The sequence below is a fragment of the Cryobacterium sp. TMT1-62 genome, assembly GCF_004403145.1.
GTDB lineage: Bacteria > Actinomycetota > Actinomycetes > Actinomycetales > Microbacteriaceae > Cryobacterium > Cryobacterium sandaracinum.
Map to the genome: position 1 here is coordinate 57334 of NZ_SOGZ01000026.1, position 55048 is coordinate 112381.

57 protein-coding genes and 3 tRNA genes (2 of these 60 running past the window's edge) are annotated in these 55048 nt (G+C 67.4%); 29 read left to right on the top strand and 31 right to left on the bottom strand.

Going from position 1 to position 55048, the window contains the following annotated elements; genetic code table 11:
• On the top strand, positions 1-116 hold the final stretch of the coding sequence (locus E3T34_RS06780; protein ID WP_104170055.1) for a biotin/lipoate A/B protein ligase family protein. It extends 934 nt beyond the left edge of the window; only the last 116 of its 1050 coding nucleotides appear in the window; its start codon lies beyond the left edge, outside the window; its stop codon occupies positions 114-116.
• Positions 117-140: 24 nt separating this feature from the next.
• On the opposite strand, the gene E3T34_RS06785 is transcribed toward E3T34_RS06780, so the two are convergent.
• Entirely contained in the window at positions 141-473 is a 333-nt protein-coding gene (locus tag E3T34_RS06785; protein ID WP_104099909.1) for a GNAT family N-acetyltransferase, read from the bottom strand.
• Positions 474-507: 34 nt separating this feature from the next.
• On the opposite strand from E3T34_RS06785, the gene E3T34_RS06790 reads away from it, so the two are divergent.
• A complete protein-coding gene (locus E3T34_RS06790; protein ID WP_104099908.1) occupies positions 508-1518 on the top strand; it encodes a site-specific DNA-methyltransferase in 1011 nt (336 codons plus the stop codon).
• A complete protein-coding gene (locus E3T34_RS06795; RefSeq protein WP_134342540.1) occupies positions 1515-2441 on the top strand; it encodes an LLM class F420-dependent oxidoreductase in 927 nt (308 codons plus the stop codon). The genes E3T34_RS06790 and E3T34_RS06795 overlap by 4 nt, the downstream gene beginning before the upstream one ends.
• A gap of 119 nt (positions 2442-2560) precedes the next feature.
• Here the strand turns inward: E3T34_RS06795 and E3T34_RS06800 are convergent, their stop codons facing one another.
• The 8 genes from E3T34_RS06800 to E3T34_RS06835 all read right to left on the bottom strand — a co-directional run bounded on the left by E3T34_RS06800 (position 2561) and on the right by E3T34_RS06835 (position 14786).
• On the bottom strand, positions 2561-3589 hold the full coding sequence (locus E3T34_RS06800) for a LacI family DNA-binding transcriptional regulator (protein WP_104099906.1): 1029 nt from the start codon (positions 3587-3589) through the stop codon (positions 2561-2563).
• A gap of 40 nt (positions 3590-3629) precedes the next feature.
• Positions 3630-5042 (bottom strand): GH1 family beta-glucosidase, encoded by a 1413-nt coding sequence (locus E3T34_RS06805; RefSeq protein ID WP_134342541.1) that lies wholly within the window; start codon positions 5040-5042, stop codon positions 3630-3632.
• 41 nt (positions 5043-5083) lie between these two features.
• Positions 5084-5926, bottom strand: coding sequence for a carbohydrate ABC transporter permease (locus E3T34_RS06810; protein ID WP_104099905.1), 843 nt, complete (start codon positions 5924-5926; stop codon positions 5084-5086).
• On the bottom strand, positions 5923-6909 hold the full coding sequence (locus E3T34_RS06815; RefSeq protein WP_104099904.1) for a carbohydrate ABC transporter permease: 987 nt from the start codon (positions 6907-6909) through the stop codon (positions 5923-5925). Before E3T34_RS06815 ends, E3T34_RS06810 begins: the two co-directional genes overlap by 4 nt.
• A gap of 113 nt (positions 6910-7022) precedes the next feature.
• Entirely contained in the window at positions 7023-8300 is a 1278-nt protein-coding gene (locus E3T34_RS06820) for an ABC transporter substrate-binding protein (RefSeq protein WP_104099954.1), read from the bottom strand.
• 140 nt (positions 8301-8440) lie between these two features.
• Positions 8441-11956, bottom strand: coding sequence for a hypothetical protein (locus tag E3T34_RS06825; protein WP_134342542.1), 3516 nt, complete (start codon positions 11954-11956; stop codon positions 8441-8443).
• Between the two features lie 205 nt (positions 11957-12161).
• Positions 12162-12842: an NAD(P)H-binding protein gene (locus tag E3T34_RS06830; RefSeq protein ID WP_134342543.1), complete on the bottom strand. Its 681-nt coding sequence runs from the start codon at positions 12840-12842 to the stop codon at positions 12162-12164.
• 165 nt (positions 12843-13007) lie between these two features.
• Positions 13008-14786: an MDR family MFS transporter gene (locus E3T34_RS06835; protein WP_233191231.1), complete on the bottom strand. Its 1779-nt coding sequence runs from the start codon at positions 14784-14786 to the stop codon at positions 13008-13010.
• A gap of 149 nt (positions 14787-14935) precedes the next feature.
• On the opposite strand from E3T34_RS06835, the gene E3T34_RS06840 reads away from it, so the two are divergent.
• Positions 14936-15736 carry a M15 family metallopeptidase gene (locus E3T34_RS06840; protein ID WP_233191229.1) on the top strand — a complete coding sequence of 267 codons (801 nt, stop codon included), beginning with the start codon at positions 14936-14938 and terminating at the stop codon, positions 15734-15736.
• A gap of 157 nt (positions 15737-15893) precedes the next feature.
• Positions 15894-16604, top strand: coding sequence for an amidase domain-containing protein (locus tag E3T34_RS06845; RefSeq protein WP_134342544.1), 711 nt, complete (start codon positions 15894-15896; stop codon positions 16602-16604).
• An 83-nt stretch (positions 16605-16687) separates the two neighbouring features.
• Here E3T34_RS06845 and pgm read toward each other — a convergent pair whose 3' ends face one another.
• Positions 16688-18304: a phosphoglucomutase (alpha-D-glucose-1,6-bisphosphate-dependent) gene (gene pgm / locus E3T34_RS06850; protein WP_104099899.1), complete on the bottom strand. Its 1617-nt coding sequence runs from the start codon at positions 18302-18304 to the stop codon at positions 16688-16690.
• Between the two features lie 36 nt (positions 18305-18340).
• Here pgm and pheA point away from each other — a divergent pair, with 36 nt between their 5' ends.
• On the top strand, positions 18341-19282 hold the full coding sequence (pheA, locus tag E3T34_RS06855; RefSeq protein ID WP_104099898.1) for a prephenate dehydratase: 942 nt from the start codon (positions 18341-18343) through the stop codon (positions 19280-19282).
• Positions 19283-19322: 40 nt separating this feature from the next.
• Here the strand turns inward: pheA and E3T34_RS06860 are convergent, their stop codons facing one another.
• Entirely contained in the window at positions 19323-20318 is a 996-nt protein-coding gene (locus E3T34_RS06860; protein WP_134342545.1) for a diacylglycerol kinase family protein, read from the bottom strand.
• A gap of 48 nt (positions 20319-20366) precedes the next feature.
• On the opposite strand from E3T34_RS06860, the gene serS reads away from it, so the two are divergent.
• The 5 genes from serS (at position 20367) to E3T34_RS06885 (ending at position 24116) form a co-directional block, all read left to right on the top strand.
• Entirely contained in the window at positions 20367-21635 is a 1269-nt protein-coding gene (gene serS, locus E3T34_RS06865) for a serine--tRNA ligase (RefSeq protein WP_104099896.1), read from the top strand.
• The gene (locus E3T34_RS06870) at positions 21632-22444 is read left to right on the top strand and encodes an HAD family hydrolase (RefSeq protein WP_134342546.1); all 813 of its coding nucleotides are present in this window, start codon (positions 21632-21634) and stop codon (positions 22442-22444) included. The genes serS and E3T34_RS06870 overlap by 4 nt, the downstream gene beginning before the upstream one ends.
• Before the next feature lie 121 nt (positions 22445-22565).
• A tRNA-Ser gene (locus tag E3T34_RS06875) sits at positions 22566-22650 on the top strand.
• 41 nt (positions 22651-22691) lie between these two features.
• Entirely contained in the window at positions 22692-23936 is a 1245-nt protein-coding gene (locus E3T34_RS06880) for an LCP family protein (RefSeq protein WP_104099894.1), read from the top strand.
• An 89-nt stretch (positions 23937-24025) separates the two neighbouring features.
• Positions 24026-24116 (top strand) — tRNA-Ser (locus E3T34_RS06885).
• 138 nt (positions 24117-24254) lie between these two features.
• On the opposite strand, the gene E3T34_RS06890 is transcribed toward E3T34_RS06885, so the two are convergent.
• From E3T34_RS06890 to E3T34_RS06910, 4 genes are all read right to left on the bottom strand, one after another.
• Positions 24255-25790 carry an HNH endonuclease signature motif containing protein gene (locus E3T34_RS06890; RefSeq protein ID WP_134342547.1) on the bottom strand — a complete coding sequence of 512 codons (1536 nt, stop codon included), beginning with the start codon at positions 25788-25790 and terminating at the stop codon, positions 24255-24257.
• Between the two features lie 295 nt (positions 25791-26085).
• Positions 26086-26805 carry a carboxylesterase family protein gene (locus E3T34_RS06895; protein ID WP_166785848.1) on the bottom strand — a complete coding sequence of 240 codons (720 nt, stop codon included), beginning with the start codon at positions 26803-26805 and terminating at the stop codon, positions 26086-26088.
• A 111-nt stretch (positions 26806-26916) separates the two neighbouring features.
• Positions 26917-27069: a carboxylesterase family protein gene (locus E3T34_RS16930; protein ID WP_134342576.1), complete on the bottom strand. Its 153-nt coding sequence runs from the start codon at positions 27067-27069 to the stop codon at positions 26917-26919.
• Positions 27070-27131: 62 nt separating this feature from the next.
• Positions 27132-27866: a flavodoxin family protein gene (locus tag E3T34_RS06910; protein WP_104099160.1), complete on the bottom strand. Its 735-nt coding sequence runs from the start codon at positions 27864-27866 to the stop codon at positions 27132-27134.
• Between the two features lie 105 nt (positions 27867-27971).
• Between E3T34_RS06910 and E3T34_RS06915 the strand changes: the two genes are divergently transcribed.
• The 4 genes from E3T34_RS06915 to E3T34_RS06930 all read left to right on the top strand — a co-directional run bounded on the left by E3T34_RS06915 (position 27972) and on the right by E3T34_RS06930 (position 31871).
• Positions 27972-29342: an MFS transporter gene (locus tag E3T34_RS06915; RefSeq protein ID WP_134342550.1), complete on the top strand. Its 1371-nt coding sequence runs from the start codon at positions 27972-27974 to the stop codon at positions 29340-29342.
• Between the two features lie 48 nt (positions 29343-29390).
• Positions 29391-29463, top strand: a tRNA-Arg gene (locus E3T34_RS06920).
• A gap of 108 nt (positions 29464-29571) precedes the next feature.
• Positions 29572-30414, top strand: coding sequence for a UbiA family prenyltransferase (locus E3T34_RS06925; RefSeq protein WP_134342551.1), 843 nt, complete (start codon positions 29572-29574; stop codon positions 30412-30414).
• The gene (locus tag E3T34_RS06930) at positions 30411-31871 is read left to right on the top strand and encodes an NAD(P)/FAD-dependent oxidoreductase (protein ID WP_134342552.1); all 1461 of its coding nucleotides are present in this window, start codon (positions 30411-30413) and stop codon (positions 31869-31871) included. The genes E3T34_RS06925 and E3T34_RS06930 overlap by 4 nt, the downstream gene beginning before the upstream one ends.
• A 321-nt stretch (positions 31872-32192) precedes the next feature.
• Here the strand turns inward: E3T34_RS06930 and E3T34_RS06935 are convergent, their stop codons facing one another.
• The 4 genes from E3T34_RS06935 to upp form a co-directional block, all read right to left on the bottom strand.
• Complete coding sequence (locus E3T34_RS06935) at positions 32193-32384, bottom strand: DUF1918 domain-containing protein (RefSeq protein WP_134342553.1); 192 nt, start codon at positions 32382-32384, stop codon at positions 32193-32195.
• 110 nt (positions 32385-32494) lie between these two features.
• Complete coding sequence (locus E3T34_RS06940) at positions 32495-32974, bottom strand: MarR family winged helix-turn-helix transcriptional regulator (protein WP_134342554.1); 480 nt, start codon at positions 32972-32974, stop codon at positions 32495-32497.
• A 467-nt stretch (positions 32975-33441) separates the two neighbouring features.
• Complete coding sequence (locus tag E3T34_RS06945) at positions 33442-34146, bottom strand: winged helix-turn-helix domain-containing protein (RefSeq protein WP_104100676.1); 705 nt, start codon at positions 34144-34146, stop codon at positions 33442-33444.
• A gap of 518 nt (positions 34147-34664) precedes the next feature.
• The gene (gene upp, locus E3T34_RS06950) at positions 34665-35297 is read right to left on the bottom strand and encodes a uracil phosphoribosyltransferase (protein WP_104100677.1); all 633 of its coding nucleotides are present in this window, start codon (positions 35295-35297) and stop codon (positions 34665-34667) included.
• Between the two features lie 34 nt (positions 35298-35331).
• On the opposite strand from upp, the gene tadA reads away from it, so the two are divergent.
• Complete coding sequence (tadA, locus tag E3T34_RS06955; RefSeq protein ID WP_104100678.1) at positions 35332-35811, top strand: tRNA adenosine(34) deaminase TadA; 480 nt, start codon at positions 35332-35334, stop codon at positions 35809-35811.
• Here tadA and E3T34_RS06960 read toward each other — a convergent pair.
• Positions 35768-36481 (bottom strand): glutamine amidotransferase, encoded by a 714-nt coding sequence (locus E3T34_RS06960; protein WP_104100679.1) that lies wholly within the window; start codon positions 36479-36481, stop codon positions 35768-35770. The two genes, tadA and E3T34_RS06960, sit on opposite strands and share 44 nt — an antisense overlap.
• A complete protein-coding gene (locus tag E3T34_RS06965) occupies positions 36478-37440 on the bottom strand; it encodes a cation diffusion facilitator family transporter (RefSeq protein WP_104100680.1) in 963 nt (320 codons plus the stop codon). Before E3T34_RS06965 ends, E3T34_RS06960 begins: the two co-directional genes overlap by 4 nt.
• A 62-nt stretch (positions 37441-37502) precedes the next feature.
• Between E3T34_RS06965 and proC the strand changes: the two genes are divergently transcribed.
• Positions 37503-38351 carry a pyrroline-5-carboxylate reductase gene (gene proC, locus E3T34_RS06970; protein ID WP_104100681.1) on the top strand — a complete coding sequence of 283 codons (849 nt, stop codon included), beginning with the start codon at positions 37503-37505 and terminating at the stop codon, positions 38349-38351.
• A gap of 28 nt (positions 38352-38379) precedes the next feature.
• Here the strand turns inward: proC and E3T34_RS06975 are convergent, their stop codons facing one another.
• Together E3T34_RS06975 and E3T34_RS06980 are read right to left on the bottom strand one after the other, a co-directional pair.
• Entirely contained in the window at positions 38380-39051 is a 672-nt protein-coding gene (locus tag E3T34_RS06975) for a TrkA family potassium uptake protein (protein ID WP_104100682.1), read from the bottom strand.
• Positions 39044-40474, bottom strand: coding sequence for a TrkH family potassium uptake protein (locus tag E3T34_RS06980; RefSeq protein ID WP_104100683.1), 1431 nt, complete (start codon positions 40472-40474; stop codon positions 39044-39046). The genes E3T34_RS06975 and E3T34_RS06980 overlap by 8 nt, the downstream gene beginning before the upstream one ends.
• Positions 40475-40560: 86 nt before the next feature.
• On the opposite strand from E3T34_RS06980, the gene E3T34_RS06985 reads away from it, so the two are divergent.
• Positions 40561-41007 (top strand): helix-turn-helix transcriptional regulator, encoded by a 447-nt coding sequence (locus E3T34_RS06985; RefSeq protein ID WP_104100684.1) that lies wholly within the window; start codon positions 40561-40563, stop codon positions 41005-41007.
• A 123-nt stretch (positions 41008-41130) separates the two neighbouring features.
• Entirely contained in the window at positions 41131-41229 is a 99-nt protein-coding gene (locus tag E3T34_RS06990; protein WP_003792170.1) for a 30S ribosomal protein bS22, read from the top strand.
• A gap of 54 nt (positions 41230-41283) precedes the next feature.
• On the opposite strand, the gene E3T34_RS06995 is transcribed toward E3T34_RS06990, so the two are convergent.
• Complete coding sequence (locus E3T34_RS06995; RefSeq protein ID WP_166784692.1) at positions 41284-42006, bottom strand: HAD family phosphatase; 723 nt, start codon at positions 42004-42006, stop codon at positions 41284-41286.
• A 56-nt stretch (positions 42007-42062) separates the two neighbouring features.
• Between E3T34_RS06995 and E3T34_RS07000 the strand changes: the two genes are divergently transcribed.
• Together E3T34_RS07000 and E3T34_RS07005 are read left to right on the top strand one after the other, a co-directional pair.
• Positions 42063-42332: a glutaredoxin family protein gene (locus E3T34_RS07000; protein ID WP_134342556.1), complete on the top strand. Its 270-nt coding sequence runs from the start codon at positions 42063-42065 to the stop codon at positions 42330-42332.
• Positions 42329-42625: a Dabb family protein gene (locus tag E3T34_RS07005; RefSeq protein WP_104100687.1), complete on the top strand. Its 297-nt coding sequence runs from the start codon at positions 42329-42331 to the stop codon at positions 42623-42625. The genes E3T34_RS07000 and E3T34_RS07005 overlap by 4 nt, the downstream gene beginning before the upstream one ends.
• 23 nt (positions 42626-42648) lie before the next feature.
• On the opposite strand, the gene aspS is transcribed toward E3T34_RS07005, so the two are convergent.
• Positions 42649-43962, bottom strand: a complete 1314-nt coding sequence (gene aspS / locus E3T34_RS07010) for an aspartate--tRNA(Asn) ligase (protein ID WP_134342577.1) — start codon at positions 43960-43962, stop codon at positions 42649-42651.
• 78 nt (positions 43963-44040) lie between these two features.
• On the opposite strand from aspS, the gene E3T34_RS07015 reads away from it, so the two are divergent.
• From E3T34_RS07015 to ccsB, 5 genes are read left to right on the top strand one after another with little or no spacing between them, the layout of a single operon-like run.
• Positions 44041-44685, top strand: coding sequence for a histidine phosphatase family protein (locus E3T34_RS07015; protein ID WP_134342557.1), 645 nt, complete (start codon positions 44041-44043; stop codon positions 44683-44685).
• Entirely contained in the window at positions 44682-45278 is a 597-nt protein-coding gene (locus E3T34_RS07020; protein ID WP_134342558.1) for a TlpA disulfide reductase family protein, read from the top strand. Before E3T34_RS07015 ends, E3T34_RS07020 begins: the two co-directional genes overlap by 4 nt.
• Before the next feature lie 2 nt (positions 45279-45280).
• The gene (locus E3T34_RS07025; protein ID WP_134342559.1) at positions 45281-46042 is read left to right on the top strand and encodes a cytochrome c biogenesis CcdA family protein; all 762 of its coding nucleotides are present in this window, start codon (positions 45281-45283) and stop codon (positions 46040-46042) included.
• Positions 46026-47690: a cytochrome c biogenesis protein ResB gene (locus E3T34_RS07030; protein ID WP_104170474.1), complete on the top strand. Its 1665-nt coding sequence runs from the start codon at positions 46026-46028 to the stop codon at positions 47688-47690. The genes E3T34_RS07025 and E3T34_RS07030 overlap by 17 nt, the downstream gene beginning before the upstream one ends.
• Before the next feature lie 51 nt (positions 47691-47741).
• Positions 47742-48704 carry a c-type cytochrome biogenesis protein CcsB gene (ccsB, locus tag E3T34_RS07035; RefSeq protein WP_104100780.1) on the top strand — a complete coding sequence of 321 codons (963 nt, stop codon included), beginning with the start codon at positions 47742-47744 and terminating at the stop codon, positions 48702-48704.
• A gap of 103 nt (positions 48705-48807) precedes the next feature.
• On the opposite strand, the gene E3T34_RS07040 is transcribed toward ccsB, so the two are convergent.
• From E3T34_RS07040 to E3T34_RS07060, 5 genes are all read right to left on the bottom strand, one after another.
• Complete coding sequence (locus E3T34_RS07040) at positions 48808-49788, bottom strand: o-succinylbenzoate synthase (RefSeq protein WP_134342560.1); 981 nt, start codon at positions 49786-49788, stop codon at positions 48808-48810.
• A 65-nt stretch (positions 49789-49853) separates the two neighbouring features.
• Positions 49854-50117 carry a hypothetical protein gene (locus E3T34_RS07045; RefSeq protein WP_104100694.1) on the bottom strand — a complete coding sequence of 88 codons (264 nt, stop codon included), beginning with the start codon at positions 50115-50117 and terminating at the stop codon, positions 49854-49856.
• A gap of 29 nt (positions 50118-50146) precedes the next feature.
• Positions 50147-50443 (bottom strand): ATP-dependent DNA ligase, encoded by a 297-nt coding sequence (locus E3T34_RS07050; RefSeq protein WP_104100695.1) that lies wholly within the window; start codon positions 50441-50443, stop codon positions 50147-50149.
• A gap of 85 nt (positions 50444-50528) precedes the next feature.
• A complete protein-coding gene (locus tag E3T34_RS07055; RefSeq protein WP_134342561.1) occupies positions 50529-51098 on the bottom strand; it encodes a sigma factor-like helix-turn-helix DNA-binding protein in 570 nt (189 codons plus the stop codon).
• A gap of 204 nt (positions 51099-51302) precedes the next feature.
• A complete protein-coding gene (locus E3T34_RS07060; RefSeq protein WP_104100697.1) occupies positions 51303-51575 on the bottom strand; it encodes a hypothetical protein in 273 nt (90 codons plus the stop codon).
• Between the two features lie 156 nt (positions 51576-51731).
• Between E3T34_RS07060 and E3T34_RS07065 the strand changes: the two genes are divergently transcribed.
• The 3 genes from E3T34_RS07065 (at position 51732) to E3T34_RS07075 (ending at position 54887) form a co-directional block, all read left to right on the top strand.
• Complete coding sequence (locus E3T34_RS07065; RefSeq protein ID WP_104100698.1) at positions 51732-52643, top strand: 1,4-dihydroxy-2-naphthoyl-CoA synthase; 912 nt, start codon at positions 51732-51734, stop codon at positions 52641-52643.
• Between the two features lie 6 nt (positions 52644-52649).
• Positions 52650-53816 carry an AMP-binding protein gene (locus E3T34_RS07070; RefSeq protein WP_134342562.1) on the top strand — a complete coding sequence of 389 codons (1167 nt, stop codon included), beginning with the start codon at positions 52650-52652 and terminating at the stop codon, positions 53814-53816.
• Between the two features lie 90 nt (positions 53817-53906).
• A complete protein-coding gene (locus E3T34_RS07075) occupies positions 53907-54887 on the top strand; it encodes a 1,4-dihydroxy-2-naphthoate polyprenyltransferase (protein ID WP_134342563.1) in 981 nt (326 codons plus the stop codon).
• On the opposite strand, the gene E3T34_RS07080 is transcribed toward E3T34_RS07075, so the two are convergent.
• On the bottom strand, positions 54861-55048 hold the 3' portion of the coding sequence (locus E3T34_RS07080) for a DUF4229 domain-containing protein (protein WP_104100699.1). The gene runs 124 nt beyond the window's last position; the window shows 188 of its 312 coding nt (coding positions 125-312); the start codon falls outside the window, past its right edge; the stop codon is at positions 54861-54863. The two genes, E3T34_RS07075 and E3T34_RS07080, sit on opposite strands and share 27 nt — an antisense overlap.

Here is a 55048-nt window from a genome sequence, read left to right on the forward strand (position 1 = left end):
TCACCGGGCTCTATGGCGCCGTCGCCGGTGAGATCACCGAAGCGGAATATGCCAGGGCGACCGAGCTGGTAGAGACCAAGTTCGGCACCGAGGAGTGGATCGGGCGGGTTCCCTAGGCCACGGGGCCGTCAATACGCGGGCTACCGTCCGCGCGTGAGCAGGTCCTGGTACTCGGCGTGCAGGTCGATCCAGCGCACAACGTAGGGGCACACCGGCACGACCGTGAGCGTGGTGCGGGTGCGAACATCGTCGAGCGCCTGCTCGACGAGGATGCCCGCCAGACCTTCGCCCCGGTGCGCCGGGTCCACCTCGACGTGGGTGAACAGCACATCCTGGCCGGCGACCTCGTAGTCGGCGAAGCCCACGGTGGTGCCGGCGAGCTCGAGCGTGTACCGGGCCAGGGCCGGTTCGTGACGGAATACGACCGAGTCGGATTCCCCGGTCGTTTCCGGGGATGCTGCATCTGGTGTCATCCCCTCAGCGTAGGCTGCCTGACACAATGAAGGAATGCCGATCGCGTGGTCTCCCTCCTCCCCCAGCCGTGTCGTCCACGCGAACAACCTCGAGGTTCTGCCGCAGCTGCCCGACGCGGCCTTCACGCTGATCTACCTGGACCCGCCGTTCAACACGGGGCGCAAGCAGAACCGGCAGACCACGACGTCGGTGCGCGCACCGGCGAGCCCGGTATCCGTCGCCCTGGGTGCGGACGCCGCGGGCATCATCACCGGCTTCAAGGGCCAGCGGTATGAGCGGATCAAGGGTGACCTGCTCGGCTACGACGACCAGTTCGAGGACTATTGGGCCTTCCTCGAGCCGCGCCTGATCGAGGCCTGGCGCCTCCTGTCCGATGACGGCACCCTCTACCTGCACCTCGACTACCGCGAGGCGCACTACGCCAAGGTGTTGCTCGACGCCCTCTTCGGCCGGGACTGCTTCCTGAACGAGCTGATCTGGGCCTACGATTACGGCGCGAAGTCGAAGAACCGCTGGCCGACCAAGCACGACACGATCCTGGTCTACGTGAAGAACCCGGCCCGGTACTACTTCGACTCGACCACGGTCGACCGCGAGCCCTATATGGCGCCCGGTCTGGTCACCCCCGAGAAGGTCGCGAAGGGCAAGCTGCCGACGGATGTCTGGTGGCACACGATCGTGTCGCCCACCGGCAAGGAAAAGACCGGTTATCCCACCCAGAAGCCCGTCGGCATCCTGCGCCGTATGATCCAGGCGTCCAGCCGCGAGGGGGACTGGGTGCTCGACTTCTTCGCCGGCAGCGGCACGACGGGTGCGGTTGCCGCGGCCCTCGGCCGCCGCTTCGTGCTGGTGGACCAGAATCCCGAGTCGATCCAGGTCATGCGCACGCGCTTCGCGCTGCTGCCCGCGGTGGAGTTCCTGCCCGGCGGATTCGAGCCGGCCGTGCCCGAGCCGGCCGTGCCCGAGCCGGCCGCGCCGGAGCCGGCCCAGCCGGCGCTGTTCGATTTCGGCGCCGACCGGCCCGGGGCGAGGCTGGGAGCATGAGACTTCGCATTTTCACCGAACCGCAGCAGGGTGCCTCCTACGACGACATCCTCGCCGTGGCCCAGGCCACGGAGACGCTCGGCTTCGACGCGTTCTTCCGCTCCGACCACTACCTCGCGATGGGAGACACGGCTCCCGTGCTGCCGGGGCCGACGGATGCGTGGACCACCCTGGCGGGCCTCGCCCGGGAGACCCGGCGCATCCGCCTCGGCACTTTGGTCTCGTCGGTGACCTACCGTCCGCCGGGGATCCTCGCGATCCAGGTGGCGCAGGTCGACCAGATGTCGGGCGGGCGGGTCGAGCTCGGCCTCGGCACCGGCTGGTTCGAGCAGGAACACCTGGCCTACGGCATCCCGTTCCCGGCCAGGCGGTTCGGCATGCTCGAGGAGCAGCTGGAGATCGTGACCGGGCTCTGGGAGACCCCGGTCGGCGACCGCTTCAGCTTCGCCGGCGAGCACTACACGCTCGTCGACTCGCCCGCCCTGCCCAAGCCCGTGCAGGCCCGCATCCCGGTGATCGTGGGCGGTGGCGGCGCCAGGCGTACCCCGGCCCTGGCTGCCCGCTTCGCCACCGAGTTCAACCTGCCGTTCCCGGATTTCGCGGATGTCCCGGCCAAGTTCGCCGGCGTGCGCGCTGCATGCGCGGCCATCGGTCGCGATCCCCGTGAGCTGGTGTACTCGGCGGCGCTGATCGCCGTCGCGGGCGCGAACGAGGCAGACTTCATTCGCCGGGCCGCGGCCGTGGGCCGGGAACCGGCCGAGCTGCGGGCGCACGGCGTGGCCGGCACGGCGTCCGAGGTCGTGGACCGCCTCGGCGCCCTCGCCCACGACGGGGTCGAGTGCGTCTACCTGCAGATCATGGACCTGTCCGACCTCGGCCACTTGGACTTCATCGCCCGCGAGGTCATGCCTCAGCTGGCCTGACCGCCCTGCCCGTCCTGCCCGTCCCGCCGGTATTGCCGGTGCGCGGGTGCTGCGCCGCTACGCTGCCGGCGCGCCACGCGCGCAACGGCGCAGCACCCGCACCGGGGAAGCCGCGCGTGTCACGCCGACTCGCGTAGCACCAAACGGGTCGGCATGAGGGTGCGGTGCGGCATGCTCTCGTCGGCGGCGAGCCGGCGCAGCAGAATGTCCGCCATCGCGTAGCCCATTTCCTCGGAGGGCTGGCTCACCGTGGTCAGCGGCACCGGGCCGCTCGTCGCGGCCGGGCTGTCGTCGAACCCGACGATGGCCACGTCGCCGGGCACAGAGCGGCCGAGCTCACGCAGCACATCCACCGCCCCGGTGGCCATCAGGTCGCTCGCCACGAAGAGGCCGTCGATGTCGGGGCACCGCTCCAGCAGCCGGCGGGTGGCTGCCGCGCCACCGGCGGCCGTGAAGTCGGCGAGTTCGACGGCATCCGCGGGCAGCCCGGCCCGCTCCAGCGTGCGCTCGAACCCGGTGAGGCGGTCGATGCCGGCCGGCATGTCCACCGCGCCGGCGATCGAGCCGATGCGGCGGCGCCCGATGTCGACGAGGTGCTGGGTGCCCGTCTCGGCACCCGCCGCGTTGTCGACGTCAACGAAGTAGGCGGCGAGGTTGTCCGCGTTCGACGGCCGGCCGCCGAAGACCACCGGCATGGTCTTGTCGAGTTCGGCCACGAAGTCGTCGCCGGTGTGGTGCGAGATGATGAGCGCTCCGTCGACGTTGCCCGAGCGCAGGTAGCGCAGAGTCTTGTGCCGTGGGTCGCTCGACGCAACGAGCAGGTTGAGCGTGTAATCACTTTGGTCGAGTCGGCGGGTGATGCCCTGCACGACCGCGGCGAAGTAGGGATCACCGAAGAACCGGGTCATATCCTCAGGCACGACCAGGGCCACGGCCTCGGTCTGCCGGCTCGCGAGCGAGCGGGCCGCCCGGTTCGGAACATAGTTGAGCTGGTTGATGGCGTCCGTCACCGAGGCGACGATCTCTGGGCTGACCCTGGTGGACCCGTTCACGACCCGGCTCACGGTGGCCCGGGAAACCCCGGCCACCTCGGCCACCATTTCCAGGGTGGGCTGCGAAGGACGGACCTGGCGCACACTCGTTATCATGACGCCATTATATTTTGCCCGCATCCCTCGCGGTTCCGGTTCAGGAGAGGGCGCGGTTGCGGATGATCTCGGCGTAAGAACGTCCGCTGTCCTTGACGGTGCGCTCCTGGGTCTCGTAATCGACCCGCACGATGCCGAAGCGCTTCTCGTAGCCCCAGGCCCACTCGTAGTTGTCCATCAGCGACCAGTAGAAGTAGCCCTTGACGTCGACTCCCTCATCGATCGCGTCAAGGATGGCGCCCAGGTGGTCGGTCAGGAATTCGGTGCGCCGGGCATCCGGAACAGTGCCGTCCGCGGCGACGACGTCGTCGAACGCCGCGCCGTTCTCGGTGACGTAGAGGCTCGTGCCGGTCGGGGCGGCGTAGTCGGTGTTCACGCGAACGAGCAGTTCGCGTAGCCCGTCGGGCTGCACCTCCCACTCCATGGCGGTCAGCGGCAGCCCCTGCGGGTGGTCGTAGACGCCGTCGGCCGCCGGGAACGGCGACCGGGTGGGGCGGTCGGTCGGGGCCTGGGCGAGCAACGGATGTTCGGCCGGGCGATCACTGACCAGGTCGCCGTGGTAATAGTTCACGCCGAGGGTGTCGATCGGCTGGTTGATCTGGGCCAGGTCTCCCTCGTGGATGAAATCGGTCAGCCCGTACTCGGCCACGTCCTGGAGCACATCCTCCGGGTAGAAGCCGCGGAAGACCGGGTCGAGGAAGATCCGGTTGAACTGCCCGTCGATGCGGCGCGCGGCATCCACGTCGCCCGCATGCGTCGGATCGACCGGCTTGGCGACGGTGAGGTTGAGCGTGATGCCGAGCTCGAGCTTCGAGTCGCGTTCGCGCAGCGCCTCGACGGCGAGGCCGTGCCCCAGGAGCAGGTGGTGTGCGGCGGCCAGGCCGTCCCGGGGGCTCTGCCGCCCGGGCGCGTGGGCGCCGGCGGTGTAGCTGAGGAAGGAGGAGCACCACGGCTCGTTGAGAGTGGTCCACACGCCCACGCGGTCGCCGAGGGTGTCGTGCACGGTGAGGGCGTAGTCCCGGAAGCGTGCGGCGGTGTCGCGGTTGGTCCAGCCACCCTTCTCCTCGAGGGCCTGCGGCAGGTCCCAGTGGTAGAGGGTCAGCCACGGCTTGATGCCGGCGCCGAGGAGCTCGTCGACCAGGCGGGAGTAGAAGTCCACGCCCTTCGGGTTGACCGGCCCGCCGTCGGGACGCACCCGGGCCCAGGAGGTGGAGAAGCGGTAGGTCTGCAGCCCCAGGTCCTTCATCAGGGCGACGTCGCCCTGATAGCGGTGGTAGTGGTCGCAGGCGACGTCGCCGTTGTCGGCCTTGAGGACAGCACCCGGCACGCGGCTGAACGTGTCCCAGATGGAATCCGTGCGGCCGTCCTCATGGGCGGCGCCCTCGATCTGGTAGGCGGCCGTCGCCGCCCCGAAGAGGAACTCGGGCGGGAAGGAACGAACGTGTGAGGTCATACCCATATTCTCGGTGATTGTTTCGAGTGTTCCGAACGAGGTCATCCCTTGACCGCGCCCTGCATGATTCCGGCCACGAGCTGCTTACCCAGGAAGATGAAGACCAGGATCAGCGGGATGATCGAGAGCACCACGCCGGCCAGCACGAGCGAGTAGTCGACGTAGAAGGCGGCCTGCAGCTGCTGCAGTGCAACCGGGAGGGTCGGGTTGCCGGGGCCGAGCACGATGAACGGCCAGAAGAAGTTGGTCCAGGTGCCGATGAACGTGAACAGGGCGAGCATCGCCGCGGCCGGGCGGGCGGCCGGGAGACCGATGTGCCAGAAGCTGCGGATCATCGACGCTCCGTCCATGCGCACCGCCTCGATCAGCTCGTCGGGCAGTGCGTCGCGCAGGTACTGGGTCATCCAGAACACGCCGAACGCGGTCACCATGGCGGGCGCGATGACGGCCCAGAGGCTGCCGGTCCAGCCGAGCCTTGACATGACGATGAACAGGGGCACGACGCCGAGCTGGGTCGGCACGGCCATGGTCGCGATCACGAAGATGAGCAGACCTTCCCGGCCGCGGAACTTCAGCTTGGCGAAGGCGTAGCCGGCGAGCGTCGAGAACATCACGACGCTGAGCGACACCACGGACGACACGATGATGCTGTTGCCGAGCGCCGTCCAGAACGGGATGCTGTCGATGACCGTGGCCGCGTTGGCGATGAAGTTACCGCCCGGGATCCACATCATCCCGTTCTGGTTCAGCGCGGAGGCATCCTGGCTGCCGATCAGGAACGACCACCAGATCGGGAAGGCCGAGCCGAGGATAACCGCGATCAGGATGCCGTAGACCCAGAGGGACGGCCGACGGTCGTGCCCGCCGATGATGGTCTTGCTCATGAGATGCCTTTCGCGCGGACGCGCAGCTTGCGGTCGCCGGTGCCCGCGATGCGACGGGTGATGAGGAAGTTGATGACAGCGATGAGGATGATGATCAGGAACAGGAGCCAGGCCACGGCGGACGCCCGGCCGAAGTTGCGCTGGTTCCAGCCGAGTTCGTAGATGTACAGGGTGAGCGTCTGCCACTGGCGACTGGCTCCGCCCTGGCCGACGTTGTCGAACATGCGTGCCTCGTCGAAGATCTGCAGCCCGCCGATCGTCGAGGTCAGGATGACGAAGATGATGATCGGTCGCAGCAGCGGCAGGGTGATCGACCCGAAGGTGCGCCAGCGGTTGGCGCCGTCGATGATGGCGGCCTCGTAGTAATCGCGCGGGACGGCCTGCATGGCGGCGAGGAAGATAAGGGCGTTGTAACCGGTCCAGCGGAAGTTCACCATTGTGGCGATGGCGAGGTGGCTGGGGATCACGTCGACGTGCCAGCGCACGGGCTCGAGGCCCAGGCTCATGATCGCGCTGTTGATCAAGCCGAACTTGTCGCCGAAGAGGTCGTTGAAGATGAGTGCGACGGCGACCGGGGCCACGACGTAGGGAAGGAGCACGCCCATGCGCCAGAAGGTCTTTCCGCGCAGGTTGAAGTCGAGCACGGCGGCGATGCCGAGCGCGACGATGATCTGGGGGATGCTCGAGAGCAGGAAGATGCTGAAGGTGTTGCGCAGGGAGTTCCAGAAGTATCCCTGGCTCAGCACCGTGACGAAGTTCTCCAGGCCGACGAAGTCGCCCTGGCCGCCGATGAGGTTCCAGTCGTGCACCGACACCCACGCCGTGTACAGCAGCGGGAAGAGGCCCATGACGGCGAAGACGAGGAAGAAGGGGGAGATGTAGAGGTAAGGCGAGAAGCGCACATCCCAGCGGCTCAGTGTGTGGCTGAGGGCGATGCGGCGGATGCTGCGGGCATTCACCTCGACAGCGGCAACGGTAGTCATGAAAGTCCTTCGGTGGTTGAGCTTGTCGAGGCCCGGGTGAGCCGGTCGAGACCGGGGTCGGGCCGGCCGGGACCAGGTGGTCTCGACAGGCCCGACCGGCGGGATGGTGCTGGTTAGCCGAGCGACTCGACGTCGGTGACCCACTGAGCCCACGACTCGTCAGCCGTCATGGTGCCGTCTTCGACGCGGGTGAGCGCCTGCTGCATGGCGTCGTTGATCGCGAAGTAGAACTCGCCCTTGTACGGGGTCACGTCGACAGCGGCGGCGCGGTTGGCAAGGATCTCACCGGTCGGCGCGTTGTTGAAGAACTCGTTCGTGGCGCCGAGGAGTTCGTCGCTCTCGAGGGCTTCGAGCTGGCTCGGAAACGTGCCCTTGGACGCGAACGCCTTGAGCTGCTGCTCCGGGGCGGTCAGCCAGGAAGCGAGCTTCTGGGCCTCGGCCTGGTTCTTGGATTGCTCGGGAACGGTCAGGTACGAGCCGCCCCAGTTGCCGCCGCCGCCGGGGAACGTGTCGGCGATGTCCCAGCCGGCGACGCCTTCAGCGTTGCCGGAGATCACGCCGAGCATCCAGCCCGGGCAGAGCATCGTGGCGAAGCCGTCGTTCTGGAAGCTGGCGGTCCAGTCGTCGCTCCACTGTCCGAGGTGCGCGGACAGCGTGCTGCTGGCCTCGAGCACGCTCGTGTAGGCCTTCTTCACCTCCGGGTTCCCGGTGGCGATGATGGTGCCGTCTTCTTCTTCATAGGCGTTGGGGATCTGGTTGACGACGCCCTGCCAGGTGGCTCCGGCAGAGTCGAACCACGGCACGTTCGTGCCGGCAGCAGCGAACTTCTCACCGGCTGCGTAGTAGCTCTCCCAGCTGGTGCCGAGGAGTGCGGCGACCTCGGCGCGGTCGGTCGGAAGACCGGCGGCGGCGAACAGGTCGGAGCGGTAGCAGACGGCTTCCGGACCGATGTCGGTGCCGTAGGCGATCAGGCGGCCGTCGGCATCCGTCGCGGCCTCGGTCTTCCAGTCGAGCCAGCGCTCGTCGACGTCGTCAGAGGCGAGGTCGATGAACTGGTCGGAGTATTGGAGCAGTTCCGGCAGCCAGTCGACCTCGATGGCCTCGATGTCGCTCAGGCCGCTGCCTGCGGCGAGACGGGTCGTGAGGTTGTCGCGGGCCTCGTTGGAGGTGGCAGCCTTCTTGTGCGTGATGGTGACGTTCGGGTTGGCCTTCTCGTACTCGGCGAACAGGTCGTCATAGCCGAATTCGTTGAACGTCGCGACGGTCAGTTTGACGTTTTCGTCGGTCGACTGCTCTCCGCCGGCGTTCGCTGAACAACCGGATAGAACCAGTGCGAAGGATGCTGCTCCGGCGACTGTTACTGCAAGTGTGGTGCGCGGGAAACGCTTCACGGTCACTCCCTTGTGTGCGTGCTGATGGGTGGATGCAAGGTCGCTCTCATTGTGCCGTGAGAGCGCTCTCACGTGGTGGTGCTTACGTTAGTGCGCGCATCGATGGTTTGTCAAGAGAGCGCTCTCTCCTGGCTCGGCGGTCAGAGTCCGTCTTGGTCCGGTACGGTCACTGTGAGGGAGCGCACCCGGCCGTCGCGGCGGAAGACGCTCGCGCTCACGTCGGCGTCGAGCGTGCCGCCGGGACCGGGCACCTGGGCGCCGTCGGCGAGGTGTGCGACCATCTCGAGCGGGCCGCCGCGGTGGAACACGACCGGGACCTGACAGAACGTGAACGCGAGCGTGTCCGCGGGCAGCTCGACGCTGTGCTGCTCGCCGAGGACATCCCGGTAGGCGAACGTGCCGGGAGCCGTGGTCCACTCGCCGGCCCGCAGCAGGGTGGGCCGCAAACGGATGCGACCGCCTTCGACCCGCAGGCCGAGCTCGCCCAGGCGGGTGAGCACCTCCTCTTTGACCTGCCCGGTCATCCCCGGCTGCCGGGCGCCCTTGCCGGCGGGCGTGTGCGAGTAAGGATCGGTGGGGAACGCACCGTAGGTGAGCGGATCCTTGCGGTAGCCGATGCCGGCACGCACGTCCTCGTACGCCGCCATCAGCCCCTGGATCGAAGTTTCATCCGCCCGCTCGGCGACGGCCCGGTCGAGTGTCTCCTGCACCGCGAGCAGCAGCTTCGCGACCATGTGCCAGTAGATGCTGCCGAGGCCCTCGTAGGCGAAGAACGAGCCGGAGCGCCCGGTGAATTCCGCATGCCGGAAGACTTCCTCGAAGATGGTGAGCAGTTCGGCCCGGTCCTGTTCCACGGCGCCCTGCAGCGCTGGGTCGGCGCTGAGCCGGTCGAGCGCCTCCGAAACGCCCCTGGCGTTTCGGATGTGGGCGGCGAAGTGCAGGTCGCCCTGAACATCCCGCACAACAATGCTGCGGTCGCCGGCAGCGATGAGGCGCAGGGCGAGAGGGCAGTCGGCGGCCCGTGCCGCACTGAAGGTGTTGCGGGCGAGAAAGGACGAAAGGTCCTTGTCGGGATAGAGGATGTAGCTGTGCTGGTCGGCGCGGTACAGCCGGCTCGTGCGCAGGGCACCGAGCAGGTCCAGCGTCTCTTCCGGGCCGAGCAGGCCGGAGGAAAGGATGGCGACCTGGCCCTCGAGCATCTCCGCGAGCCGTCGCACATCGGCCCCATTGTCCCCGAACTCCAGCACGTTGTAGGAGTGCACGAGCCCGTCGTCCCGCCGGTTGGCATGCAGGCCGGACTCGATGAAGCGCCGAGCCAGATCGAGCAGCTCGGCGACGTCTCCCGCGGCGACCGCCGACCGCTCCCCACCGAACCCGGCGTAGACCCGCTCGCGATAGGCGGTCCCTGCCTCGCCCAGGCCGTCCATCACGGCCCGGCGGCGAGTGGAATCGAACCCGACGGCCAGGCCGTCCGCATGCTCGAAGAGCACGTCGCGCACCGCGGTGAGCAGTCCGGCGAGCTCGCTCGAGAGCTCGACGTCGACCGTCAGGAGGTCCTGCACGAAGACGAGGTAGCGGCGCAGATAGGCGAGGGTGACCACCGACAGGCCACGGCCGACGAGCGCGTTGTTGGCGTCGTTCCATTCCGGGCGCTGGGTCGTCATCCAGATGCCGCCGTCCGGCACCAGATTGACGAGCTTGGCCAGCAGGAGCAGCAGCACCTTCTCGGCCAGCGTTACCCGCACGAGGTCGCCGTCGGCACCGTGCACGAGCCGACCGTCCGAGCCCTCCTCGGCGACCCGCCGCGTGATCGTGCGCTGCCGCTCGTCGTCGAAGGTGATGGTGTTGTACGGGTCCGTGAGGATGTCCGCATAGGCGGCGATCCGGTACGGCACGTCGGCGTGGGTGAAGGCCGCCCGGTTGATGAGCGCGCCGAGGCGCCCCGGGTGGAATCGGCGGGAGGTCTCGAGCAACTTGAGCAGGTAGATGATCTGGTGGTCGCTCCAGTAACCGATGTTGGCCCAGGGGTCTTCGGGCTCGGGGACCTCCCAGTCGATGCCCTCGCGAGAGATCCGGTACGGGTTGTAGCCGTCGGCGGTCGTGGCGTCAAGGAAAATCGTGACCATCGACTCCACGTATTCGGGGAATGACCAGGCCAGCGCCTCCCAGTTCTGGAAGATGTCCCGCCAGTTGCCTTGGTATTCCAGGCGACGGATGCCACCCTCGTCTTTCAGAACGATCCGGAACTGATTCCACGGCCGGCTCGGATCGCCGTGCCGGCGGCTGAACGTGAGCGGCAGGTATTCCGTGGCGAGGCGCCACAGGTCTACGTCGCCGTGCTCCTGGGCGATGGCGATGAGTTCGTCGGCGCGCAGCCGCTCGGGCAGCGCCGCCAGCACGCCGGCGCAGCGCTGGGCGGTCGACTTACTCCGCTGAATGATGAACGCCCGCACGTCGCTCAACTCCACCGTGTAGCCCTCGGCGGGAACGCCGCCGCGCATCGTGTTGAAAAGCACGTTGGCGGTGTGGTGGATGGTCGCGAGCTCGTCGCCGCTGTGCTGGGCGGCGTCGGTGGCCGCGAGGATCGTCTCCAGGTCGGACCGGGTGCCGACGATGTCGGCCGCGAGCTCCTCGGCGAGCCCGGCAGGATCTCGCAGCTTCTCGCGCAGGGCGACGACATCGGCCGCGTCCTGGTTGACGTCGGCGACGATCTGCCAGCGCTGCGTGCTTCCGGGGGCCAGCGTGATCCGCGCGTGCACGAGGTAAGCGCCGCGCTGGCCGCGGACATCCGTCTCGGCGGTGATGCCCCGGCCCCGGGCGAAGGCAGCCACCTGGCTGATCGAGAGCAGGTGCTCGGCGTTGCCCAGCCCTACCTGCCAGGCCACGTTGGCCTGCAGCGACTCGCTGGGCTCGGCGAGGTCGGAGAGCGTCGCGTTCAGCGTCAGCAGCCCGAGGCCCGTCGAAGAGTCGAGTTCGGCCCGCTTGTAGGCGTCCAGCAGCACGCTCAGCTCGTTCTGCGTCTTCTTGAGGGCTCCGGCGGGAAGGATGTTCACCAGGCCGTCGAGGAGGTCGACGTCGAGCGTTTCGCCGAGTTGCTCGCCGGTGAGCTTCTGGTCGGTGAGCGAGGTCAGGGCGCAGCTGCGCACGACGCCGAAGCGGGCACTCGTCTGCCAGGTCACGCGCAGGCGCAGGCCGAGATCCGGGCGGGTCTCCTCGAAGACCAGGGTCGTGCCGAGGGCGTCCTTGTACAGCGTGCGCTGCACTGCCTGATCGCCGGGACGTACCTCCGCGAACGGCTGCCAGTGAATCCCGGTCCCGTCGGGGCGTCGAACGAGCAGCACGCTGAGCCCACCGGTTCGGCCGCCGCTCTCGGTGACCTTGTCGTCGGTGTAATACGGGAACAGGGCCCGATCGGCGTCGACCCGTCCTGCCGTCAGGCCGCCCGTGCTCGAGATGAAGAGCCAGACGTTGCTCGCGCCGACGAGGGTCATGAAGAACGGCGGCATCTGGTCGTAGGCCTCGATCCGGTAGAACCGGCGCCCGTCCAGATCGACCGGTCCGCCCCGGACGGTGCCCTCCGCAGGGTCAGTGCCCTCTGCGGGGTCGAACGGGATCTCGCCCCGGCCGGTGGGCTGAATGATGGTCTCGAGGGGCATGCGATCCTCCATTGGATTCACTCCGGCGGATGTTCCGGCCGGCGAAGGCTCCACCATCTCACTGATGAGAGCGCTCTCACAGACTGCCAGACATCTATCGCGCATTCAAGCGCCGGCCCCCCGCGGTGTTGTGCGGAGGGCCGGCGCTGGGTCGGCTGAAGGTGCACCGGGTCGACCGGCGGGGGCCCGCCTGGCGGCCGAAGCCTTAGGCGAACGCGGCTACGGCGACAGTGACGGGTTCGTCGCCGGAGACCAGGTGCAGCACCCGGCGCTCGGCGGCGCCGGTCTCGATGAGTGCGGCCAGCACGGCCGCGACGTCCGCGCGGGGCACAGTCGCGCGATCTTCCGGCAGGCCGGGGCCGGCCGGGTTCAGGCGCACCAGTCCGGTTCCTGCGTCGTCGACGAGGCCGCCGGGGCGAACGATCGTCCAGGCCAGGGGCCGAGCGATCAGGTCTTCCTCGGCCGCCAGTTTGGCCTGCAGGTAGCCCAGGAAGTCCGCCGGTACATCCGCCGGGGTCTGACCGTCCCGCACCTTCTCGGTGCCGGTCGACGAGATCTGGATGAAGCGCGCCACGCCGGCGGACTCAGCCGCGTCGGCCAGTCGCACGGAGCCGCCGAAGTCGACGGCCTGACGGCGCCCCTCGCTGCCGTCGGCTCCGGCGCCCGCGGCGAACACCGCGACGTCGGCACCGGCCAAGAGATGCGCCGCCTCGGCCGATGAGGTTTTTTCGAGGTCGAACACCACCGGAACGGCTCCGTCAGCGACGAGGTCCGCCCTCTGTTCCTCCGTGCGGATCAGCCCGAGGACCTCGTGGCCGTTCTTCGTGAGCTCCCGCGTGAGCTGCCGGGCGATTTTTCCATGTCCACCTGCAATAACAATGCGCATTACCAATACAACGCCCCGACGGCCCCCACAATTCCCCAACGCCCGGACCGGGCCATCCGTGACTGCGCGCCCTGTGCGCATTCGACGGAGATTTTGCCACAAAGTGACAATTTGAGGCCTAAATGGGGCGGTAGGAGCAAAATCTCCGTCGAATTCGTTCGGGTGCTAGCGGGGCTGGGTGCGGGCCTCGCGCTCGAACTCGTCGACGTCGATCCCCGGCTCGACCAGGGCGCCCATCCTGTCGGCGGCCCGCTGCGCGTCCCGGGTCAGCTCGGCCTGCGCGGTCAGCTCGGCCGCGTTCTCGTCCGCGGCCTCCTGCAGGGCGGAGGTGTTGCGCAGCGGCGGCGCCGTGAGGAAGAAGCTCAGTACGAATGCGACCAGCACGACGGCCAGGCTCACCCAGAAGACGGTGACGGATGCGTCGTTGAAGCCGACGAGGAACGGCTCTGCGAGCCGCGGGTCGGCCGTGTTGAGGAACGAGGTGTCGCCGTCGAGGGCGCCGCCCACGCTGCCCGGGTTGGCCAACAGGGCCAGGATGCCGGTGTTCGCCGGGTCGGCCTGCACGGCCGGGTCCGTTGCAGCGTCCCTGACCCCGGAGACGATGGTCGGGTTGTCGAAGGCCGCGCCGATCGTGTCGGGGATGCGGGTGAACAGCACCGAAAAGAGCACGGCGGTGCCGAGCGTGCCGCCGATCTGGCGGAAAAACGTCGCGGCGGATGTGGCCACGCCGATATCCCGAGGGCCGACCGAATTCTGGCTGGCGATGGTGAGCGTCTGCATCAGCTGGCCGAGGCCGAGGCCGATCAGGAGCATCCCGGCCATCATGAATCCGACCGGCTTGTCGGCGGTGGCGAATGTGAAGAGCAGGAAGCCTGCCGACATGAAGGCAGTGCCGATGGTGGGGAAAACCTTGTAGCGGCCGGTACGGGCGATCAGCTGGCCGCTCACAATGGAGGAGATCATCAGGCCCGCGATCATCGGCAGCATCAGGAACCCGCTCTCCGTCGGGGTGGCCCCGTTCACGAGCTGCAGGTAGAGCGGCACCGTCATCATGGCGCCGAACATGCCGAAGCCGACGAAGACGCCCAGGATGGTCGCCATCCTGAACGTGGACGAACGGAACAGTTTCAGCGGGATGAGCGCGTCGTCGCCCATCAGCCGCTCGGCGAGGATGAAGGCCGCGATGCTGAAGAGCCCGATCACGTAGCAGGCGATCGAGGGGATCGAACCCCAGCCCCAGGTGCGGCCCTGCTCGGCCACGAGCAGCAGCGGCGCGGCTGCAAGGATCACGGTCACCGCTCCCCACCAGTCGATGCGAACGGGCCGGGCGAAGTGGGGAACGTGTAGAAACTTCAGCACGATTGCGAGGGCGATGATGCCGATCGGGAGGTTGATCAGGAAGACCCACCGCCAGCCCGTGATTCCGAGGATCGTGTCCGAGCCCGACAGGACGCCGCCGATGAGCGGGCCGATCACGCTGGAGACCCCGAAGACGGCCAGGAAGTACCCCTGGTATTTCGCCCGCTCCCGGGGTGCCAGCATGTCGCCCATGATCGTCAGGGGGAGAGCCATCAGGCCGCCGGCGCCGAGCCCCTGGATGGCCCGGAAGATCGCGAGCTCGTACATCGAGTTCGCCAGGCCGGCCAGGAGCGAGCCGATGAGGAAGATTGTGATCGCGATCAGGAACAGCGGGCGGCGCCCGAAAATGTCGCTGAGTTTGCCGTAGATCGGCGTGCTGATGCACGACACGATCAGGTAGGCGGTCGTCACCCAGGCCTGCAGCGCCATGCCGTCGAGGTCGTCGGCGATGGTGCGCATCGATGTTCCGACAATGGTCTGATCGAGGGCGGAGAGGAACATTCCGGCCATCAGTCCGAAGATGACGAAGAGAATCTGCCGGTGGGACATCAGCGGCGGGGCGGCGAGAGCGGGAGAAGTTTGCATTGTGCGCAAAGTTACACGATGGGCAAACAATCTTCAAGCGCCTGCGGGCCGTCGGAGGCTGGGGGAACCCGCTCCGGTCTATGCTCAGCATCGTGTGGGCAGATCGGGCAGTGGGGGTCGCGCATCCGTTACGGCGGAGGCGTATCGTCGTGCTGTCCATCGCCATCTCTGTACTCGCCGCCGGTGCGGTGGCGGCCGGAGCCCTGACCGGGGAAACCGCGCCGCCCGTCGTCGGTTCCGCCGTCGCTCCGACGCTGATTGCCCGTGTCGAACCGAGCGCCACCCCCACCCCGCCTCGTTCCGCCCCGACAGGTTCCCCGGAGCCGGCCGTGATGCCTACCTTTGACCGTTCCGCGCGCTCACTCGACGACCCGGCCAGCCTCTGGGTCGTCGTTGACAAGACCCGCCCGCTGAACCCCACCGACTACGCTCCGACCGACCTCGTCGACGTCCCGGTGGCTCACGTCTGGAGCCCGCAACTTCGCCGGGAGGCGTCGGACGCAACCGTGGCCCTGTTCTCCGCGTTCGAGGCGGAGACCGGGCTGAAGCTGCAGTCCCACAGCGCCTACCGGAGCTTCGCGGCCCAGGTGATGGTCTACGACGCGGATGTCGCCGCGAACGGACAGGCGTTCGCCGACACCAGCACGGCCCGGCCGGGAAACAGCGAGCACCAGACCGGTCTGGCCATCGACATCAGCGCACTGCCCCGGATCTGTTCGCTGGATGCCTGCTTCGGCGACACCCCACAGGGGCAGTGGCTTGCCGGGAATGCCTGGCGTTTCGGGTTCCTGCTGCGCTACCCGGCCGACAAGGTGGCCATCACCGGCTACGGCTACGAGCCCTGGCACTTCCGCTACATCGGAACGGAACTGGCCACGGAGATGCACGCCACCGGAACCGCCACCCTCGAGGAGTTCTTCGGGCTCCCGGCGGCTCCCGGCTACCACTGATCTCGTTCCCCAATCCCGTTTCCTGATCGGCGCAGGGCCGGCGTGTCGTCCACCCGGGCATTTCCCGGATAAGTGTGATTACCTTGGAACGGACCCCCCCCGAGTAGGGCGTGTCTGCCACCCCCCCCGGTGGCACCTCGAACGAAGAGAGAAATCTGTGGTTCTGACCCGACGTTTCCGCATCGTCGCTGCCGTACTCGTTCTGGGCGGCCTCGTGGCCGGAACGGCCGCCGTGGCCGGGATGACTGGGGATGAACCCGTCGTCTCGGCGACTCCGACCCCGGCTGCTGACTCCACGCAAACGGCGCCGAAGGCCGATGCGGCCGCGTCTGACGCGACGGCTACAGATCGGGTCGCCCCCGCGGAGGCCGCAGAGCCGGTTCCCATCGACGCCCAGGTGCAGGCGCAGGTGAGTTACATGCTCGCCCACTGGACCGACTACAACACGGATGGCTACGGCGTCATCACCGACAACGACTGCGTCAATTTCACCAGCCAATCCCTGATCGAGCGGGGCTGGACCATGGACGACCAGTGGTACGCAGAGGGAACCGGCTCCGACTTCGACACCTCGTCACCGTGGATCAGCTCAACCGCGTTCCGGGACTACGTCGCGCAGTCCGGCCGCGCCACCGCCCTCACGGATGACCAGCGCGACCAGGTCAAGCTCGGCGACGTCGCCCAGTTCGACTGGGACAACTCCGGGGACCGCGACCACACCGGGGTCGTCACCCGGATCGAGGGGTCGGGCGACGACATCCAAATCTACTATGCCGGCCACACCGACGACACCGACTTCCGGTCGGTCGACTACGCGATCACCGAGAAGCACCCGGGCGCCACGGCGTACTACTGGAGCATTCCCTAGGTACCGAAGCACTCCCTACTGCTGATCTCCGGTCCCGACAGGCTCGACCGCCGCGGTGGTCAAGCCGGTCCGGACCAGACGCGTCAGGCGATGGCGCCGTCGACGATGGCCTTGGCCTCGATCTGAACCTGCTTCAGGTGTTCCGGGCCAGTGAAGGACTCGGCGTAGATCTTGTAAACGTCCTCGGTGCCACTCGGCCGGGCCGCGAACCAGGCGTTCTCGGTGACGACCTTGACGCCGCCGATTGCCGCACCGTTGCCGGGAGCGTGACTCAGCTTGGCGATGATCTTCTCGCCGGCGAGTTCGGTGGCCGTGATGGCGGCTCCGTCGAGCTTGGACAGCTGCGCCTTCTGGGCGGGCGTCGCGGCCGCGTCCACGCGAGCGTAGGCCGGGTCGCCGAAGTGCTCGGCCAGCTCGGCGTAGCGTTGGCTGGGCGTCTTGCCGGTCACGGCGAGAATCTCCGAGGCGAGCAGGGCCAGCAGGATGCCGTCTTTATCGGTGGTCCAGACGGTTCCGTCAAAGCGCACGAAGCTGGCGCCGGCGCTCTCCTCGCCGCCGAAGGCGACCGAGCCGTCGATCAGGCCCGGAACGAACCACTTGAATCCGACCGGCACCTCCCAGAGGTCGCGGCCGAGGAAACCCGCGACGCGGTCGATCATGGTGGAGGAGACGAGCGTCTTGCCGATCGCGGCATCCGCCCGCCAGCCTTCGCGGTGGCTGTACAGGTAGTCGATGGCCACGGCCAGGAAGTGGTTCGGGTTCATCAGCCCGCCGTCGGGGGTGACGATACCGTGCCGGTCGGCGTCGGCGTCGTTGCCGGTGACGATGTCGAACTCGTCCTTGTGGGCGGCGACGGATGCCATCACGGACGGGCTCGACGGATCCATCCGGATCTTGCCGTCCCAGTCCAGGGTCATGAAGCGCCAGGTGGGGTCGACGTGGGGGTTGATCACGGTCAGGTTGAGCTCGTAGCGGTCGCGAATCGCACCCCAGTAGCCCACGCTCGCGCCGCCGAGCGGGTCGGCTCCGATACGAATGCCGCTGGCCTTGATGGCGGCCATGTCGATGATGTTCTCAAGGTCATTCACGTACCCACCGCGGAAGTCGTAGGTCTCGACCGCGCTGGGCTCGCTCTTTTTGACATCATTGAGCCCGGCGGCGATGAGTTCGTTGGCCCGGGCGGCGATCCACGAGGTGGCGTCGCTGTCGGCCGGTCCGCCGTGCGGTGGGTTGTATTTGAAGCCGCCGTCGGAGGGCGGGTTGTGGCTCGGGGTGACCACGATCCCATCGGCCTCGTCGCTGTTCCCGGCCCGGTTGTAGGCCAGGATCGCGTGCGAGAGGGCCGGAGTAGGCACATAGTCGTCGAACTCGTCGACCAGCACGCGCACGCCGTTCGCGACGAGCACTTCGAGGGCGGTCGTATAGGCTGGCGCGCTCAGGGCGTGCGGGTCGGTGCCGATGAAGAGCGGCCCGGTGATGCCCTGCATGGCGCGGAATTCAACGATCGCCTGCGTGGTCGCGATGATGTGGTCTTCATTGAAGGCCGTGTTGAGGGAGCTCCCTCGGTGACCGGAGGTGCCGAAGGCCACTCGCTGGCCTGGCACCGTGACATCCGGTTTCAGGTCGTAGTACGCCTTCACCAGCGCTTCGACATCGACAAGGTCAGATTCCAGGGCCGCTGTGCCCGCGCGTTCGTTCATAGTGTCCAGTCTTGCACTGCAACTAGGCTGATCTGCATGTCCGAGTCGCGCAATGTCAGCTACAGCTTCCTCGGGCCGACGGGCACCTTCACCGAGGCAGCCCTCACCCAGGTCGTCGAAGCCCAGGGCAAGCCGTGGCGGGCCGTGAACAATGTCGGCGAGGCGTTCGACGACGTCGTGTCCGGCCGTAGTGTGGCCGCGATGATCGCGATCGAGAACTCCGTCGACGGTGGCGTGTCCGCCACGCAGGATGCACTCGCGAGCGTGCCCGACCTGCGCATCATCGGCGAGTACCTGGTTCCGGTGAACTTCGTCCTGGTGGCTCGCCCGGGCACCGCGCTGGCCGATGTGAAGATCGTCAACGCGCATCCGGTCGCCTATGCGCAGTGCCGCCGCTGGCTGGAATCCAATCTGCCGCACCACGGCCACCTTCCGGCGTCGAGCAACGTGGCCGCCGCCGCGTCGCTGGTCGAATCAGGGCAGGCGGATGCTGCCATCGCTCCGCCCGGCATCGAGAAGCACCACGATGTGGTCGTGCTCGCCCGCAGTATCGGCGACAACGCCAACGCGGTCACCCGCTTCGTGCTCGTCAGCCGAACCACCACCGTGCCGCCCCGCACTGGCGCCGACAAGACCAGCCTGATCGTGGAGCTGCCCGAAGACCGCTCAGGCGCCCTGCTCGAGATGCTCGAGCAGTTCGCCACCCGGGGCGTCAACCTCAGCCTGATCCAGTCGCGCCCCATCGGCGACGCCCTGGGGCGCTACCGGTTCGTGATCGATGCCGACGGTCATATCCACGACGAACGCGTGGCCGACGCGCTGCTCGGCCTGCGCCGGTTCAGCCCCCAGGTGATCTTCCTCGGCTCGTACCCGCGGGCCGACAAGCAGCCGATCGAGTTCACCTCGCGCTACAACGACAACGTTTTCATCGGTGCGCGCGCCTGGCTGCGCGGCCTGCTCGGCGAGCCCGCGGTCTGACGGTCCCACCAGCCCAGCCCAGTCCAGCCCGGCCCGGCCCTCAGGCCGCGACAGGAACCCGCAGGACGAGGGCGGCAGGGTCGGTGCGCAGGGACACCGAGCGCACCGGGCCGAGCGCGTCGCCGTCCACCTCGAACTCCTGCGCCTCGACCAGCACGATCCGGATATCGGCGGCGTGCAGCGTCGTCAGCACCCGTGCAGTGGTCGATTCGGTTCGCTCGATGATGCGACGCCCGGCCGCCGAGCGGCGCAGAACGCCGTTCTCCCACGTCACCCGGCGCCAGATTGTGAGCCAGCCGAGCACACCCTTGGGCTGCAGCATGGCGATGTCGAGGATGCCGTCGTCGAGGCGGGCATTCGGCAGAATCTGGATATTTCCCGGCAGCAGGCCGCAATTGCCGATCAGGATGGTGCTCACGTGCGCCGGCCGGTGCGGGCGCCCGTTCAGGCTGTACCGGATCTGGAACGGCTTGACCCGGGGGAGCACGCGCGCCACGGCGTCGACGTAGGCCAGCCAGCCCACCGCCCGCTTCAGTTCGGGCCGCGTGCTCACGACCATCTGGGCGTCGATGCCGATGCCCGCCATCACGAGGAAGACGTGGTCGGCCAGGGCGCCGTCGTCGGTGCGCACGGATGCCACACCCACGTCGATCGGCTTGTTTCCGCCCGTGAAGGCAACCATGGTGGCCTCGTCAAGGTTCGACAGCGGCAGGCCCAGGTTGCGGGCCAGCAGATTGCCGGTGCCGAGGGGCACGATGGCCAGGGGCACACCGGAGCCACGGAGCACGTCGGCGATCGCGCGAATCGTGCCGTCGCCGCCCGCCACGAGCACCAGGGACGCACCCTTCGCCAGGGCGAGCCGGGCGGCTTGCCTGCCGGCGTCGTCCGCGGCGGTCGGGAGCCAGAGCGAGCCGGCCCAGTCCGACGCGGTCTCCGCGCGGGCCACGCTCGCCCGCAGGCGGTCCAGGTCGACTTTGGTGGGGTTGTAGACGATTGCCGCCCGCCGAACAACTGTCGGTTGATCGGAAGTATCCACGCGGTAAGGCTAGCAAGGTGCCGGACCATGCGCTTGTAGACTGATTCGGTGATTGATCCTGTGCTGCTGCGAGAGAATCCTGACCTCATCAAGCGTTCGCAGAAAGCGCGCGGTGCGTCGGTCGAGGCGGTCGACGACGCGCTCGCCGCCGACGCGGAGCGTCGCGCCACTATCCGGGCGTTCGAGGCGCTGCGTGCCGCCCAGAACCAGTTCGGCAAGCAAGTGGCCTCCGCGCCTCCCGCGGAGAAGAAGGCCCTCGTCGCCCAGGCACAGAGCCTCGCTGCCGATGTCAAGTCCGCCGCGGCCGCCTCGAGCGAGGCCGAGGCGCTGTTCACCGCGGTCGTGCGCACCCTCGCGAACCCCGTCATCGACGGCGTACCGGCCGGCGGTGAAGAGAACTTCGTCACCCTCCGCACCCATGGCGCCGTGCCCGCCTTCGACTTCGAGCCGCGCGACCACCTCGAGCTGGGCGAACTGCTCGGTGCCATCGACATGGCCCGAGGGGCCAAAGTGTCCGGCGCCCGGTTCTACTTCCTGCGCGGCATCGGCGCCCGCCTCGAGATCGCGCTGATGAACATGGCGCTCGACCGGGCGCTGGCGGCCGGCTTCATCCCCCTGATCACGCCCACCCTGGTGCGGCCCGAGATCATGGACGGCACCGGGTTCCTCGGCGAGCACGCCGACGAGGTCTACTTCCTCCCCGCCGACGATCTCTACCTCACCGGCACCAGCGAGGTCGCGCTCGCCGGCTACCACTCGGACGAGATCCTGGACCTGTCCGGCGGACCGCTCCGCTACGCCGGCTGGTCCACCTGCTATCGGCGCGAGGCCGGTTCGGGCGGCAAGGACACCCGCGGCATCATCCGGGTGCACCAGTTCAACAAGCTGGAGATGTTCACCTACGTGCTGCCGGAGAATGCCGAGGCCGAGCACGACCGCCTCGTCGCCCTGCAGGAGGACATGCTCCAGGCGCTCGGCCTCAGCTACCGCGTCATCGACGTGGCCGCCGGCGACCTCGGCTCCAGCGCCGCCCGCAAGTTCGACATCGAGGCGTGGGTCCCCACCCAGAACGCCTACCGCGAACTGACCAGCACGAGCAACTGCACGACCTACCAGGCGCGCCGGCTCGATATCCGTTACCGCACCGAGTCGGGCAAGACCACGCCGGTCGCAACCCTCAACGGCACCCTGGCGACGACCCGCTGGATTGTGGCCCTGCTCGAAACGCACCAACAAGCGGATGGCTCGGTACTCATCCCCGAGGCGCTGCGCCCCTGGCTGGGCGGCCTCGACGTCATTCGGCCGGTGGGCGCATGACGACGCCGACGGATGCCCCCTGGCTGGTGGCCCTCGACGTCGACGGCACCACCATGCACGAGAATGGCACGATCAGCGACGGCGTCCTCGACCAGGTGCGGCGGCTCGCCGCGGCCGGTCATGAGGTCATGCTCGCCACCGGGCGCTCGTCCGCCACCACGCTCCCCGTGCTCGAGCGCCTGGACATCACCCCGCGCTTCGTGGTCTGCTCGAACGGTGCGATCACCCTGCACCGCGACCCGGCTTCCCCCACCGGGTACCGGCGCGAATGGGTCGAGACCTTCGATCCGACCGATGTGTTGATGCAGATCCGCTCGCACCTGGTCGGTGCCAGGTACGCCGTCGAAGACGAGCGCGGCTTCTACCGCTACACGGAGCCGTTCCCGGATGCCACGATCGGGCTGGATAGCGAGCACGTCGAGTTCGACGATCTGCTGCGCCAGGACGCCACCCGGGTGGTCGTCATCTCGCCTGACCACGACATGGAGGATTTTCTTCAGATCGTCGACCGGATGGGGCTGAACCGGGTGAGCTACGCGATCGGCTGGACTGCCTGGCTCGATATCGCCCCCGACGGCGTGAACAAGGCCACCGCCATGGAGCGGGTGCGCGCCGAGTTCGGGATTCCGCGGAGCCGCGTGATGGCCGTCGGCGACGGGCGCAACGACATCGAGATGCTGCAGTGGGCGTCGGTCCAGGGTCGGGGAGTGGCCATGGGGCAGGCTCCGCACGAGGTGCTCGCGGCGGCCGGCGAGATCACCGGCGCCGTTCACGAAGATGGGCTCGCGCTCGTTCTGAGCAGCCTGTAGGCGGTGCCCAGCCCGCTGCCAGCATCCTCTGGCACTGTGGTGAGCCTGCAAGCGGCTAGAATCGGTCGGTATTCGTTAGTCCGCGACCGCGTGTTATACCAGCGCCGCGGGCAGCGAACCGGGAGGGCTGTCCGAGCGGCCGATGGAGCCAGTCTTGAAAACTGGTGGGCAGAGATGTCTCGTGGGTTCGAATCCCACGCCCTCCGCACCTCGATTCTGCACGACCTGCACAAACGAAGGGACCTGAGTGAGCGACGAATTACGCCCCCGCTCGACACGATCGAAGAAGCTCAGTACCATCGCCCGCCATGGCCGGCTGCGCCGCTCCAACCCGTTCGTGACCGTGGCCAAGGTGCTCGCCGCGTCACTGGCCGTGCTGCTCGTGAGTGGTGCATCCGTCGCCGCGATCGCGACCTACGATGTCGCGTCGAGTGTGCAGGAGAGCGTGCCCCTGGCCAACGAGACCGAGGGTCCCGCCCCCAAGATCGATGCGATCCCGGGCGGCGTGAACCTGCTGGTGGTCGGCAGTGACAGCCGAAAGGGTCAGGATGCCTCGTTCGGGCCGGAGGATTCCACCGGCGACCTCAACGATGTCACCATGCTGCTGCACATCTCCGAAGACCACACCAACGCCTCCGTGATCAGCTTCCCCCGGGACATGTATGTTCCCATCCCCGAGTGCCCGGACCCTGCTGGCGGCACCTTCGACGCGATGAGCAGCCAGAAAATCAACACCACGCTCACCTACGGTGGCCTGGCTTGCACCGTGCTCACGGTCGAGAAGCTCACCGGTTTGAGCATCCCCTACGCGGCAGAGGTGCAGTTCGACGGCGTCATGGCCATGTCGACGGCCGTCGGCGGCGTGCCGGTCTGTGTCGCCGAAGACATCGAAGACGAGTACACGAACACCTACCTTCCGGCCGGAATGCACACGCTCGAGGGTCTGGAGGCGCTGCAGTTCCTGCGCACCCGCCACGGCGTCGGCGACGGCAGCGACCTGACGCGGATCAGCAACCAGCAGGTGTTCCTCTCCTCCCTCGTACGAACCGTGAAGAGTGCGTCCACACTCTCCGATCCCGTCAAGGTGTACTCGCTGGCCAAGGCCGTCACGGCCAACATGAACCTGTCCACGAGTCTCAACGACGTCTCCACCCTGGCGTCGATCGCCGTGGCCCTGAAGGACATCGACCTCAGCAAGGTGGTCTTCGTGCAGGCCCCGACCGGCAATGTTGACGGCGGCGTGGAACCCATCCAGCCGGACTTCGACGACCTGTTCACCGCCGTCGAAGATGACGACTCGCTCCAACTGGCCGGAGACCCGGCTGCGGAGGACCCGGCTGCGATCCCGGATCCCGATGCCACGACCGATCCGGCCGCACCGGTCCCGGATCCGGCCGCGACGCCCCCGACCGCAGTGCTTTCCGATTCAGTCCAGGGCCAGACCGCCGGAGACGTCACCTGCTCTGCAGGCCGGTCGCTCGAGGACCAGTAGTCTCCGGGCGGCGCCCGCAGTCCTCGGTTCGTGCGGATGCCGTCAGTACCGTTATGCTTGCCTACGTGGGTTTGCGCTGCAGACCCCAAGGAGACGTCGCATAGTACGGCTTAGTGCACCACCCTGCTAAGGTGGAGTACCCTTCACGGGGTACCGTGGGTTCAAATCCCACCGTCTCCGCGCTTCTCGTTCCTCCGCATCCCGGTTTTTCTCACTTGGTGCGGGGGTTTTTCTGTCCCGGAACGCACCTGTGACTCGATTCCGGAGGCTCTAACCAACGTCCGTGTCTGAGCCATTTGGTGACCCGATCCCGAAAAATCACGCCAACGTTGGTTGAGCCTGTCGAGCCCCCAACCGGTCCCCTCCCCCAGGCCGCCAGGTGCGGGTGGGGTCGTAGCAGTAGGGTGCCCGGACTTCGGGTTTGCCCCGGATCATGCGGATGTTCCAGCCGGAGGTGTCGATGCTGTGGTGGTGGTACCAACACAGCAGGACCCCGTTGTCGATCTCGGTTTTTCCGCCGCGGTGCCAGGGGGTGACGTGGTGTACTTCGCACCAGGCGGCGGGCACGGTGCACCCCGGGATGGTGCAGCCGCCGTCGCGGGCGCTGATGGCGCGGCGTTGGGCCCGGTTGAAGAAGCGATTCTCGGTGCTGAGGCTGAGGACCTCGTTGTGCGGCCCGAACCGGATCTCCTGAAATCCGCCGGCGCAGAGCGCCTGCTTCACACTTGTCAGCGAGATCGGCGCTTCGACGCCGTCGATCCAGCCCACCCCATGGTCGGCGGTAAGGTCGGCCTGGTTGACGTGGATCATGACGGTGGGGGCGGCGCCGCCCATGGTCGGGGTCCCCGCGTCACGGGTGGCGGCTTCGAACACACCACGGAGGATGTCGGCGCGTTTCTGACCACCATTACGGTCGTCGCTGAGGGCCGCGGCCTCCGCCCCCGGGATCAGCTGCCCGGCCGCCATGCGCGCTTGTTCTTCTTCGGTCGGAAACTTGGGCGCCGCGTGGGCGGAGAGATACGTGTCGAAGATGGCGTTCATGATGCCGCGGAGCTCCGGCGTGACTCCGCCGCGGAGCGGGTAAAGGCCGTCACGGAAGAGCCCGAAGCCGACAGTGCTGCGGGCCTCGGCGACGGGCTCGTTGGGGGCGGTGCCGTCGGGATCGAGGCGAGCCTGCCACTGCCCCGCCATGCCCCGCACCAGGTCCGCAGGGAACGCGAACCCCTCGCCGGGCAGGCCGCGGGTTTCGTCGGTGACGGCGCCGGTCGCACTGGCCACCAGGGCACGTTCGGCAGTGCCGAGGTCGTCGGGCGCGACGCGGGCCGCGACCAGGTCGAGGGCGGTGACGATGTTCTCGGCCGCGTCCACGCCGAGGTCCCCGGCGGTGAGGGCGTCCGCCACGGCCGGGTAGTAGGGCGGCAACATGCTGGTGCCCGCCCGGCGCGGGGTCACGTTCTCGCCCAGGCGCACCCGCCGGTTCGCCTCCCGGGAAGAGACGCGGGTCAGGCGAGTGATCAGGTCGATGCCGCTGCTGGCCCCGTTCTTATACGCCAGGGACTCATGGCCCAGGATGCGGCGGGACCGCACCGAAATGTCAGCGGCGGAGGCGACCCTGGCCGCATCGACCCGGCGGCCGAGGTCTTCGACCGTGCCCAGCACCATCATCGCGTCCGCCTCGCCCAGGAGCGAGAAAGAGACCGAGTCGAGCGCGGCCGCGGCCAGATCACGGGCCTGCTGCAACTGCTGCACGAGAGGTGACTGTGCACGGGGTGCCTGCGCGAGGGGTGCCTGCGCGAGGGACGGCACCGCCTGCGGTGAGGCGGTGGGGTGGTGCGGAGTGGGGGCTCCAGCCATGCCTTAATAGTAGATGTGTACTAATAACAAGTCAAGAGGTTCTGAACGAGTATAGAAAATAATTCGGTCGGCGCGGTGCCGTGGTTGGCCGACCACGCGCATCCGTCGGTGCGCCCCTCAGGCACCGCGGGCTTCCTAACGAATTCGACGGAGATTTTACCGATTTCGAGCCCAAACGGATGTTCTGGGCCGGTTCTGAGCAAAATCTCCGTCGAATTCGTTCGGCCGGGGGCCGGCGCAGGAATGCCGGGGAGCTCAACCGGGGAGCTCAACTGGGGAGCTCACGCCGACGGGCTCAACCGCCGCTACCCGCTAGAAGTTCGGCAGGAACTCCTGCCAGACCGCCCGCCGCTCTCCTCGCGGATCCGGTTCGATGCGACCGACCTCGTCTCAGAGTCAGCCGGTCGGTTTCCGAGTAGGTCGGCCAGGTGTCGTCGGGCCGCCTTGTGCAGGCGAAGCGAAGCCAGTGCAGGCGCATCCGATCGCCCGCGTTGATGAAGAGTTCCCGCCCGCCGAGCAGGGTCAGGGCCCGGGCCGTGGGGCCGTCGACGTGGTCGAACAGGGCGAACAGCTCGATTCCGTGTGTGGCGCTGATGCCCAGCGTGTGCTTAAGCCGCGGGACCAGGTCGAACCGGTACGTATAGACCGGCGCGACCCGGGAGTGGAAGTCACCGATCTGCAGGCCCGGATACCAGAACACGAAATCCCCGCCGCAGTCCGACGACGACTGTTTCGCCGGCAGGCTCGCGTAGACGGAGCGCATCGCGTCGTGCGGGCTCACCGGGGCGTGGTCGAAGATGGCCGCGATACGCGTCGGCGACTTCGGCAGGATGTCCACCCGGCCCCGGAACAGCGACCCCTCCCGCTCTTTGGTGCCGATGATCAGCGGCACCCGGTGCGCGGTCCCGTGACGGAAGGCGTCGAGCGGCCGCTCGGGCAGGAAATCCACGTCGATCACCGGGATCAGGCAGAAGGTGCCCGGGCTGGCATCCGGCGTGCGCGCCTGCAGCGCCACGGCCGCCTGGGTCAGGTCGGCTACCGCGGCGGTGGTCAGCGTGGATAAAGACCATCACCGGGCGGCCCAGCCGTCTACGCGACGCCGACGCCGGCCGAAGCACGTTGACACTCAGGCACTCCTCACTGGCCGCGGGGCCCGGAACCGCAGCTCGCCCACGGGTGGCGCAGCGTAGGGGATGCCGCGCCAGGCCGAATGCCATTGTCGTCCACGCCGCGCACGATCCCGCCGGTGACCCGCACCTGCAAGCGGCTCCGCGGGCAGGCCGACGCCACCTCGCGCGGGGTCGCGGTCATGGTGTCCTCACTTCGGGCGCGTCGACGCCGCTATCGGTACTCCGGGTTCGGCTGGAATCCGAACCGCTCGCCCTCGTCCCACTCCGCGCGGAGGTTCCCGTAGGCGGGGATGCCGCCGTTTGCCTTCAGCATTGCGGCCAGGTGCATCAGGTTCCAGGTCATAAAGGTCACGTTGCGGTTCGTGAAGTCACTGTCCGGCCCCCCGGAACCCGGGTCCAGGTAGCTCGGGCCCGGACCGATCGCGCCGATCCAGCCGACGTCGGCCGCCGGCGGAATCGTGAAGCCGATGTGCTGCAAGCTATAGAGCACGTTCGACGCGCAGTGCTTCACGCCGTCCTCGTTGCCGGTGATGACGGCCCCGCCCACCTTGCCGTAGTAGACGTACTGACCCTTGTCGTTCAGCTCCCCCGACATGGCATAGAGCCGTTCGATCACGCGCTTGGTGACCGAGCCGTTGTCGCCGAGCCAGATCGGCCCGCCGATCACGACGATGTCGGAGGCGCGCACCTTGTCGAACAGGGCGGGCCAGGCATCCGTCGCCCAGCCGTGTTCGGTCATGTCGGGGTAGACGCCCGAGGCGATGTCGTGGTCGATGGCCCGGATATTTTCGACGTGGACGCCCTGCTCGTGCATCAGGTTGATGCTGAGGTTCATCAGGCCCTGTGTGTGGCTGATTTCGGGGCTTCGTTTGAGGGTGCAATTGATGAACAGGGCCCGAAGGCCGGCGTATTCGAAGGATGCCTGGGTGTTGCGGATCGCGGTCATGGCGTCAGTTTTGCACCTGCCCCAGACCTCGTCTAGGGCCACACCGGGGCCCGCGCCCTCCGGATCGGGCCTTCGATCGGGCCGCGAATCGGGTTAACTGGGAGAGTGATTTCCAGAGAGCATCGGGTGTTGATCGTGGCCATTCTGGCGTCGTTCGTGGCGTTCCTGGACGGCTCCATCGTCACGGTCGCGCTGCCGGCGATTTCTCGGGAATTCGGCGGCGGTCTGGTGCTGCAACAATGGGCGGTCGACGGCTACCTGCTGTCATTGGGCGCCCTGATCCTCGTGGCCGGGTCACTCTCGGACACGTTCGGCCGGGTGCGGGTGCTCCGAATCGGACTGGTCTGGTTCGGGATCACCTCGCTGGCGTGCGCGGTCGCACCCTGGGGGAGTGCGCTCGTGCTGGCCCGAGTGCTGCAGGGCGTGGCGGCGGCTCTGCTCGTGCCGAGCTCCCTGGCGCTCATCACCTCGACGTTCTCGGGGGCGGCGCAGGCTCGAGCGATCGGGGCCTGGACCGGCTGGACGGGCATCGCGGGCATCATGGGTCCGGTGCTCGGCGGCATCCTGGTGGACACGCTCAGCTGGCGCCTGATCTTCGGGCTCAACGTGATCCCCATCATGGTTACCCTGGTGCTGCTGGCCGGCCTGGACGAGCCGGTGCGCACCCGTCCGGCGGCCCCCATCGACGCGTGGGGCGCCGGCCTGGCCGCGCTCGGGCTGGGCGGTCCGGTCTTCGCCCTGATCGAGCAGGGGCGGCTGGGCTGGGCCAGCCCGGTCGTGTTCGTGCCGCTTGTCGTCGGGCTGCTGGCCTTCGCGGGGTTCCTCTGGTGGGAGGCGCGCGCGCCGCATCCGATGATGCCCCTGAGCCTGTTCAAGATCCGCAATTTCGGCGTCGGTAACATCGCTACGGTCGGTTTCTACGCCGCCCTCGGCCTCGGTTTCTTCGTGTTCACGCTCTATCTGCAGCAGGTCGGCGGCTTCTCGGCGACCGTAACCGGTTTCGCCGGCATCCCGGCGACCGCCATGCTCCTGCTCTTCGCGACCCTGTTCGGCACCCTGGCCGGCCGCTACGGACCGCGCGCGTTTATGACCGTGGGCCCGATGGTGGCAGGAGCCGGATTCCTGCTGCTACTCGGGGCGGTGCCGCCGATCGCGCTCTGGTCGCAGGTCGTGCCGGCCGTCGTCGTGATCGGCCTCGGCCTGGCCATCACCGTGGCGCCGCTCACTTCCGCGGTCCTCGGCTCCATCCGGCCCGAGCAGGCCGGCATCGGCTCGGCCATCAACAACGCCGTCGCCCGGGTGGCCGGTCTAGTCGCGGTGGCTCTGGCCGGCACGATCATCGGAACTACGCTCGACGTTCCGGGATTCCAGCGCGTGATGGTCGTCGTCGCGGGCTTGATGTTCGCCGGCGGGCTCGCCTCCTGGCTCGGAATCCGCACCTCGGGTCCGGTTCTCGCGCCGGAGCACCCCGAATAACTGCTATAGTTTTCAAGTTGTCAGAGAGTACTTAGCTCTGGGCAGCCTGCGCTCGTAGCTCAACGGATAGAGCATCTGACTACGGATCAGAAGGTTGGGGGTTCGAATCCCTTCGGGCGCACATCTGGACCCCCGCAATCAGCAGATTGCGGGGGTTTCCTGTTTGTCCGAAATGCACGGGCGTCGGAACCCGAAAAAACGCGGTCTCTCGCAACGATAGAGTGAGAAAGTGCTCACCCGCCTGGTTCAGATCTCCCGACCGGTGCTCTGGGTCAACACCATCGGAACCACCGTCATCGCCATGTGGCTGGTCGGGGATTTGTGGCGGTGGGAGATTGTTCCGCTGCTCCTCTGGGTGACGCTGCCGTTCAACCTGCTGATCTACGGTGTGAACGACATTTTCGACCAGGAAACGGATGCCCGGAACGCCCGCAAGGGTGGCCTCGAGGGGGCCCGCATCCTCGGCTCGGAAACCCGCGCCATCGTGCTCGGAGTCGTGCTGACCAACGCGCCTTTCGTGGCGTATTTCCTCGCTACGTTGCCGGCGGCGGCGCTCGCCTGGATCGCCGCGTACATGGTGATCTTCATCTTCTACTCGGCTCCCCCGCTGCGTTTCAAAGCCCGGCGCTACCTCGACTCGCTCAGTAATGCCGCCTACGCTTTCCCGCTGGTCTTCGTGCCTCTCGCCCTCGGCGAGTCACCGGTCTGGGCGGCGGCGATCGGACTGATGGCGTGGAGTGTGGCCAAGCACACCTACGACGCGGTGCAGGACATCGACGAGGATCGTGCAGCCGGAATTCAAACCACTGCCGTTCATCTCGGCGCGCGCGGCTCCGTGGTGTGGAGCGGCGCGTGGTGGGCCCTGTCCACCGTGGGTTTCGCGCTGATCAACTGGCCGGTCGCCGTGGTGAATGCGCTCATCGCCGGCTGGTTGGTGGGGTCGCTGGGGCGCAGCCCCACGCCGATGACGGCCCGCCGAATGTACCGCTACTCGATCGCGTTCCCCTACGTCGCAGGTTCCGTCGCCGGGGCCCAGCTCGTGGCAGTTTTTTTGCTCAAGGAGCTCCTATGACACGATCCCGCAGGGAGACGAACCTGACCCCGCAGCGCATCGTCGTGCTCGGCGCGGGAGTCGGCGGGCTCACGGCCGCCGCGCTGCTGGCCCGCGCCGGCCATTCGGTGACGGTGCTGGAGGGCTCCGACTGGATCGGCGGCAAGAGCCGACGACTCGAAATCGACGGGCAGCACGTGGACACCGGACCGGCGCTGGTCACCTTCCCTCTGGTCTGGGAGGAGCTGCTGGCCCGCTACGACGCGCTCGGCGCCCGCCGCTCTGTTCCCGCCGAAGCCGCCGCGGTGGCCGCGGTGACGTTGCGGAGACTGCCTGAGGTGGGCCGGTACTTCTACCGGGGAGCGGACGCCGTCCTGCCGGTGCCCGCCGGTCACCCGTGGCACGCGGCCTGGACCCGGTTCGAAAAAGAACACGGTGGCCTCGGGCCTCAACTCACGAGCATGCTGACCGCCGACCCGGCCGATCCGGCATCGCTGCCGGCCGTACGCAACGTGTTTCGGCTCTACGGCACCCGCCTGACCACGCGCAGCTTTCTCGACGGCCTGAGCTGGATGCCCGAAGGCCTGCGTGAGGTCATCGCCATCCACACCCTCAATGCCGGTGTCTCTCCCCGGCGGACCCTCGCACTGTATGCGAGCATGCCGGCGATCATGGCCAGGGACGGCGTGTGGGTTCCCGAGGGCGGTGTGAACGAGCTGCCGCTCGCATTGCACCGGCTCGCGTTGAACGCCGGCGCGGTCGTGCGCATTAGCGAGCCCGTCACAGCCGTGTCGAAAGGGCTCGTGACCACGGCGACGACGACGCATCCGGCCGACGTGATCGTGAGCGGGCTCGACCGTGGGGTGCTCGACGGGCTGCTCGGCGTGCCGCCGGTCCGGCCACGGAAGCTGTCCTGCTCCGGCGTGGCCATCTATGCCGTGCTTGAGACCTCGTTGCCGGAGGGCACCGCCACGCATTCCGTGGTGTTGCCCGACGACCCGGCCGCCCTGCACCGCAGTCTCGATGCCGGGGCTGTGCCCGAGCAGACGATGGCCTTCCTGAACTATTACCGGCCGCACGAGGTCTATGCCAACGACCGGGCCACCGTGGCGGTGCTTCTCACCGCGCCCGCTGACGGCCGCCGCTATGACCTCGACAGCCCGTGGGTGGCGCGTGAGGTCGCGCGGGTCAGCGCCGCCGTGGGCCTGGACCGGCCGATCAGCGAGCTGTTCCGTGATCACGTCGTGCTTGATCCGCGGTACTTCGCTGGCTGGGGCTCCACCGGTGGTGCGCTCTACGGCGCCACCAACCCGCTCTGGCAGAGCGGGCCGTTCCACCGCCCCGGGTACACCAGCCGGGCACGCCCGTGGCTGTGGCGGGTGGGGGCATCGGTGCACCCCGGCGGCGGTATACCGGCCGTGCTCGGCGGCGCCATGACAGCGACCCACAAGCTGATCGGCCGCCTCGACGCCCGCTGACCGAGGAGTGACGGCCGCCGGATCAGCGAACGGCCAGGTCCGGCCGAGGCAGATGCGCCGACTCGGGGCGCACATTGGCGCGATCACAGCCGAAGCAGGTCAGCACGTAGACGGGGAGGGCGCGGTGTGCGGCGTGCACCGGGTCCGGCGTCAGGCGAGCTGTCGAGTGGCAAAAAGGACACGTGATTGTCATGGCTGAAGCTTCTGATCTTGTACCCGCCACGATCTGCAACGCGTGTTTCGAAGTTGACTCGGGTGATGTGGGCGCAGTACCCCCTTGACCTGGCCGGATGCGTGTGCCGTACCCTCCGGCATCCTGTGCTAGCGAGGTTCGATGTGCTCGATCATGAAGTCCGTGCCGGGGAACAGGATGCTCTCATGCCCTTCGCTGAACCGCACGAGGTAGGGAGGTTCGCCGTCAAGCCCGCGAACCTCCACGATCTCATCGTGCCGGTCCGGTGCTTCTACCGTCTTTCCTCGGAGGACGACCCGGTCTCCCTGTGCTGCATGCATGGGAATTACCTCCTCGCGGATCACCGTACGCCCGCTCGCGCCCCCTGCACAGGGCAGCGAGAGGCGGCGCGCCGGGTTCCGTCAAGGCGGCGCAACCTGGGCGGTGCAGGTCAGTCCGCGCCATGCAGGCGATCGCAGAGGGCGGTGAGTTGCAGGAGCTCGTCGGTGCCGAGCGTGTCGCCGATGCGGTCGGTGATGGTGCCCATGTGCTGGACAGCGACCCGGCGGAACAGGTCGAAGCCGGCATCCGTCAGTTCGATCAGGGCGCCGCGGCCGTCAGTAGGGTCGGTGTGCTTCCGCACATAGCCCCGTGCGGCCAGTCGGTCGACCAGACGGCTCACGCTCGGCTGGGTCAACAGCACCTGCCGATTCAAATCGCGGAGCCGCAGGCGCCGCCCGGCGGCCCGGGACAGGTTGAACATTACGTCGTACTCGTTGAACGAGATGTCATGAGCCGGAAAATCGGCGGCCAGGCTGCGCATAATGGCAACCTGGGCACGAAACAGTGATTCCCAGGCGGCCACGGCCACGGCTCGATCGGTCACGCTGCCTCCACATATCCTTGATCTCCAAGAATAGGGACTCGGCATCGGGACGCCTCCCCCACTCGTGGGGATTTGAACAAAAAAAGAATGACGAACAAGTGGCGCTTCGTTACGCGTTCGTTATATATTCGAAGTGCGTCAACCGTTTGCTGTGGCGGAAGACGCGAAATGTGATTGCAGGACACTCTTGGTGCAAGGGAAGAGGGCCGGTCGTAGCTACTACGACCGGCCCTCTGTCACGCCATCGCCGTCGAATTGTTTTGCAGCGTCGCTCCCGGAAGGCGAGAACCGACCGCAATTTGTGGATGTTGTTCATCCCGGGCGGAGCGCCGTGCCCGGTGTTGGACCAATTCGACGGAGATTCTGGTCTGAAACTGCTTTTCGGAGTATTGCGGGGACGATTTGGGCAGAATCTCCGTCGAATTCGTTCGAGGAGAGTCGCTGTAAGGCCCCAAAAACCCCAATCGGCGAACCCTCATCGCCCACGGCGGCGGGACTCACACAGCGGGAAGCTAGAAGACGTCCGGGCTCGGCGTGCTCGATTGGCGGATCGACACGTCGGCGTGCCGGTCGAAGCGGTAGCCGACCCCGCGCACGGTGCGCACGATGTCTTCGTAGCGACCGAGCTTGGCGCGCAGGCGACGCACGTGCACGTCGATGGTGCGCTCATTCGGCGCGTCTTCCTCGTCGGAGGCGTTCCACAGCTTGGCGATCAGTTCGGCACGCTCGATGGTGCGGCCTTCGCGGAGCACCAGGTACTGCAGCAGCTCGAATTCCTTGTAGGTGAGCGCCGCGGTCTCGCCGTCGAGGATGACTCGCTTACGGGAGATGTCCACCACGACGCCGCCGAGTGCGCGGTCGGGGTCGTCTGTCACAGTGCGGTGCCGGGCCAGCGCAGTCGGGTCCTGCAGGGCGAGGCGCACGACGTCGACGTCGCGTCCACCGGCTCCGGCGGGCGCCAGTGCGACGGCGGCATGAGTCTCCGCGGTCGGCGCGATGGTTCCGGTGAGGGCTTTGAGCGCCTCGACGATGCGGCTGAGGCTGGTCCCGGCCGCGGCGGCCGTGGCCTCGTCGATGCCGACGTAGAAAACGAAGCCGCGGGCCTGAGTGCCCTCGGGCACGGCGCGGATGCGGGGTGCGGCGGGCGTCGGAACGGCCTGGCGTTCGAGGCGTGCGGCCTGGGCCGAGCGGGCGGTGTCAATGTGGGCAAGCGACATGAGAGTAATCCTTGGCTGGGGTACTGCAGGTGAACCCGACGCTGAGGAGCTGTTCCGGGTTCGAAAAAGTGCGGCCGGTGAGGCCTGGAGGGAGCGAGAGGGGCTCCGGAGTTCAACCAGCCGGCCGCGTGAAGTCAGCGGGGCGGGAACTCGGCGAGGTGTTCGCTGCTTAGCGGGACATTCGGCAACACGCACAGCAGCTGCCGGGCATCACCATGCCGGCAGTCCCGGGGGCCTCGAAGGAGGTCTGGGGGCGTGCGCTCGTTGTCATAGTTGCGAGTAAAGCCCACTGTTACGGCGTGTGTCAATTCTGCAACCAAGGATGACGCCGTGTGACACGCATCACGTTCGGTGGCTCCGCGGTGGATCGGAGAATCCACCGCGGATCGCGAAAGCATGAAAGTTTCCATGATGAAATTTGATTTCATCAAAGATTCTTGAATATGCCGGGTACTGGCGCCCGGCATGTCGCAGGACCTGCGGTGTCCGCCGCCCGACGGAATTGGTGCTCGCTAGAGCTAGACCAAACCGTAGAGGCGGTCGCCGGCGTCACCGAGGCCGGGAACGATGTATCCGTGCTCGTCAAGCTTGTCGTCGACGGCACCGAGAACGATGGTCACTTCGCGGCCCTCGAGGGCCTTCTCGACCGCGGCGAGCCCCTCAGGCGCGGCGAGGATGCAGATGGCCGTGACATCGACGGCGCCGCGGTCGAAGAGGAACTGGATGGCTGCGATCAGCGAACCGCCCGTGGCCAGCATCGGGTCGAGCACGAAGCACTGGCGGTCGGAGAGGTCGTCGGGCAGGCGCTCCGCGTAGGTGGCGGGCTGAAGGGTCTCCTCGTTGCGGGCCATGCCGAGGAAGCCGACCTCTGCCGTCGGTAGCAGTTTGACCATGCCCTCGAGCATGCCCAGACCGGCGCGGAGGATCGGCACGACGAGCGGCTTGGGGTCGCTGATCTGCACGCCGCGGGCCTCGGAGACCGGGGTCTGCACGGTCACGTCTTCGACTCGCACGCCGCGGGTCCCCTCATAAGCGAGGAGGGTCATCAGCTCTTCGACAAGTGACCGGAAGATCGGCGACGGCGTGTTCTTGTCTCGGAGTACCGTGAGTTTGTGGGTGATCAGGGGGTGGTCGGCTACGTGGACTCGCATAGGCTCAATCTACTAGTCGGGGAGGGGAACGTAGATGGGCGAGGTCGATCGCCGGCACAGCGAATGGATGCGGCTCGCGCTCTGCGAGGCCCGCGCTGCCCTCGAAACGGGGGATGTGCCCGTCGGTGCGGTGGTGCTGGACCCGTCCGGCCGTGTGATCGGCCGCGGACGCAACGAGCGCGAAGCGCTGCAGGATCCCACCGGCCACGCCGAGATCGTCGCCATCCGTCACGCTGCCGCGTCCCTGGGGGACTGGCACCTGACCGGCTGCACCCTGGTGGTGACGTTGGAGCCCTGCGTGATGTGCGCGGGCGCGATCCTGGCCGCACGGGTGCCGGTCGTGGTTTTCGGCGCGTGGGACGAGAAGGCCGGCGCCTCCGGATCGGTCTACGACGTGCTGCGTGACCGCCGGCTCAATCACCGCGCTGAGGTCTACGCCGAGGTCGACGCTGACGAATGCGGGGAACTGCTCAGGGCGTTCTTCGCGGACCCAGACCGTCGAGCCATTCGCTGAACATGGACCTGGAAGCGTTCTGCATACCGCTGGAGTAACGTTCGCGTTCGCGGCGCAGGTCGCCCACGTCGAAGCCCTCGGCGGCCACCTCCGCCTCCGAGGCCGCCAGCCACACCTCGTGCATCTCCTCGGTGACCTCCGGGTGGAACTGCACGGCCAGCGCCCAGTCTCCGATCCCGAAGGCCTCATTGCCGTACTGGGGGGACCCGGCGAGCCGTGTCACCCCGTCGGGCAGGTCGAACGTGTCGCTGTGCCACTGGAAGACGGGTACGCCGCTGACGTGCCGCAGCGGGGAGGTCGCCCCGGCCTTCGTGGGCTCCACGGAACGGTAGCCGATCTCGTTCGTCGGCCCGCGGTAGACGCGGGAGCCCAGGGCGTTCGCCATCAGCTGCGCACCCAGGCACACGCCGAAGACGGGCAGAGAGGCGCCGAGCCGCTGCGTGAGCAGGTCGATCTCGGCGTGCAGCGCGGGGAACTCGTCGGCCTCGTAGACCCCCATCTCGCCGCCGAGAACGACCAGCAGGTCGGCTTCCCGCGGGTCGAGGGCGCGCACATCCTCCTTGAGCGTGTCGACGTAGCGAATGGAGTAACCGTGCTCCCGCAGCACCGGTTCGAGGTTGCCGAGGTGGATCGTGTCATCGTGGCGCAGGACGACCGCGGTGCGGGTCACTCGCTGCCTTTGATGACGATGGTGTCGGTGGGCGGCGTGCGGCGGTTGGGGTCGAAGAACAGGTCCGGCTCGAGGTAGATGACGCGGGCCGCCGGCACGGCCTCGCGGATGCGGGTTTCGACGGTGTTGATGCCCGCTGCCACATGGGAGAAATGGCTGTCGGCCTCGAAGGCGATCTTGGCGGCGACGAGCAGTTCGTCCGGGCCGAGGTAAAGGGTCTTGAGGTGGATGATCTTGCGCGTCTCCGGACCGGCCAGGATGGCACGCTCGATGGCCGCGGCATCCGTTTTACCGGCGCCTTCGCCGACGAGGAGGCTCTTGGTCTCTACGCCGAGGACCACGGCGACCAGGACGAGCAGTACGCCGATGAACAGGGTGCCGATGGCGTCCCAGACGGGCTCGCCGGTGATGATGGTGAGGCCGACGGCGAGGAAGGCGAAGACCAGGCCGGCGAGAGCGGCGATGTCTTCGAGCAGCACGACGGGCAAGTCGGGCGCCTTCGCGTGCCGCACGAACTGCACCCAGCTTTGGTTGCCGCGCACGAGGTTCGATTCCTGGATGGCGGTGCGAAGTGAGAAGGACTTGAGGCCCATGGCGACCAGCAGCACCACGATGGGCAGCCACGGCACGTCGAGCGGGTGCGGGTCCTGCAGCTTCCGCACACCCTCGTAAAGGGAGAAGACGCCGCCGACGGAGAACAGGATGATCGACACCACGAACGCGTAGACGTAGCGTTCCCGGCCGTAGCCGAACGGATACTCCTTGTCGGCTTCCTGCTTGGCCTTGCGACCGCCGATGAGCAGAAGCACCTGATTTCCGGAGTCGGCCAGGGAGTGCACGCCCTCGGCGAGCATCGAGGAGGAACCGGAGAATGCCCAGGCTACGAATTTCGTGATCGCGATCCCCAGATTGGCGAGGAGTGCCGCCACGATTGCTTTGTTCCCGCCAGAAGTGCTCATGGGGCAATCCTAGAATGCACACCAGACGGACCCGGCACAGGGGGCGAAAGTAGACTCGTCGGATGACTTCGACTGCAACCACCACACTGCCCGCCATCGCGTTCCTCGGCGCCGGATCGATGGCGAGGGCCGTTCTGACCGGGCTGCTGAACCCCAATGTGACCGTTCTGGGCGGCATCCGGGCAACCAACCGCTCCACGGCGAAGGCCGACGAACTCGCAGGAATCCCCGGCGTCACCGCCTGGGCCACCGCCGACGAGCCCACGGCCAACCGCAAGGCCGTTGCCGGCGCGCGCATCGTGATCGTCGCCGTGAAGCCCGTCATGGTCCTCGACCTGCTGGCCGAGATCGCCGACAGTCTCGAACCGGGCACGCTCGTCATCAGTGTCGCCGCCGGCGTCACCATTGCCACGTTCGAGGCGTCGCTGCCCGAATCCGTGTCGGTCATCCGCTCGATGCCGAACACGCCGGCCCTCGTCGGCAAGGCCGTCACCGGGCTGAGCGCCGGCACGCGGTCCAGCGACACCGATCTCGAGCTCGCGAGGTCCCTCTTCGGCACCGTCGGCGACGTCCTGGTCGTGCCGGAGGAGAAGCTCGATGCCCTCAGCACCATCTCCGGGTCAGGTCCGGCCTACGTTTTCTACCTGATCGAGCAGCTCACCGCCACGGCGATCGCCAAGGGTTTCACCCCGGAGGAGGCCGCGGTCATGGTGAACGGCACCTTCCTCGGTGCGACGAGCCTGCTGGTGGCATCCGACCTGTCCCCGACGGAACTGCGCCGCCAGGTCACAAGCCCGAGCGGCACCACCGAGCGTGCCGTGTGGGAGCTGGAAAAGGGCGGGATCAAGGACCTGTTCGACCGGGCGACGGATGCCGCACTCGCCCGGGCCCGCGAACTCGCCGGCCACTAGAACTCCAGGCCATGAGAACTCCAGGCCCCTAGAACTCCAGCGACGCGAACCGCTCGATGTCGGACTCGGTGCCGGAGACGATGATCAGGTCCTGGTCGGTGATGACCGTCTTCTCGGTGGCGTAGGTGAAGGGGCGGTCGGGGCTCTTCACGCCGACCACGGTGACGTTGTACTTGCGGCGCAGCCCGGATTCGGTCAGGTTCAGGCCCCGGATCGACTTGGGCGGGATCATCTTGACCAGGGCGAAGTCGTCGTCGAATTCGATGAAGTCGAGCAGGCGTCCGGAGACGAGGTGCGCCAGGCGTTCGCCTGCCTGTGCCTCCGGGAAGACGACGTGGTTCACCCCGATGCGCTCGAGGATCGTGCCGTGCGACTTGGAGATCGCTTTCGCCCAGATCTGCGGGATCCCGAGGTCGACCAGATTCGCCGCGATCAGCACACTGGCCTCGACGGACGAGCCGACGGCGCAGACGGCGATCGAGAATTGCTGCGCGCCGATCTGGCGAAGCGCTTCCAGGGAGGTGGCGTCGGCCTGCACCGCGTGCGTGACGCGTTCGGACCACTTCTGCACGAGGACCGCGCTGTCGTCGACGGCGAGCACATCCCGTCCGAGCCGGTCGAGTTGCCCCGCGGTGGCCGCGCCGAACCGGCCGAGGCCGATCACGAGCACCGGTGCGTCGTGTTTGAAGCGGTCAGCCAACGATGGGTCTCTCTTCCGGACGGGAGAACAACTGCCTGCTCTGGCTCGCGGCGAGGGCAGCCGCGAGGGTCACTGTACCAATCCTGCCCATGAACATGGTTGCCGCCAGCACATACACTCCGGCCGGAGGCAGTTCGCCGGTCAGGCCCGTCGACAGGCCGCAGGTGGCGAACGCGGAGATCACATCGAAGAGCACCTGGTCGAACGGCGCGTTGGAGATCTGCAGGATCAGGATGCTGGACACGGCAACCGTCGTGGCGCCCCACAGCACCACGCTGACCGCGAGCCTCAGGATGTCGCTGGGGATCCGGCGGCCGAACGCTTCCATCTGGCTTCGTCCGCTGGCCTCGGCGAAGGCGGCGAGGAAGAGGATGGCAAGGGTCGTCACCTTGATGCCGCCGGCGGTCGACGCGGAGCCGCCGCCGATGAACATCAGCATGTCCGTGGCGAGCAGGCTCGCCCCCTGCAGGTCGCTGATGTCGATGGTCGCGAAGCCGCCGGACCGGGTCATCATCGACAGGAAGAGCGACTGGAAGATCGTGTCGCCCACGTTCAGCGACCCGAACGTCTTCGGGTTGTCGAACTCGAGCGCGATGTACACGGCAACGCCGGCCACGAGCAGCACCACGGTCGTGAAGAGGGTCAGTTTCACGTGCAGCGACCAGCGTCTGGGGCTATGCCAGCCCCGGACGAGGGCGTAGATCACCGGGAAACCCAGGCTGCCGAGGAAGGCGCCCACCATCAAGGCGCTGAGGAACCAGTAGTCGCTGGCGAACGGGGCCAAAGCTCCGACGTTGGGGGAGAAGCCGCTGTTGGTGAACGCCATGGCCGCGTAGTACACGCTCTGCCAGAGCGCCTCGCCGACAGGTGTCCCGACCGCGAGGATACGCGGAAAGAGCAGGATAGCCACGACCAGCTCGATTACGAAGGCGCTGATCGCGACCGTCACGAGCAGGTTGCCGACCTCGCCCAGGCGAACGGCCTGTCCTTCATTGACCGGTCCGGCATGGATGCGGGAGGGGTTTGTGTCACTGGCGGCCATCAGCCGGGCGCGCAGGCCCAGGCGCCGGGAAATGACCATTCCCATCAGGGAGGCGAGGGTCAGCACGCCGACCCCGCCGATATTGACACCGACCACCACCAGGACATTGCCGAAGGCCGACCAGTGCGTGGCCATGTCCACCGTCGCTAGGCCGGTCACGCAGATCACCGACACCGCGGTGAAGAGGGCGTCGTGCAGCGGGGTGACGATGCGGTCTGCCGTGGCGATGGGCAGGGAGAATAGGAGGGTGAACACCAGGACCAGCGCGGTGAAAACGAGGATGGCGAATCGGGACGGCGAGCTGCGGACCAGACCGTCCACTGAGTCTCGCAACCAGGCGTACCAACTGGTGGGACGCGGTGCGAAGGCGGAGTCCGCCATCCGTGTCTGCACTGAAACCTCCGACTTGCTCGCGACGAACGGCCGTCGACATGGTATCCCCCACCGGGAATGAGTAGCCTTGAGGCATGGCAGACATCTTCGGCGTGGTGGCGGATTCGACCCGACGCGAAATTCTACGCATTCTCCTCGAGCGATACAACCAATCGAACACGGCCGGCGGAGAGCTGAGCGTGTCTGACATCGTCGACAAGCTCGGCCTGAGCCAGCCAACCATCTCGAAGCACCTGAAGGTGCTGCGCGAAGCGGGCCTGGTGGGCGTGAGAGAAGCCGGTCAGCACCGGTATTACCATCTTGACTACGCGCCGCTCGAGGAAATCGAAGACTGGCTGATTCCCTTCCTCAGCGTCGACTTCGATGCCACCGCCGAGGAGCCGACCGAGGAGACCGAGGGCTTGAAGGTGGAACAGCGGGCATTCGCCGCGGCCATCGGAAAGGCCTTTGCGGAGACATCATACCAAATGGCGCATGCGGTCAAAGATGCGAAGCCCCGAAAATGGCGGAGAATCGACTAGTCGGCGGCGCTTGAGCGCCCGAATGCGCACACCGCGTCGGAGAGTGTTGTTTTTCCGGTAGACTGATATCTACCGTGTCTGTCGCGAATCCCGCGGCGAAACCAATTCTTTTGTGAGGTCCGTGTGGGTTCTGTAATCAAGAAGCGACGCAAGCGTATGGCGAAGAAGAAGCACCGCAAGCTGCTTCGTAAGACTCGCCACCAGCGTCGCAATAAGAAGTAGACGGTTCTGGACCGTTTGTAATAGCTACCGGCGTAAGCGCTAGGCCCCTGGGGTCTAGCGCTTTTTGCTTGCCCGGGTGGCGGCCGTGATGCTGCCGCGTTTGAGGATCATCACCGGCCAGTGGCGGGCTGCGGCATAGCGGCGGAGCGTGGCATCCGGATTCACGACCACCGGATTGCCGACCAGGTCCAGCAACGGAATGTCGTTGTGGGAGTCGGAGTAGGCCCAGCAGACGGCCAGGTCGACACCGCTGCGCTCTGCCTGGGCGTTGGCGGCGACGGCCTTGCTGACACCGTGGCAGACACCCTCGGTGAGGCGGCCGGTGAAAATTCCGTCGACGGCCTCGAGCCTGGTACCGAGCGCGCCAGTGAGGCCCAGCCGTTCGGCGATGACGTCGGCCACCTCCTGGGCGGTCGCGGAGACGAGCCAGACCTCGCGCCCGGCCTGAAGGTGCGCACGGGCGACGGCGACCGTTTCCGGCCAGAGCCGCTGCAAGAGGCGGGCGTCGAAGATCTCCGTGCTGAGCGCGACGAGTTCGTCCCGGCTGTAGCCCACGACCACTTCCAGCGCGCGCTCCCGGATGCTCGCGAGGTGCATCCTGTTTTCGCCGACGTAGAGGAATCGGGCCTGTTTCCAGGCGAAGGAGAGCAGGTCCCGGCCGGTGACCAGTCGTCGCCGCCAGGCACCCACACCGAGGTGGTACAGGCTGGCGCCGCGCAGGAGGGTGTTGTCCACGTCGAAGAACGCGATTGCGGGGGCGATGGTGTCTTCGGACATGTGTGCGGTCAAGTCTAGTTGCGTGTTGCGTCGGCGAGCCAGCATAGGCTGGAGCAATGGCTACTGCACTTCTCACCCTGGTCGGCAAGCCCGGCTGTCACCTCTGCGATGACGCCCGGGATCTGGTCGGCAGCGTCGTGACCAAACTCGCCGACGACCCGTCCGCCCCCGACATCGTGCTCGAAGAGCGCTCGATTCTCGACGACGCCGAGCTGCACGCCCTGTACGTCGAGGACATCCCGGTGCTCCTGCTCAACGGCAAGGTGCACAATTACTGGCGCATCGATCCACTGCGGCTGCGCACGGCGCTTCTGGCCGTGCGATGATCCGGCACATCGTCTCCTGGCAACTAGCCCCGGCCGACCCGGTCCAGAAGGCCGCCGCCGCGGCCGGGATCGCGGTTCGCCTGGAAGGGCTCGTGGGCGTCGTCGACGAGATCCGCTCGCTGCAGGTGGGTTTCGACGTCGCCGGCGGCTCCAACTGGGACGTCGTGCTGATCGCCGACTTTGACGACCTGGACGCCGTCAACCGCTACCAGGTGCACCCCGCCCACCAGGCGGCGGGAACCTTCATCCGTTCCGTCGTATCGTCGAGGATGGCCGTCGATGTCGCCGTCTGACCGTTCGGCTACGGCCCGTTCGGCTACGGCTCGAGGCGCGTCGGGCCGCGGAACAGGTAGGTGACCTCGCGGATGCTGGCCTGGTGCAGCATCAGCATGAGCACCCGGGCGAGGCCCATGCCGAACCCGCCGTGCGACGGAACGCCGTAGCGGAAGAAGTCGAGGTAGCCCTCGATCTCCTCGGGGTCGACGCCCTTCTCCTTGGCCTGCTCGACCAAAATGTCGATGCGGTGCTCGCGCTGCGCTCCAGTGGAGATCTCGGTGCCGTTGAAGATCAGGTCATAGCTCTTGGTAATGCTCGCGTCGCCCTCGTGGCGCATGTGGTAGAACGGCCGGATGCTTGAGGCGTAGTCGGTGAGGAAGACGAACTCGTGGCCGAAGGTCTCGAGCACGTAGGCGGCGATCCGGCGTTCGCCTTCGGGGTCCATGTCGTCGTCATCGCGCGGGACCTCGTAGCCGCGGGTCTTGACGATCTCCTTGGCCTCGGCCAGCGGGATGCGCGGGAACGGTGTACTGGGCACGGTGACCTCGACCCCGAAGAGGGCCAGGACCTCGTCGCCGTGCTTCTCCTTGACGGCCGTGAACCCGACGACAAGCAGCTCTTCGTGCAGCTGCATGACGTCTTCGTGGCTGTCGATCCAGCTGATCTCGGAGTCGACGCTGGTGAACTCGGTGGAGTGACGGCTGGTGAACGACGGGTCGGCGCGGAACGCCGGTCCGACCTCGAAGATTTTGCCGAAGCCGGCGGCCTGGGCCATCTGCTTGAAGAACTGCGGGCTCTGCGCGAGGTAGGCCTTGGTGTCGAAGTACTCCACCTCGAACAGCTCGGCGCGGGACTCGCTCGCGCTGGCCATCAGCTTCGGGGTGTGCAGCTCAATGAAGTCATTGTCGATCCAGTACGTGCGCAGTGCGTGCTCGAACGTGGTCTGGAGGCGGAAGATCAGGTTCTGCTTGGGCTGGCGCAGATCGAGGAAGCGCCAGTCGAGGCGCTTGTCAAGATTGGAGTCGGCCGCGATCGGGGTCTCGGGGATGGCGACCGTGACGACCTCGAGGGTCGCGAGCTTGATTTCGATGCCGCCGAGCTTGACGCGCTCGTCGTGCTTGAGCTCACCGGTGACGGTGACGAAGCTGCCCTGCGACAGGGTGGAGATGGTGGTGGCCGGTTCGTCGGCGACGACAATGCCGTCGGCATCCGTGGTGCGCGGGTTCACGAGCTGCACCGCGCCGGATTCGTCGCGCAGCACGACGAACTGCACCTTCTTCTGGTCTCGGACGGTGTCGACCCACCCGGACACCGTCACGGGTCCGTTGTCGAGGGCGGCCAGGTTCTTGATCACTATGCGCTCAGTCACCGGTCAAGTTTAGCCGCACGGCTCTCGGCGTATTCGCGGGTGCCCCCTCCGTAGACTGGGAACGTGGTAGCCAGACAGGTACATCTCGTGCGGCACGGTGAGGTTTTCAATCCCGAGCGCGTTCTGTACGGACGCGTGCCCGGATTCCGCCTCTCCGATCTGGGGGCTCAGATGGCCGAGGCGGCTGCCGCCGATCTGGTGGAGCGCGGGCGCCCCGTCGCCCGCATCATCTCCTCACCGCTGCAGCGTGCGCAGGAGTCGGCCGCTCCGATCGCGGCTGCCTTCACCCTTCTGGTCGACATCGACCCGCGCATCATCGAGCCGACCAATTTCTTCGAGGGCAAACGGATGCGGGGCACGGGCGGGGCCTTGCGCGATCCCCGCAGCTGGCACGCGCTGATCAACCCGCTGCGTCCCAGCTGGGGCGAACCGTTCGACTCGATCGCGAAGCGCATGCTCGCCGCGATCGAGGATGCCCGCAACTCGGTCGACGAGGGCGACGTCGTGCTCGTCAGCCACCAGCTTCCGATCTGGATGGTGCACCGCGCCCTGGCCCGGCAGCGTTTGCCGCACGACCCGCGCAAACGCCGCTGCGACCTGTCGAGCATCACAACCCTGTCCTGGCCCGGCGGCTTCCCCGACGAGACCGGCTACTCCAACCCTGCCCTGTCGCTGCAGGTCGGCGCCTCGGACGTAGGAGCCGTATGAACCTTCGTCCCCGCGCCGCCGTCACCGCTCTGGTTGCCGTGGCGCTACTGCTGACCGGCTGCTCCGCCGACCCGCTCGCCGAACAGTACCGCGAGGGCAGCAGTAAGGGCTTCATCGCCGGTGACGGCAGCTGGACCGAGATCCCGGCCGCCGAGCGCGGCGATCCCATCTCCTGGAGCGGCGCCGACGAAAACGGCGACCCGCTCTCCAGCGAGGACTACGCCGGCGAGGTCGTCGTGGTCAACTTCTGGTACGCCAGCTGCGCGCCCTGCCGGGCGGAAGCCCCGGCCCTGCAAAAACTCAACGAGGAATTCGTCGGCACGGACGCCCACTGGGTCGGCGTCAACGTGCGGGACCAGGCCGCGAACGCGACCGCGTTCAACGAGAGCTTCGGCATCACCTACCCGTCGGTGATGGACGTCGACAACGGGAGCATGCAGCTCGCGTTCAGCGGCAGCATCCCGCCCAACGCCGTTCCCACCACGCTGGTGCTCGACCGGTCAGGCCGGGTCGCGGCCCGCATCCTCGGTGCGATCTCGGAGCCCTCCATCCTCGAAACTCTCGTGCGCGACGCGATCGCCGAGGATTCGTAGGCGTGGACAACCCCTTCGGCGAGATCGTCTTCAGCGGCCAGCTCTACCTGGCCATTCCCATCGCCGTGCTGGCCGGGCTCGTCTCGTTCGCCTCTCCCTGCATCCTCCCGCTCGTGCCCGGCTACCTGGCCTACATCGGCGGCTTCACCGACGGCAGCTCGACCCCCGCGCGCGGCGACCGCCGGGGCCGCAACCGTCTGCTGCTCGGGGTCCTGTTGTTCATCCTCGGCTTCACCCTCGTCTTCGTGCTCACCGGTGTCATTTTCGGGGTTGCCGGATTCTGGCTGAACCAGTATCGAGATGCGATCACCCGCATCGCCGGCGTCGTGGTAATCCTGCTCGGCCTGGTGTTCGTCGGCCAGTTCGGTTTCGCGCAGCGCAGCGTGAAGGCAACCTGGAGACCGGGGATGGGCCTGGCCGGCGCTCCTCTGCTCGGCGCGGTCTTCGCCGTGGGCTGGACCCCCTGCACCGGCCCCACGCTCACGGCCATCAACTCTCTCAGCCTGACCACGGGCTCTCCCTGGCAGGGGGGACTGCTGGCCCTGTTCTACGCGCTCGGGCTGGGCATCCCGTTCCTTCTCATCGCGCTCGGCCTCAGCTGGGCGACCGGAGCCGTTTCCTTCCTGAAACGGCACGTCAGGGCTATCAACCTGTCTGGCGGTCTCCTCCTCGTTCTCATCGGCGTGCTCATGGTCAGTGGCGTGTGGAACGCCTGGCTCCTCGACCTGCAAGGAACGATCGGAAGTTATGTCCCGGCCATCTGACCATTACGACGCCCCGGCCTCCGCGGGAATCGTGCAACCGCACCTCGGCTTCGCAGGCTGGCTGCGCTGGTTCTGGCGCCAGCTGACGAACATGCGCACCGCGCTGTTCCTTCTGCTGCTTCTCGCGATCGCCGCCGTGCCGGGATCCCTGGTACCCCAGCGCAGCTCCGACCCGAACGGGGTTACCCAGTACTTCGCCGACAACCCCGACCTCGCACCGCTGCTCGACACGGTTCAGGCGTTCGACGTCTACTCGTCGGCGTGGTTCTCGGCCATCTACCTGCTGCTGTTCATCTCGCTGATCGGGTGCGTCATCCCGCGCACCAAGCACCACTACCTCGCGCTGCGGGCCAAGCCGCCGCGCACCCCCGCCCGCCTGTCCCGGCTGGCCGGCTTCACGGCGCGCATCGCTCCGGCCGGCACGGATGCCCAGGCCGCCGTCGAGTCCGCCCGCAGGCTTCTGAAGACCAGCGGCTACCGGGCGGCCGTCTTCGAGAATCGCGGGGAGACCTCGGTCTCGGCCGAACGCGGCTACCTGCGTGAAACCGGCAACCTGGTCTTCCACTTCGCCCTGGTCGGCATCCTGATCACCGTCGGTTTCGGTGGCGGCTTCGGGTTCAGCGGCCAACGTGTACTGGTCGAAGGGCAGACCTTCGTGAACACCCTGCTGGCCTACGACTCGTTCAACCCCGGCCGGTTCTTCAACGACACCAGCCTCACGCCCTATAAACTCACCCTCGACAACTTCGACGTCACCTACGAGGAGGAGAACCTCAAGGCCTACGGCCAGCCGATCGACTTCACAGCAGAGGTCACCATCACCCCGCGGGGTGAGGCCGCAGAGGCCAGTCAGGTGAAGGTGAACGGGCCGGCCCGCACCGGCGGCACCGACGTCTACCTGCTCGGCAACGGCTACGCCCCCACCCTCACCGTAAAGGACCCGAACGGGGTGGTCGTCTTCACCGACTCTGTGCCGTTCCTGCCGCAGGATGCCAACCTCACCTCCCTCGGCGTGATCAAGGTTCCCGACGGGCTCGCCGAGCAACTCGGCATGATCGGCTTCTTCTACCCGACCCAGGCCACCGCGGATTCGGGGGCCTTCTTCTCCTCCTTCCCTGACCTCGAATACCCGCTGCTGACCCTCAACGTCTACTCGGGAGACCTGGGGCTCGACGCGGGCGTGCCGACGTCGGTCTACTCGCTCGACATCGACAAGATGACCCAGCTCACCGGGGGCAAGACCGGCGTGGAGTCGATCGAGTTGAAGCCGGGGGAAACCCGGGAACTGCCGAACGGCCTCGGGTCCGTCACTTTCGACGACGCCAACCCGGGGGCGCAGAACGGGGACTTCTCTGGTTCGGTGCTGCGGTTTGCCTCGTTCGACATCCACCACGACCCCACCCAGCTCTGGGTGCTGTCCTTCGCCGTTCTGGCCCTGCTCGGCCTGCTGACGTCACTGTTCGTGCCACGTCGGCGGGTCTGGGTGAAGGCCGTGCCGGAGCAGGACGGCTCGCTGCGCCTCGAATACGCGGGTCTAGCCCGGGGCGAGGACCCGACCCTGGAATCCGCCGTCAGCGACCTCGCCGATCGGCACACGGACCTGCTGTTATCCTCCCAATCGGCCACCCCGGCATCCGAACAGAAATAGGCTGTCATCGTGAATCTCAACGAGCTCTCCATTCTGAGCCTCTACTCGGCCATGGCGGTCTACGCCCTCGCGTTCATCGCCTTTTCCTTCGACCTGGCCAAGCGCTCCGCGGCGGTCACCTCCGCCACGGCGGCAGACGCACAGGTGCGCCGGGCCGCATCAGCGCGCGCGGAAGCGGCCGGCGCGGCGGGCGGAACCACCACCCTCACCCGCATCAGCGCTCGCATCGCGAACGACGCGGTCACCCCCTACGGCCGCTCGGCCAGCCTGCGGGTGGGCGTCTCGCTCACCGTGCTGGCGTGGCTGATCCACCTGGTGTCGGCGGTGCTCCGCGGCGTGGCCGCCGAGCGCGTCCCGTGGGCGAACATGTACGAGTTCGCGATGACGGGCACCCTGCTGATCGTCTCGGTGTTCCTGATTGTGCTGACCCGCGCCGACCTGCGCTTCCTCGGCACCTTCGTCACCGGCATGGTGCTGGTGCTTCTCGGCATCGCGGCGCTGCGCTTCTACGTCGAGGTCGCGCCCCTGCCGCCGGCCCTGCAGTCGGCTTGGTTGGTCATTCACGTCTTCGTCGCCTCGCTGGGCACGGGCTTCTTCGCACTCGGTTTCGCCCTCTCGACCGTGCAACTCCTCCAGTTCCGGCGTGAGTCGCTCCTCGCGTCCGCGAAGAGCGGTCGGCTGCGGTTCCTGGCCACCCTGCCGTCGGCGGCCACGCTGGAGAACCTGGCCTATCGGGTCACCATCATCGGCTTCATCCTGTGGACCTTCACCCTCATGGCCGGCTCGATCTGGGCCGAACAGGCCTGGGGCCGCTACTGGGGCTGGGATACCAAGGAGGTCTGGACGTTCATCATCTGGACCCTCTACGCGGGCTACATCCACGCCCGCGCGACCCGTGGCTGGCGCGGATCACGGTCCGCCTGGTTGTCGATCATCGGCTTCGCCGCCGTCATGTTCAACTTCGGCATCGTCAACGTCTTCTTTAAGGGCCTGCACTCCTACTCCGGCCTCTAGACCAGGGGTCCTCGCTCCTAACGAATTCGACGGAGATTTCGGCCGGATCGCCGCCAAACAGGTCGAAAACCCTCTTCTTGCGCAGAATCTCCGTCGAATTGGTTCAGTCGGCGAGTAGCGCGTAGCAGCGGGTCAGGCGGGCCAGCCACCAGTCACGCCGATCGTCCGCGGCTGCGTAACGCTCCAGCAGCTGCGGGTCGGGGGTCACCCGACGCACCGGGATGCCGCCGTCGACCGGCAGCAGCGGGTCGGTGGTGACATCCGCGGCAAGGAGCGACGCCGTGCCGAGTCCGCAGTCGAAGTTGAGTTCCGGAATCGCGGCGGCCAGGTGGGCGCCCATCGAGATGCCGACCGAGGTGTCGAGGGCGCTTGAGACCACGGCGGGCAGCCCAATCTGGTTGATCAGCGCCAGGGCGGCGCGGATTCCGCCGAGCGGCGCGGCCTTGATCACGAGGATGTCGGCCGAACCCGTGCGGGCCACCAGCAGCGGGTCCTTGGCGCGGCGTACGCTTTCGTCGGCGGCGACGCCGACGTCGAGGTAGCCGGTGCGGCGGCGGATCTCGGCGAGTTCCTTGATGGTGGCGCAGGGCTGCTCCACGTATTCGAGGTCGAACTCGTTGAGGGCGTGGATGGCGTGCTCCGCCTCATCGACGTTCCACAGACCGTTCGCGTCGACACGGATGCGCCCCTCCGGCCCGAGCACACGGCGAACCATGCGCACGCGTGCCACGTCGTCGGCGAGGGTCTGACCGGGGTCGGCGACCTTCACCTTGGCGGTGCGGCAGCCGGGGAACCGGGCGAGCACGCCGGCGACCTCGTCGGCGGTGACCGCCGGCACCGTCGCGTTCACGGGGATGCGTCCCCGAAGCAGGGGCGGCGTGGCCTGCCAACCGAAATCGAGGGCGGCCCGCAGCCAGGTGGCAGCCTCCGCGTCGTCGTATTCGGCGAACGGGGAGAATTCCGCCCAGCCTTCCGGTCCCTCCACGAGCAGGGCCTCGCGGGTGTCGAGTCCGCGAAACCGCGTCGCCAGGGGCAGGGCGACGACGCGGGCAGTTCTGAGCAACTCAGCAAGTGGTGGCAGCATGTTCCCAGTGTGCCAGCCGGGGACTCTCCCGGGGAACGCCGGTCAGGCGGGGAACGCCGGTCAGGTCAGAGCACGTCCTGGTTGAACGCCGCGTCCACCTCGAGATCGATGTCCGGGCCGTTGTGCGGCTTGACGTTGAGAATTGCGAAGGGGATGCCCGGCGCGATCAGCAGGTAGGCGTCTTCGAAGCGCCCGCCGCCACTGTTCACCCGCAGCCAGTAGGGCTTCCCGGCCAGGAACGCGGTCTCAACCTCGGTCTGGATGGACTCCAATGACCGGCCGCCTAACGAGTACTCCGCGCCGCCGTAGACAATATCGACTCGGATCACGCTTCGTCCTTCACCAGTACTGTCGCGGGTCAATGTGGTTCCGGCACGAGCTGGAGGCCCCCGGAGGAATTGGCCGAAAGCATGAGGGCTTCGATCCATTCGCGGTTGAGGCTGGGGGAGCGCCCGCCGAAATACTTATAGGCCAGGGGTATCGCGGGATGCAGCCAGATCGTGCTGCGGCCGTCGCCGCCCTGGGGGTCATCTCGCCACGTGAAATAGAAACACTCGCCGCGTCGCAACTTCGCCCCGATGACGACCTGGATATGGGCGAGGACCCGGTCGTCGAAATCTGCTGTCAAAGACGAGTTGTACGTGAGCTTGCCCATATATCCCCCGATAACAAAGTTCTAAGTGAGAATAGCGTGAAGTCGCCAGCACCGCTACGCTCCGTTCAGGGGGGACGGCCGAGGTTCAGTCCCGCAGGTACCGCTCGAGTCGGAGGACCTTCAGCAGGGCCAGTGCGCGCTTCTCGATCTGGCGCACCCGTTCCCGGGTCACGCCTTGAACGACGGCGATCTGGTCCAGCGTCTGGGGCGCGCCCCCGTCGAGAACGAACCGGGACATCAGGATCGACCGCTCCCGCGGCGGCAGGGCACTCATGTAGAAAACGATGTCCGAAGCCCGCATGGTGAGCACGGCGTGCTCCTCGGGCTGGGCCATGCCGCGGTGGACGGCTTGGCGGATCCAGCGGGTGGCGTGAGTGGAGAATTTGTAGCCGGTCATGAAGTCATATTTTTCGACGGCGCGGACGAGGCCGATGTTGCCGTCCCGCACGAGGCCCATGATGGGCATTCCGCGTCCGGAATAGTGCTTGGCGATGCTGTCCACCAGGCGCAGATTCGCTTCGATGAAGTGGTTCTTCGCGCGGCGGCCGTCATGGGAAATCCAGGCCAGCTCGCGGGCCAAGGACGGGTCGTCGACTCCGTGGAACAATTTTTCGACGGCGAACAGCCCGACCTCGATGCGCTGCGCGAGGGTCACCTCGTCGATGGCGGTGAGCAGGGGCCCCTGCCGATGCGGCGCAGGTAGTCGCCGAAGGCATCCGTCGATGTGCTGTAGCGGGAGGGAGCGGTCGACGGAGCGGAGGTGAAATTCGCTGACGCTGACGCTGACGCCGGGGTCGGGGGCTGATTCGCGGTCGGGAGCTTGAGTGCTCCGGGGGCTGGGTCTCTTGCGTGGCCGTGCTCATCGCAGTGCCGTTCCGCTGGGTGCCGGACGGAGGGCGAGACTGGCCGTGGCGCGGTCAAAGGATGAGAAGTACGCTCGCTCCCGGGGGCGGCCGAAATCCGTCACTTCGAAGGCGTCGTCCACGCGCTGGATGAAGCCGACCAAGGCGGCCGGATCGCCGTCCGCGATCATCCGGTCGCTGATGCGCCATTCCGTGGGGGAGAGTTCGTTGATCCCGATATTTCTCGCGGGTGGGGTGGGGATCGTTTTTCGTGTGCCATTGTCGGCCATCACTGCCTCCGAGTATTTTTAATAGCTCAGTACACAGGGTGGAAACGACGGCCTCAAGGGGCTTGACTTTGCCGCTCAAACGGGGATGCCAACCAGCTTCCGAGAGGCCCACGGCCAGCCGCATTCCGGCGCCGCAGGCCCGCGTAGGCTGGGTGCATGATCGAACAGGTTTCCGAAATCTTCGACCCGACCCAGTGGCAGGAAGTCGCGGGCTTCGACCGCCTCACCGACGTCACGTACCACCACGACGTGACTGGGAGGATCGCCCGGGTGGCGTTCAACCGGCCCGAGGTGCGGAACGCGTTCCGCCCGCACACCGTCGACGAACTGCACGCCGCCCTCGAGGACGCGCGCGTCAACCCGCGCATCGGGGTGGTGCTCCTGACCGGCAACGGACCCAGCCCGAAGGACGGCGGTTGGGCGTTCTGCTCGGGCGGGGACCAACGCATCCGAGGCCGGGATGGCTACAAGTACGCCGAGGGAGAGACCGCGTCCGGGATCGACACGGCACGCGGCGGCCGGCTGCACATCCTCGAGGTGCAGCGGCTGATCCGGTTCATGCCCAAGGTTGTCATCGCGGTCATCCCCGGCTGGGCGGCCGGCGGCGGGCACTCCCTGCATGTGGTCTGCGACCTCAGCATCGCCAGCGCCGAGCACGGCAAGTTCAAGCAGACGGATGCCGACGTCGGCTCCTTCGACGCCGGCTACGGCAGCGCCTACTTCGCCCGCCAGGTGGGGCAGAAGACCGCGAGGGAAGTGTTCTTCCTGGCCCGCGAGTACTCCGCGCAGCGCGCCTTCGAGATGGGGGCCGTGAATGCCGTGGTGCCGCACGGTGAACTCGAGGTGGAGGCGCTGGATTGGGCCCGCACGATCCTGACCAAGTCGCCCACCGCCATCCGGATGCTGAAATTCGCTTTCAACGCCGTGGACGACGGCCTGGTCGGCCAGCAGGTGTTCGCCGGGGAGGCCACCCGCCTGGCCTACGGCACCGACGAGGCGGTCGAGGGGCGTGACGCGTTCCTGGAGAAGCGCGACCCCGACTGGGGTCCCTACGACTGGCAGTTCTAGGCGACCATGTTCCGTCGGCTGAGGGTGGTGCCGGTCCGTGACCCGCTCGACCTGATGACCCCGTTGCGCCTCGCGCTGGCCGACACCGGCGACGCCGTGCTGCCGGTACCCGGCCGGCAGGAGGCCGCCGGGCGGCTGAGCCTGCTGCGCGTACCCCGTCAGGTGGCCGTGGTGATCGAGACGTCCGGATCGACGGATGTGCCCAAGCGCGTGATGCTCAGCACCGACGCCCTGCTGAGCAGCGCCGCCGCCTCCAGCGTGCGCCTCGGCGGCTCCGGTCAGTGGCTGCTGGCCCTGCCCGTGCACTACATCGCCGGGGTGCAGGTGCTCGTGCGCTCGATCGTGGCCGACACCGTCCCCGTCGTGCTGCCGAGCGGCCACTTCGACCCGGCCGTGTTCGCCGCCTCAGCCGGGCGCCTCACCGAGCCGCTGCGGTTCACCGCCCTGGTTCCGGTGCAGCTGGCCCGGCTGGTCGCCGCGGCCGCAGACGACCCTCATCTGCTGGCCGCGCTACGCCGCTTCGACGGCATTCTGGTCGGCGGCCAGGCGCTGCCGTCGCTGCTCGCCGAGCGGGCCGTCGACCTCGACCTGCACGTGTTCGCCACCTACGGCTCGTCGGAAACTTCCGGCGGTTGTGTCTACAACGGCACCCCGATCGGCAACTCCGAGGTGCGCGTGGTCGATGGGCAGCTGGAGATCGCGGGCTCCGTGCTCGCCGAGGGGTACCTCGGTGACCCCCCGCGCACCAGCGACCGCTTCCTCGAGGTTCACGGGGGACGCTGGTACCGCACGGGTGACCTGGGCGAGGTGGATGCCGCGACGGGCCTCGTGCGCGTGCTCGGGCGAGCCGACAACGTGATCATCTCCGGCGGCGAGAAGGTGTCGCTCGACGCGGTCGAGCGGGTCGTCCGGTCGCTGCCGGGCTTCGGCGAGGCCGTGGCGGTGGGGCGGCCCGACGTCACGTGGGGCCAGGTCCCGGTGCTGGTCGTGCCGGCGGAACCCGGTGCGGCCGGCCTCCCCGAGGACTCCCTCGAGAGAATCGGGGAAGCCGTGGCATCCGTGCTGGGCAAGGCGGCCAGGCCCGCGTGCCTCGTGCGGGTCGCGTCGATCCCGCAGCTTTCCACCGGCAAACCCGACCGTCTTGCCCTGGGCCGGATGCTCGCCGATCTCTGAGCTGCCGAGCTACCGAGCCACCGAGCCACCGGCACGTACTATGAAGGCGTGGCACACGGAGCGCGGCCGGTCAGGCCCTCACAACAGCGATTGAATCCCTCGGCAGCGACCTCTTCGGCGGCCCGGAACGGGAGGTCGGGCAACCCGGCCCGGCGGAACGCCCCCGCCGGCCGCGGCCCGGCGCGAACCGGACCGGCCACGGCAGGAGACTGGGTCTCCGGAGCACGCCTGCGCACCCTCCCGCTGGCTATCGCACCGGTGGCCCTCGGCACCGGTGCGGCGATCGTCGTGAGCGGCCCCGGCGTCTTCCATCCGGTACGAGCGGTGCTCGCCCTGATCGTGGCCCTGTGCCTGCAGATCGGCGTGAACTACGCCAACGACTATTCCGACGGTATCCGCGGCACTGACGCCAACCGGATCGGCCCGGCCCGGCTGACCGGCGGCGGAGCCGCCCAGCCCCGTGCCGTACTCACGGTGGCCCTCGCATTCTTCGCGCTCGCCGCGCTCGCCGGCCTCACCCTGGTGGTGCTGACCGGTCAGTGGTGGCTGCTGCTGGTGGGTGTCCTCGCCATCATTGCGGCCTGGTTCTACACCGGCGGACGCAAACCGTATGGCTACTTCGGTCTCGGCGAGGTCTTCGTCTTCGTGTTCTTCGGCCTTGTGGCCACCGTCGGTACCACGTATGTGCAGGTCGGCACCGTGAACACCGAAAGCTGGCTGAGCGGTGTCGGGATCGGCCTGATCGCCATGGCCGTGCTGATGGTCAACAACCTGCGCGACCTGGAGCCGGACCGGGCATCCGGCAAACGCACCCTCGCGGTGCTGATCGGGAGCATGGCGTCGCGCGTCGTGTTCTGCCTGTTCCTGCTGCTGGCGTTCGCGATCGTCGCCTTCTTCGCGGTCTTCTACCCGCTGGCCTGGCTGACGTTTTTCGTGCTGCTGCTGGCGGCGCCGGCCGGGTTGATCACGGTGACGGCGACGACCTCGACCGAACTGGTGCTGGCCCTCAAGCTGACCAGCATCTCGGCGTTGGCCTACGGGCTGCTACTGGCTCTCGCGTTCGCGCTGTAGGTCGGCATCGGCCGCCCGCGCATCGGCCCGGTCGAGGGCAGCATCCTCGGACACGGCGTCGGGGTGCGCCGACTCCGTATCGGGGTGCCGCGCCTGGTAGAGGCCCAGCGCGACCTTCTCGCGAGGCTTCCGCAAGAAGATGAAGGAGAGCGAGGCTCCGA

Coding starts and splice junctions, on each gene's coding strand:
- E3T34_RS06785 (WP_104099909.1), bottom strand. CDS start 473: ATGACACCAGATGCAGCATCCCCGGAAACGACCGGGGAATCCGACTCG.
- E3T34_RS06790 (WP_104099908.1), top strand. CDS start 508: ATGCCGATCGCGTGGTCTCCCTCCTCCCCCAGCCGTGTCGTCCACGCG.
- E3T34_RS06795 (WP_134342540.1), top strand. CDS start 1,515: ATGAGACTTCGCATTTTCACCGAACCGCAGCAGGGTGCCTCCTACGAC.
- E3T34_RS06800 (WP_104099906.1), bottom strand. CDS start 3,589: ATGATAACGAGTGTGCGCCAGGTCCGTCCTTCGCAGCCCACCCTGGAA.
- E3T34_RS06805 (WP_134342541.1), bottom strand. CDS start 5,042: ATGACCTCACACGTTCGTTCCTTCCCGCCCGAGTTCCTCTTCGGGGCG.
- E3T34_RS06810 (WP_104099905.1), bottom strand. CDS start 5,926: ATGAGCAAGACCATCATCGGCGGGCACGACCGTCGGCCGTCCCTCTGG.
- E3T34_RS06815 (WP_104099904.1), bottom strand. CDS start 6,909: ATGACTACCGTTGCCGCTGTCGAGGTGAATGCCCGCAGCATCCGCCGC.
- E3T34_RS06825 (WP_134342542.1), bottom strand. CDS start 11,956: ATGCCCCTCGAGACCATCATTCAGCCCACCGGCCGGGGCGAGATCCCG.
- E3T34_RS06830 (WP_134342543.1), bottom strand. CDS start 12,842: ATGCGCATTGTTATTGCAGGTGGACATGGAAAAATCGCCCGGCAGCTC.
- E3T34_RS06835 (WP_233191231.1), bottom strand. CDS start 14,786: ATGCAAACTTCTCCCGCTCTCGCCGCCCCGCCGCTGATGTCCCACCGG.
- pgm (WP_104099899.1), bottom strand. CDS start 18,304: ATGAACGAACGCGCGGGCACAGCGGCCCTGGAATCTGACCTTGTCGAT.
- pheA (WP_104099898.1), top strand. CDS start 18,341: ATGTCCGAGTCGCGCAATGTCAGCTACAGCTTCCTCGGGCCGACGGGC.
- E3T34_RS06870 (WP_134342546.1), top strand. CDS start 21,632: ATGACGACGCCGACGGATGCCCCCTGGCTGGTGGCCCTCGACGTCGAC.
- E3T34_RS06890 (WP_134342547.1), bottom strand. CDS start 25,790: ATGGCTGGAGCCCCCACTCCGCACCACCCCACCGCCTCACCGCAGGCG.
- E3T34_RS06910 (WP_104099160.1), bottom strand. CDS start 27,866: ATGACCGCGATCCGCAACACCCAGGCATCCTTCGAATACGCCGGCCTT.
- E3T34_RS06930 (WP_134342552.1), top strand. CDS start 30,411: ATGACACGATCCCGCAGGGAGACGAACCTGACCCCGCAGCGCATCGTC.
- E3T34_RS06935 (WP_134342553.1), bottom strand. CDS start 32,384: ATGCATGCAGCACAGGGAGACCGGGTCGTCCTCCGAGGAAAGACGGTA.
- E3T34_RS06940 (WP_134342554.1), bottom strand. CDS start 32,974: ATGCCGAGTCCCTATTCTTGGAGATCAAGGATATGTGGAGGCAGCGTG.
- E3T34_RS06945 (WP_104100676.1), bottom strand. CDS start 34,146: ATGTCGCTTGCCCACATTGACACCGCCCGCTCGGCCCAGGCCGCACGC.
- upp (WP_104100677.1), bottom strand. CDS start 35,297: ATGCGAGTCCACGTAGCCGACCACCCCCTGATCACCCACAAACTCACG.
- tadA (WP_104100678.1), top strand. CDS start 35,332: ATGGGCGAGGTCGATCGCCGGCACAGCGAATGGATGCGGCTCGCGCTC.
- E3T34_RS06965 (WP_104100680.1), bottom strand. CDS start 37,440: ATGAGCACTTCTGGCGGGAACAAAGCAATCGTGGCGGCACTCCTCGCC.
- proC (WP_104100681.1), top strand. CDS start 37,503: ATGACTTCGACTGCAACCACCACACTGCCCGCCATCGCGTTCCTCGGC.
- E3T34_RS06980 (WP_104100683.1), bottom strand. CDS start 40,474: ATGGCGGACTCCGCCTTCGCACCGCGTCCCACCAGTTGGTACGCCTGG.
- E3T34_RS06985 (WP_104100684.1), top strand. CDS start 40,561: ATGGCAGACATCTTCGGCGTGGTGGCGGATTCGACCCGACGCGAAATT.
- E3T34_RS06995 (WP_166784692.1), bottom strand. CDS start 42,006: ATGTCCGAAGACACCATCGCCCCCGCAATCGCGTTCTTCGACGTGGAC.
- E3T34_RS07000 (WP_134342556.1), top strand. CDS start 42,063: ATGGCTACTGCACTTCTCACCCTGGTCGGCAAGCCCGGCTGTCACCTC.
- E3T34_RS07005 (WP_104100687.1), top strand. CDS start 42,329: ATGATCCGGCACATCGTCTCCTGGCAACTAGCCCCGGCCGACCCGGTC.
- E3T34_RS07020 (WP_134342558.1), top strand. CDS start 44,682: ATGAACCTTCGTCCCCGCGCCGCCGTCACCGCTCTGGTTGCCGTGGCG.
- E3T34_RS07030 (WP_104170474.1), top strand. CDS start 46,026: ATGTCCCGGCCATCTGACCATTACGACGCCCCGGCCTCCGCGGGAATC.
- ccsB (WP_104100780.1), top strand. CDS start 47,742: ATGGCGGTCTACGCCCTCGCGTTCATCGCCTTTTCCTTCGACCTGGCC.
- E3T34_RS07040 (WP_134342560.1), bottom strand. CDS start 49,788: ATGCTGCCACCACTTGCTGAGTTGCTCAGAACTGCCCGCGTCGTCGCC.
- E3T34_RS07050 (WP_104100695.1), bottom strand. CDS start 50,443: ATGGGCAAGCTCACGTACAACTCGTCTTTGACAGCAGATTTCGACGAC.
- E3T34_RS07060 (WP_104100697.1), bottom strand. CDS start 51,575: ATGGCCGACAATGGCACACGAAAAACGATCCCCACCCCACCCGCGAGA.
- E3T34_RS07065 (WP_104100698.1), top strand. CDS start 51,732: ATGATCGAACAGGTTTCCGAAATCTTCGACCCGACCCAGTGGCAGGAA.
- E3T34_RS07070 (WP_134342562.1), top strand. CDS start 52,650: ATGTTCCGTCGGCTGAGGGTGGTGCCGGTCCGTGACCCGCTCGACCTG.